The organism is Chryseobacterium sp. (assembly GCF_019236175.1).
Lineage (GTDB): Bacteria > Bacteroidota > Bacteroidia > Flavobacteriales > Weeksellaceae > Chryseobacterium.
In genome coordinates, this window is the sequence record NZ_JAFAJM010000003.1 from 115343 (window position 1) to 173013 (window position 57671).

Annotated in this window: 51 protein-coding genes (2 of these 51 running past the window's edge); 35 read left to right on the top strand and 16 right to left on the bottom strand. The window is 38.0% G+C overall.

What is annotated here, in order from left to right; all coding sequences use genetic code 11:
- The 5 genes from JO178_RS02015 to JO178_RS02035 all read left to right on the top strand — a co-directional run.
- Window positions 1-599: the 3' portion of an efflux RND transporter periplasmic adaptor subunit gene (locus JO178_RS02015; RefSeq protein ID WP_291930904.1), read on the top strand. The gene continues 547 nt to the left of window position 1, outside the view; 599 of the gene's 1146 nt are visible here — the last part of the coding sequence; its start codon lies beyond the left edge, outside the window; its stop codon occupies window positions 597-599.
- A 9-nt stretch (window positions 600-608) separates the two neighbouring features.
- Window positions 609-3749, top strand: coding sequence for an efflux RND transporter permease subunit (locus JO178_RS02020; RefSeq protein ID WP_291930906.1), 3141 nt, complete (start codon window positions 609-611; stop codon window positions 3747-3749).
- Window positions 3750-3767: 18 nt separating this feature from the next.
- Window positions 3768-5180 (top strand): efflux transporter outer membrane subunit, encoded by a 1413-nt coding sequence (locus tag JO178_RS02025; protein WP_291930909.1) that lies wholly within the window; start codon window positions 3768-3770, stop codon window positions 5178-5180.
- Window positions 5181-5238: 58 nt separating this feature from the next.
- Complete coding sequence (locus JO178_RS02030; protein WP_291930911.1) at window positions 5239-5793, top strand: DUF2652 domain-containing protein; 555 nt, start codon at window positions 5239-5241, stop codon at window positions 5791-5793.
- A gap of 330 nt (window positions 5794-6123) precedes the next feature.
- Window positions 6124-8286 (top strand): TonB-dependent receptor, encoded by a 2163-nt coding sequence (locus tag JO178_RS02035; RefSeq protein ID WP_291930913.1) that lies wholly within the window; start codon window positions 6124-6126, stop codon window positions 8284-8286.
- A 253-nt stretch (window positions 8287-8539) separates the two neighbouring features.
- On the opposite strand, the gene JO178_RS02040 is transcribed toward JO178_RS02035, so the two are convergent.
- From JO178_RS02040 to JO178_RS02060, 5 genes are all read right to left on the bottom strand, one after another.
- Complete coding sequence (locus tag JO178_RS02040; protein ID WP_291930915.1) at window positions 8540-10804, bottom strand: glycoside hydrolase family 3 C-terminal domain-containing protein; 2265 nt, start codon at window positions 10802-10804, stop codon at window positions 8540-8542.
- 163 nt (window positions 10805-10967) lie between these two features.
- Window positions 10968-11774, bottom strand: a complete 807-nt coding sequence (metQ, locus tag JO178_RS02045) for a methionine ABC transporter substrate-binding lipoprotein MetQ (RefSeq protein ID WP_291930916.1) — start codon at window positions 11772-11774, stop codon at window positions 10968-10970.
- A gap of 77 nt (window positions 11775-11851) precedes the next feature.
- The gene (metI, locus tag JO178_RS02050; RefSeq protein WP_291930918.1) at window positions 11852-12508 is read right to left on the bottom strand and encodes a methionine ABC transporter permease MetI; all 657 of its coding nucleotides are present in this window, start codon (window positions 12506-12508) and stop codon (window positions 11852-11854) included.
- The gene (locus JO178_RS02055) at window positions 12501-13529 is read right to left on the bottom strand and encodes an ATP-binding cassette domain-containing protein (RefSeq protein ID WP_291930921.1); all 1029 of its coding nucleotides are present in this window, start codon (window positions 13527-13529) and stop codon (window positions 12501-12503) included. Before JO178_RS02055 ends, metI begins: the two co-directional genes overlap by 8 nt.
- Window positions 13530-13546: 17 nt before the next feature.
- Complete coding sequence (locus JO178_RS02060; RefSeq protein WP_291930923.1) at window positions 13547-14545, bottom strand: EamA family transporter; 999 nt, start codon at window positions 14543-14545, stop codon at window positions 13547-13549.
- A 638-nt stretch (window positions 14546-15183) separates the two neighbouring features.
- Between JO178_RS02060 and JO178_RS02065 the strand changes: the two genes are divergently transcribed.
- The 14 genes from JO178_RS02065 (at window position 15184) to JO178_RS02130 (ending at window position 28555) form a co-directional block, all read left to right on the top strand.
- Window positions 15184-15936: an SDR family NAD(P)-dependent oxidoreductase gene (locus tag JO178_RS02065; protein WP_291930925.1), complete on the top strand. Its 753-nt coding sequence runs from the start codon at window positions 15184-15186 to the stop codon at window positions 15934-15936.
- A 14-nt stretch (window positions 15937-15950) separates the two neighbouring features.
- On the top strand, window positions 15951-16385 hold the full coding sequence (locus JO178_RS02070; RefSeq protein ID WP_291930927.1) for a MarR family transcriptional regulator: 435 nt from the start codon (window positions 15951-15953) through the stop codon (window positions 16383-16385).
- Between the two features lie 205 nt (window positions 16386-16590).
- Window positions 16591-17472 (top strand): helix-turn-helix domain-containing protein, encoded by an 882-nt coding sequence (locus JO178_RS02075; RefSeq protein WP_291930929.1) that lies wholly within the window; start codon window positions 16591-16593, stop codon window positions 17470-17472.
- A 106-nt stretch (window positions 17473-17578) separates the two neighbouring features.
- Window positions 17579-18514: a helix-turn-helix transcriptional regulator gene (locus JO178_RS02080; protein WP_291930930.1), complete on the top strand. Its 936-nt coding sequence runs from the start codon at window positions 17579-17581 to the stop codon at window positions 18512-18514.
- Window positions 18515-18639: 125 nt separating this feature from the next.
- A complete protein-coding gene (locus tag JO178_RS02085) occupies window positions 18640-19572 on the top strand; it encodes a ring-cleaving dioxygenase (protein WP_291930932.1) in 933 nt (310 codons plus the stop codon).
- A 97-nt stretch (window positions 19573-19669) separates the two neighbouring features.
- Window positions 19670-19966 (top strand): GNAT family N-acetyltransferase, encoded by a 297-nt coding sequence (locus JO178_RS02090; protein WP_291930934.1) that lies wholly within the window; start codon window positions 19670-19672, stop codon window positions 19964-19966.
- Window positions 19967-20114: 148 nt separating this feature from the next.
- The gene (locus JO178_RS02095) at window positions 20115-21068 is read left to right on the top strand and encodes a VOC family protein (RefSeq protein WP_291930936.1); all 954 of its coding nucleotides are present in this window, start codon (window positions 20115-20117) and stop codon (window positions 21066-21068) included.
- A 3-nt stretch (window positions 21069-21071) separates the two neighbouring features.
- Window positions 21072-21692, top strand: a complete 621-nt coding sequence (locus JO178_RS02100; protein ID WP_291930938.1) for a dienelactone hydrolase family protein — start codon at window positions 21072-21074, stop codon at window positions 21690-21692.
- Window positions 21693-21847: 155 nt separating this feature from the next.
- On the top strand, window positions 21848-23458 hold the full coding sequence (locus tag JO178_RS02105; protein ID WP_291930940.1) for a Na+/H+ antiporter: 1611 nt from the start codon (window positions 21848-21850) through the stop codon (window positions 23456-23458).
- 99 nt (window positions 23459-23557) lie between these two features.
- Window positions 23558-23869: a hypothetical protein gene (locus JO178_RS02110; protein ID WP_291930941.1), complete on the top strand. Its 312-nt coding sequence runs from the start codon at window positions 23558-23560 to the stop codon at window positions 23867-23869.
- A gap of 10 nt (window positions 23870-23879) precedes the next feature.
- On the top strand, window positions 23880-24464 hold the full coding sequence (locus tag JO178_RS02115) for a Crp/Fnr family transcriptional regulator (protein WP_291930944.1): 585 nt from the start codon (window positions 23880-23882) through the stop codon (window positions 24462-24464).
- Window positions 24465-24630: 166 nt separating this feature from the next.
- Complete coding sequence (locus JO178_RS02120) at window positions 24631-25506, top strand: pirin family protein (RefSeq protein ID WP_291930945.1); 876 nt, start codon at window positions 24631-24633, stop codon at window positions 25504-25506.
- 12 nt (window positions 25507-25518) lie between these two features.
- The gene (locus tag JO178_RS02125) at window positions 25519-26223 is read left to right on the top strand and encodes a M17 family peptidase N-terminal domain-containing protein (protein ID WP_291930948.1); all 705 of its coding nucleotides are present in this window, start codon (window positions 25519-25521) and stop codon (window positions 26221-26223) included.
- Between the two features lie 199 nt (window positions 26224-26422).
- Complete coding sequence (locus JO178_RS02130; protein ID WP_291930950.1) at window positions 26423-28555, top strand: type IA DNA topoisomerase; 2133 nt, start codon at window positions 26423-26425, stop codon at window positions 28553-28555.
- A gap of 260 nt (window positions 28556-28815) precedes the next feature.
- On the opposite strand, the gene JO178_RS02135 is transcribed toward JO178_RS02130, so the two are convergent.
- Window positions 28816-29685 carry an AraC family transcriptional regulator gene (locus JO178_RS02135; protein WP_291930952.1) on the bottom strand — a complete coding sequence of 290 codons (870 nt, stop codon included), beginning with the start codon at window positions 29683-29685 and terminating at the stop codon, window positions 28816-28818.
- Between the two features lie 102 nt (window positions 29686-29787).
- On the opposite strand from JO178_RS02135, the gene JO178_RS02140 reads away from it, so the two are divergent.
- The 6 genes from JO178_RS02140 (at window position 29788) to JO178_RS02165 (ending at window position 36699) form a co-directional block, all read left to right on the top strand.
- A complete protein-coding gene (locus JO178_RS02140) occupies window positions 29788-31194 on the top strand; it encodes an aldehyde dehydrogenase family protein (protein WP_291930954.1) in 1407 nt (468 codons plus the stop codon).
- Between the two features lie 17 nt (window positions 31195-31211).
- Window positions 31212-32762: a GMC family oxidoreductase N-terminal domain-containing protein gene (locus JO178_RS02145; protein WP_291930956.1), complete on the top strand. Its 1551-nt coding sequence runs from the start codon at window positions 31212-31214 to the stop codon at window positions 32760-32762.
- 126 nt (window positions 32763-32888) lie between these two features.
- Complete coding sequence (locus tag JO178_RS02150) at window positions 32889-33311, top strand: PaaI family thioesterase (protein WP_291930958.1); 423 nt, start codon at window positions 32889-32891, stop codon at window positions 33309-33311.
- 118 nt (window positions 33312-33429) lie between these two features.
- Window positions 33430-33774: a phage holin family protein gene (locus JO178_RS02155; protein WP_291930960.1), complete on the top strand. Its 345-nt coding sequence runs from the start codon at window positions 33430-33432 to the stop codon at window positions 33772-33774.
- Between the two features lie 340 nt (window positions 33775-34114).
- Window positions 34115-36109 carry a S9 family peptidase gene (locus JO178_RS02160; protein ID WP_291930962.1) on the top strand — a complete coding sequence of 665 codons (1995 nt, stop codon included), beginning with the start codon at window positions 34115-34117 and terminating at the stop codon, window positions 36107-36109.
- A 92-nt stretch (window positions 36110-36201) separates the two neighbouring features.
- A complete protein-coding gene (locus tag JO178_RS02165) occupies window positions 36202-36699 on the top strand; it encodes a DNA-deoxyinosine glycosylase (protein ID WP_291930964.1) in 498 nt (165 codons plus the stop codon).
- A gap of 71 nt (window positions 36700-36770) precedes the next feature.
- Here the strand turns inward: JO178_RS02165 and JO178_RS02170 are convergent, their stop codons facing one another.
- From JO178_RS02170 to JO178_RS02195, 6 genes are all read right to left on the bottom strand, one after another.
- Window positions 36771-37811 (bottom strand): aminoglycoside phosphotransferase family protein, encoded by a 1041-nt coding sequence (locus JO178_RS02170; protein WP_291930966.1) that lies wholly within the window; start codon window positions 37809-37811, stop codon window positions 36771-36773.
- Window positions 37802-38710, bottom strand: coding sequence for a sugar phosphate nucleotidyltransferase (locus tag JO178_RS02175; RefSeq protein WP_291930968.1), 909 nt, complete (start codon window positions 38708-38710; stop codon window positions 37802-37804). Before JO178_RS02175 ends, JO178_RS02170 begins: the two co-directional genes overlap by 10 nt.
- Entirely contained in the window at window positions 38700-40097 is a 1398-nt protein-coding gene (locus tag JO178_RS02180; RefSeq protein ID WP_291930970.1) for a Gfo/Idh/MocA family oxidoreductase, read from the bottom strand. Before JO178_RS02180 ends, JO178_RS02175 begins: the two co-directional genes overlap by 11 nt.
- 91 nt (window positions 40098-40188) lie before the next feature.
- Window positions 40189-41265: a serine hydrolase domain-containing protein gene (locus JO178_RS02185; RefSeq protein ID WP_291930972.1), complete on the bottom strand. Its 1077-nt coding sequence runs from the start codon at window positions 41263-41265 to the stop codon at window positions 40189-40191.
- A gap of 56 nt (window positions 41266-41321) precedes the next feature.
- Window positions 41322-42857 (bottom strand): peptidase M61, encoded by a 1536-nt coding sequence (locus JO178_RS02190; protein ID WP_291930974.1) that lies wholly within the window; start codon window positions 42855-42857, stop codon window positions 41322-41324.
- Window positions 42858-42913: 56 nt separating this feature from the next.
- A complete protein-coding gene (locus JO178_RS02195) occupies window positions 42914-43606 on the bottom strand; it encodes an AIM24 family protein (RefSeq protein WP_291930976.1) in 693 nt (230 codons plus the stop codon).
- A 508-nt stretch (window positions 43607-44114) separates the two neighbouring features.
- On the opposite strand from JO178_RS02195, the gene queA reads away from it, so the two are divergent.
- The 7 genes from queA (at window position 44115) to JO178_RS02230 (ending at window position 53004) form a co-directional block, all read left to right on the top strand.
- Window positions 44115-45164: a tRNA preQ1(34) S-adenosylmethionine ribosyltransferase-isomerase QueA gene (gene queA / locus JO178_RS02200; RefSeq protein WP_291930978.1), complete on the top strand. Its 1050-nt coding sequence runs from the start codon at window positions 44115-44117 to the stop codon at window positions 45162-45164.
- Between the two features lie 70 nt (window positions 45165-45234).
- The gene (gene rlmN, locus JO178_RS02205; RefSeq protein WP_291930980.1) at window positions 45235-46269 is read left to right on the top strand and encodes a 23S rRNA (adenine(2503)-C(2))-methyltransferase RlmN; all 1035 of its coding nucleotides are present in this window, start codon (window positions 45235-45237) and stop codon (window positions 46267-46269) included.
- A 75-nt stretch (window positions 46270-46344) separates the two neighbouring features.
- On the top strand, window positions 46345-47292 hold the full coding sequence (locus JO178_RS02210) for a sterol desaturase family protein (protein WP_291930982.1): 948 nt from the start codon (window positions 46345-46347) through the stop codon (window positions 47290-47292).
- Between the two features lie 383 nt (window positions 47293-47675).
- Window positions 47676-47918, top strand: a complete 243-nt coding sequence (locus JO178_RS02215) for a hypothetical protein (RefSeq protein ID WP_291930984.1) — start codon at window positions 47676-47678, stop codon at window positions 47916-47918.
- A 261-nt stretch (window positions 47919-48179) separates the two neighbouring features.
- Window positions 48180-49088 (top strand): hypothetical protein, encoded by a 909-nt coding sequence (locus JO178_RS02220; RefSeq protein ID WP_291930986.1) that lies wholly within the window; start codon window positions 48180-48182, stop codon window positions 49086-49088.
- Window positions 49089-49161: 73 nt separating this feature from the next.
- On the top strand, window positions 49162-50139 hold the full coding sequence (locus JO178_RS02225; RefSeq protein ID WP_291930988.1) for a polyprenyl synthetase family protein: 978 nt from the start codon (window positions 49162-49164) through the stop codon (window positions 50137-50139).
- Window positions 50140-50571: 432 nt separating this feature from the next.
- Window positions 50572-53004, top strand: a complete 2433-nt coding sequence (locus tag JO178_RS02230; RefSeq protein ID WP_291930990.1) for a thiamine pyrophosphate-dependent enzyme — start codon at window positions 50572-50574, stop codon at window positions 53002-53004.
- Window positions 53005-53077: 73 nt separating this feature from the next.
- On the opposite strand, the gene JO178_RS02235 is transcribed toward JO178_RS02230, so the two are convergent.
- Complete coding sequence (locus JO178_RS02235) at window positions 53078-53494, bottom strand: carboxymuconolactone decarboxylase family protein (protein WP_291930992.1); 417 nt, start codon at window positions 53492-53494, stop codon at window positions 53078-53080.
- A gap of 104 nt (window positions 53495-53598) precedes the next feature.
- On the opposite strand from JO178_RS02235, the gene JO178_RS02240 reads away from it, so the two are divergent.
- Entirely contained in the window at window positions 53599-53886 is a 288-nt protein-coding gene (locus JO178_RS02240) for a hypothetical protein (RefSeq protein WP_291930994.1), read from the top strand.
- 32 nt (window positions 53887-53918) lie between these two features.
- Here JO178_RS02240 and JO178_RS02245 read toward each other — a convergent pair whose 3' ends face one another.
- Entirely contained in the window at window positions 53919-54311 is a 393-nt protein-coding gene (locus tag JO178_RS02245) for a helix-turn-helix domain-containing protein (RefSeq protein ID WP_291930996.1), read from the bottom strand.
- Window positions 54312-54478: 167 nt separating this feature from the next.
- Between JO178_RS02245 and JO178_RS02250 the strand changes: the two genes are divergently transcribed.
- Window positions 54479-55540: an NADH:flavin oxidoreductase gene (locus JO178_RS02250; protein WP_291930998.1), complete on the top strand. Its 1062-nt coding sequence runs from the start codon at window positions 54479-54481 to the stop codon at window positions 55538-55540.
- A gap of 189 nt (window positions 55541-55729) precedes the next feature.
- Here the strand turns inward: JO178_RS02250 and JO178_RS02255 are convergent, their stop codons facing one another.
- On the bottom strand, window positions 55730-55891 hold the full coding sequence (locus tag JO178_RS02255; protein ID WP_291931000.1) for a hypothetical protein: 162 nt from the start codon (window positions 55889-55891) through the stop codon (window positions 55730-55732).
- A 77-nt stretch (window positions 55892-55968) separates the two neighbouring features.
- Here JO178_RS02255 and JO178_RS02260 point away from each other — a divergent pair, with 77 nt between their 5' ends.
- Complete coding sequence (locus JO178_RS02260; RefSeq protein WP_291931002.1) at window positions 55969-56433, top strand: ASCH domain-containing protein; 465 nt, start codon at window positions 55969-55971, stop codon at window positions 56431-56433.
- 102 nt (window positions 56434-56535) lie between these two features.
- Here the strand turns inward: JO178_RS02260 and JO178_RS02265 are convergent, their stop codons facing one another.
- Window positions 56536-57671 carry the 3' portion of a C1 family peptidase gene (locus tag JO178_RS02265; protein ID WP_291931004.1) on the bottom strand. 67 nt of this gene lie beyond the right edge of the window, so 1136 of the gene's 1203 nt are visible here — the last part of the coding sequence; its start codon lies off the right edge, out of view; it ends in the stop codon at window positions 56536-56538.

Consider the following 57671-nt stretch of genomic DNA (forward strand, 5'->3'; position numbering starts at 1 on the left):
GAAGATTTAGTTACCGTCTGGGAAGTTTGCTGACACCTGGAAATCAGGACCCGATTACATTATTGTCGGACATCCATCAGGTGTATACCTATTTCAGCTTAAGCGAAAATGACTTTAATAATTTTCAGAAGCAGTATGTTGGAAGCAGTATTGATGAGGTGATCAAAAATACACCTGCTGTTTCACTGTTGTTATCAGGAGGTGATAAATACGCGGAAACAGGAAAAATTGATGCGGTAGAAGGACAGTTTAACAAAACAACAGGATCTATTACTTTAAGAGCAAAGTTCAACAATCCGAATAACGTATTGCGAAGCGGAAACACAGGAAAAATAGTGCTGAATCAGTTTTATGGCAATGTTATTTTACTTCCGGTAGCTTCTACAAGAACCATTCAGGATAAAGTTTTCGTGTTTACGATTAAGGATGGAAAAGCGGCTATGCTGCCCATTGAAATTGACGGGAAAGCCGGAGATCATTTCATTGTGTCCAAAGGGCTTAAAGCAGGAGACGAATATATCACTACCGGTTTTGACAGGCTTCAGCCCGGAACTCCTGTGGTGGCTCAGAAGAAGAATGCCCAACAGAAAAAATCGTAAGAAGAAATCATGCTAAAGAAAATTATAAAAAGACCCGTACTGGCAACAGTTATTTCCGTATTGCTTGTCATTCTCGGAATTGTCGGCATGGTCAGTCTGCCAATTACTAAATTTCCTGATATCGCACCGCCTACCGTTATGGTAACCGCTGTTTATCCGGGAGCGAATGCTGAAACAATTGCAAGGTCTGTGGCTCCGCCATTGGAAAATGCAATTAACGGAGTGGAAAATATGGATTATATTACTTCCACAGCCAGTAATGACGGAACACTGAGTATAACGGTGATCTTTAAACTGGGAACAAATCCGGATCAGGCTGCTATCAATGTTCAGAACAGGGTAGCACAGGTGACCAACCAGCTTCCTGCCGAAGTTATTCAGGCCGGAATCACCACGGTAAAAAGACAGAACAGTATGATTGCCATGGTTTCGCTGACAAGTAAAGACGGCTCTATGAGTGATCTTTTCCTGGAAAATTATGCCAAAATTAATATCGTTCCGGAACTGAAGAGGGTAAAAGGAGTAGGAGATGCCATGGTGTATGGAAATAAAGATTATTCCATGCGTATCTGGCTGGATCCTAATAAACTGACATCCTATAATCTGACACCCTCTGATGTGTCCCGTGCCATTCAGACTCAAAACCTTGAAGCGGCGCCGGGAAGATTCGGGGAAAGAAGTAAAGAGGCGATGGAGTACGTACTTCGTTACAAAGGTAAATTTACGGAACCGGAACAGTATGAAAATATTACTATAAAAGCACTTAGCGACGGTTCTGTTTTAAAATTAAAGGATGTTGCAAAAGTAGAATTTGGTGCTTACAGTTACACGGTTTCTTCCAATTTCAATAAAAAGGCTTCTGTAACAATGGCGATTTTCCAGATGGCAGGATCGAATGCCAATGAGGTACAGATTGCGCTTCAGGAAAGAATGAAAGAACTTGAAAAATCTTTCCCTGCAGGGATGGATTATGAAATTCCTTATGCTACAAAAGAAGCATTGGATCAGTCTATCGAACAGGTAATCCATACGTTGATCGAAGCATTTATCCTTGTGTTTATCGTGGTTTATATTTTCCTTCAGGATTTCCGTTCCACGCTGATCCCGGCCATTGCAGTTCCGGTATCTATTGTAGGTACATTCTTCTTTATGAAGGTTTTCGGTTTTTCTATTAATATCCTGACTTTGTTTGCTCTTGTCCTCGCTATAGGTATTGTGGTGGATGATGCGATTGTGGTGGTGGAAGCAGTTCATGCCAAAATGGAACATAAAAAACTGAATGCAAGAGCCGCCACCATGTCTGCGATGAGTGAAATTACAGGAGCTATTGTTTCCATTACGCTGATCATGTCTGCGGTATTCGTTCCGGTAGCCTTTATGAGCGGTTCTACAGGGTTGTTTTATCAGCAGTTTGCTTTGACACTGGCTATTGCAATCGTTATTTCAGCTGTAAATGCACTGACACTGAGCCCGGCTTTATGTGCTTTATTTTTAAAACAGCATCATGGCGGAGCTCATGAAAAAATGAATTTCAAAGACCGTTTTTTTGCGGGATTTAATGCCGGTTTTAATAAACTGACATTCCGATATGGAAAGGCTATTTTGTTTCTGCTGAAAAGAAAATGGATCGCATTGATTCTGATTGTAGCTTTCGGAGGCTTATTCGCGTGGATGTCTATGACAACACCTAAAGGATTTATTCCGGATGAAGATCAGAGTTTTATCATTGTAACGGCAAATCTGGCTCCGGGAGCTTCAAAAGACAGAACCTCAAAAGTAGTTTCCGATACGGAAGATCTTTTAATGAAAAATCCTGCCGTGGAAAAAGTAATTTCAGTAGACGGACTGAATCTTTTCAGTGGGTCCATGTCATCATCGGCAGCTTCTATTTTCGTCAAATTAAAAAAAGGAGGTGAGAGAGGGCCGGTGAGTAACATCAATGATATTATCGGACAGACCCAGGGAATGCTTTCTAAGGATAAAAGAGCCAACTTCCTTGTTATCAATACTCCGACCGTAGACGGTTTCGGGAATACAAGCGGAATGGAACTGGTTCTTCAGGACCGTACCAACGGGGAATTGCAGAATCTGGGAAATATTTCTTACGGAATGATGGGAGCCCTGATGCAAAGACCGGAAGTTGCCGTGGCATTTACAACATTTGACGTTACCTACCCGCAATTCGAAGTACTTGTAGATGAGGTGAAATCTGCCCAGCTTGGAGTGAATGTTTCTGATGTGCTCGGTGTCATGCAGGGATATTACGGAAGTATTCAGGCTTCAGATTTCAACAGATTCGGAAAATATTACAGAGTATTGGTACAGTCTACTCCTGAAACAAGACAGGATAAGGAATCACTGAACGGAATTTTCGTTAAAAACAACTTGGGACAGATGGTTCCTGTGAATACACTGGTAAGCCTGAAGCAGGTAACGGGGGCGGAAGTGGTAGACCGTTTCAACCTGTTCAACTCATCCAATTTAACTGTTATGGCAGCACCGGGATACAGTACAGGACAGGCTATGGCCGCAATTGATGAAGTAAGTAAGCAGGTGCTTCCTCCGGGATATACTTATGATTATAAGGGAATGAGCCGTGAGGAGGCAGGATCCAGCTCGCAGTCGGTGATGATTTTCGGATTATGTATCGTATTTGTGTTCTTCCTGTTATCGGCGCAGTATGAAAGTTATATTCTTCCATTAGCGGTACTGATCGCGATTCCGGTAGGATTATCGGGAGTATTTGTAGGAATCACATTCGCTGACCTTTCGAATAATATTTATGTTCAGATTGCTCTGGTGATGTTAATCGGGCTTCTGGCTAAGAATGGTATTCTGATTGTGGAATTTGCTATACAGAGACGTAGAGCGGGCAAAAGCCTCATCGCTTCTGCTGTTGAAGGGGCCAAAGCCCGTTTACGTCCTATTTTGATGACTTCCTTAGCATTTATTACCGGGCTGATTCCGCTGATATTTGTGGTAGGGCCGTCTGCATTGGGTAACCATTCTATCGGATATGCTGCCATTTCGGGGATGTTTTTCGGAACTGTTCTGGGAATTTTTGTAGTCCCTGTACTGTTTGTCGTGTTCCAGGCTTTGCATGAAAAAATAAACGGCAGAGTGGTAACAGAAGCGGATTGGGAATATTAATTTCAAACGATTTTAAAAATGAAAATTAAAAATATAGCCTATATAGCATTCATTTCAGGAATAGCAGTTTCCTGTAAAGTTCAGCAATATGAACAACCTGAAGTGAAAATGCCTGAAGCTTTCAGAGGTGACAGTATTGCTGTCGGGCAAAATGAAAATATAGCAAGGATCAGTTATAAAGATTTTTTCAAAGACCCTGTTTTAGTAAGACTGATTGATAAAGCGATGGTTCAGAATAATGATCTTCAGCTTGCTTTAAAACAGATTGAATTTGCTTCACTGGCTTATCATCAAAGTAAATGGGGGAATGTTCCCGTTATTTCTGCTGGTGCTAATGCCAATATCAACCGTCCTTCGGATAACAGTATGAACGGAATGATGGCCGGACAGTTCATGGGAAAACGGTATATGGAAGATTATACGGCTTCTGTGAATATTTCCTGGGAAGCTGATATCTGGGGGAAGATCAAAGGTAGGAAAGAACAGGCTCTGGCAGAATATCTTAAAACCCGGGAAGCGGCAAAAGCGGTGAAAACCCAGTTGGTAGCATCTGTCGTTCAGGGGTATTATAATCTGTTGATGCTGGATACTCAGCTGGAGATTACAAAATCAAACCTGACATATGCAGATCATACGTTAAAGTTTCTGACGAAACAACAGGAACTGGGATTAACTACGGCTTTAGCAGTACAACAACAGGAGATTGTAAAGGATCAGATCTTAAAAACCATTCCGGCCCTTGAAAGTTCTGTGGCCATACAGGAAAATGCACTGAGTATTTTAACCGGAATTATGCCCGGGAAAATTGAAAGAAGTGCAAGTTTGAATAGCGTGCAGTCTCCTGATCATATTTCGTTCGGGGTTCCTTCCGAATTGCTGAGCTACAGGCCTGATATCAAAAGCGCTGAATATGAAGTAAGGAAAAGTGCAGCTGCTATTCATATTGCCAAAATGAGTATGTATCCTTCACTGAACATTACAGCGCAGGGTGGAGTGAATGCTTTTCAGATCAGCAAATGGTTCAGTGTTCCCGGATCTCTTTTCGGAATGGTTGCCGGTGCTGTCGCACAGCCTATTCTAAATGGAAAACAACTGAAAACCCAGTATGAACAGTCTAAAGTTTTAGCTGATCAGGCCGAAATTAATTTTAAACAATCTGTTTTGAAAGCCGTGGGAGAGGTTTCCGATGCGTTGGTTCAGATCCAGAAGCTGGAAGAACAACAGAAAATAGCAGAAGGACTCGCGTTGAAATCTAATGAAGCGGTAAAAAAAGCGGATATGTTATTTAAATATAATTCGGCAACGTATGTGGAGGTGATTATCGCACAAACCAATAAGCTTCAGGCAGAATTGGAAGTGGCTTCTCTGAAAGCTCAAAGACTGAACGCAATTACGGCACTCTATCGATCTGTAGGTGGCGGATGGCAATAAAGTAAAATTAAACCTGCTTCGTCTGTAAGGATGCAGCAGGTTTTTAATCCATATCATTATGAAGAATACAAATATACAGGAGGGAATCATTCTTATTCCGGATTTCAGCGGATTTACAGAATTTGTGTTCAATACCAAACTTTATACAGGAGAATATATTGTCAGACAACTACTTTCTACATTGATTGATGTGAACGGTCATTATTTTGAGATTTCAGAAATTGAAGGTGATGCCATTCTGTTTTATCGTTATGACGAAAATCCTTCTTATCAGAGTATTTCAAAGATCCTTTTGAAAATGAGGAATGCCTTTAATCAAAAAATTGAAGAACTGAGCAAAAGTCTAAGCACCACTATAGATTTATCACTGAAATTTATTGTTCATTACGGAACCTTTTCACAATATAATATCGGAAGTTTCAGAAAATTATACGGAAAGACTATTGTAGAAGCTCATCAGCTTTTGAAAAACGGATTTGCAGAACAGCCTTCATATGCGTTATTCAGCAATTCTTTCTTAGAAAATACAAGTCATCAGGAAACTGATCACCATAAGGGAAGTCTTCGTCTCTCTGAAATAGGAGGTATTCATTATTTTGAAAATTTAAACTAGCATATTTTTTAATCCTTGTAAATTTGCTATTGCTAGGGGCCCGGGTGAGATCCGGGCTTTTTTATGAATATGAATCCGGGAATTTATAATTTTTTTGAAATGTTTTTTTATTGGAAATAAATGAAGCATTTCTCTTATTTGTTGCGAATTATATTTAAATAAGTTTGTTTTTTTAATCAGATGATATGTTTTTAACTTTTGTTAATAATTAATTTCCAAAACAACAGGCGCGTATCTTGTTGAAAATTAGAGATTTATTTTATTTTTTTCATTTTCTGGTGTAACAAATATGGAGAGATAGTGGTCTTATAGAATAAACTATAATTTCAAATGAGAACAATTTTATTTCCCATAGCATTATTAACAGGTTTCTTGTCTTTGGCGCAGACTCAGGCTGTAAAAGACACTGTTAAGCAGAAAGAAATTGAGGCCGTTACTCTGGTTGCCAGAAAACCAACGGTAGAATCCAAGGTAGACAGAACGGTATTTAATGTGGCAAACAGTGCTATTCTTGCAGGAAATACAACCTGGGATGTTTTAAGAATGACTCCATTGGTAAGTATTGACAATAATGATGCGGTAAAAGCGGAAGGGCAGACGGTAACTGTTTATATCAATGATAGAAAATCCGTTTTTACAGGTAAAGAACTAAAAGAATATCTTAAAACAATTCCTGCGGATAACCTGATGAAGATTGAAGTAATTACAAGTCCTTCTTCACGCTATGAAACGTCCGGATCTGTAATTAATATCGTCTTGAAAAAGAGAGACGACGAAGGCATGAAAGGAAGTATCTCCCTGAATAACAGACAGAGTACAAAAAATTCACAATACACCAATTTTAACCTGAATTATCATAAAAAACGCTTTACACAGACCCTGATCGGAAGTTATAATAACGGAGATTATGTACAGAAAAACGAAATAGTGAATACCCGTTATGAAAATAATAAGGTATCGCAGCTTAGCCTGGAAACGGAAACGAGAAATGAAAGCCCTTCGCTTTCCTCTACATCGGAATTTGAACTCAATGACAAAAATAATGTGGGACTTGTTCTTGAATATTTCCAAAACCGTAACCTTTCTTATGGTGAATCCACTGGAATGGATTCTGAAAACGGAAATCTTGTGGACTCTTTCCGTCAAACCCAAAATACGTGGGGATTCAGTCGTACATTAGGAAGCAATATCTTCTACAAGTATTATGATAAAGAGAAAAACAGAATTTTAGACATCAATCTGGGAACCAATTACACAGGAAGCGATAATGATAATCTCATTAATAAAGTAGGAATAAACAATATCCAGGAACTGGGAATTATCAGCAACAATCAAATGCGCAATTATTACCTGAAAGTAGATTATACCCAACCGTTAGGAAAATCAGGCGGAAGTATTGAAGTTGGAGGTAAAACGGAGTTTAACAATCATGTTATTCCCAATAGCCTTTACGGATCCAGTATGAATGATCCGAAGTCGGAATATTACAATCTGGCCCGAAATGACAGATTCCATTATGAAGATAATATCAGTTCACTGTACGCCAACTATAGCAAAACATTCTTCAAAAAACTGGAAACAAGAATAGGACTTCGATATGAATATATTGATTTAAAAGTACGTCAGGATGTGGCCGGTACGGAAAGAAGAGATGCTTACGGGACTTTCCTTCCCAACTTATTACTGAAATATACCTTTTCAGATAAATATGATGTGAGCTTTACCTACAACCGAAGTATCTGGAGACCATGGTACTCGGAATTCAACCCATTCCTTATCCCGGATATTAATGGAACCTATTCAAGAGGAAATCTAAACCTGAACCCCAATCCGAATGAAAGACTTTACCTGAAACTCGGATTCCTTAAAAAATATTTTATTTCCGCAAGATATATGTATACCAATCAGGACTACTGGACTACTTACGTAACTGAAAACGGAAGAACAGTTTCATTGCCCGGAAACTTCGACGGAAAAGTTCAGAAATATTACCTCTTTGCCAATACCAATCAGAATTTCCTGAAAAATAAACTGAATGTAAATCTAGGATTTGGATGGTATTATATTGATAATAAAGATTTCAATGAAAAGAATGATCTTAAAGGTAAAAATTATATCAGCTATTGGGGCGGTTCAGCGAATATCTCTTATACGAATCTTTTCAACAAGAATATCAATCTGAGCGCCTGGATGGAAATTGCCAATCAGAATAACGGAAATTCATATGCCAATAATACCAATGTTTTTCACAATATTTCTGTAACCAAAATCTTCCCTAAAACCCAGATGGAACTCAGCATGCAGCTTATGAATATATTCAAAAGACCCTATGCGGATAATACCACCTATAGTCCGGACGGAACATTCAGAGAATATTCGAAATGGGACTGGTACGGAGTTTCACTTACTTTTGTAAAACGCTTCGGAAATCAAAAAGTAAAAGAAAATACAAAAACCGATGCTGAGAAAAACTCAGGGGGAGGTGGAAAATAAAACCTCTTTATAGGATCGTAAAAAAATCAGGTTTCGTTGGAACCTGATTTTTTTATTATACAGAGACATCGTTTAATACAAAGTTTAAATAATGATAGATAAGTAAGTTTCCTGATTTAAAAAGAAAACCAGATATACAATAAAAAAGCAGGTTTCAAAGGAAACCTGCTTCACATATTTCTACAAACTAATTGATAGAAGTTGAAATCCCCGTCATACTTTTCCTCTTCATTCTCCCAACTTCAAGTCTAAACTATTTCAGGGTAAATTTAACCTTCGTTTTAATAGCATCTGAGGAATTTCCGATTAATGCTTCAAAATCTCCCGGTTCAGCCACCCACTCATGTTGAGCAGCATCAAAATAACTTAATGCAGTTTTATCTATAGTGAAAGTGATCTCTTTTTGTTCTCCCGGATTTAAATATACTTTTTCAAAGCCTTTCAGCTCTTTAAGAGGGCGGGGAACAGATGATTTTAAATCACTGATATAAAGCTGGGCTACTTCTGCTCCTGCTTTTTTTCCTGTATTTTTAACGGTTACCGTAAAAGTAATGGTATCATTCTGGGAGAGCGTTGTTTTATCAGATTTTGCTTTTCCAAATTCAAAAGTAGTATAGCTCAATCCATGACCAAAACTGAAAAGAGGTTTAATATTTTTAGTATCATGCCAACGGTAGCCTACAAAAATTCCTTCGTTATAGGTAATATTGATCGGGTTTTTCTGATCTTTTCCTTTTCCGGCTGCCAGTTCATCTTTTTGTCCCGGATATTCTCCAAGCTGATGAGCAGAATTATCTTCAAGTTTTACAGGGAATGTAAAAGGAAGTTTCCCCGAAGGATTAGAGTCTCCGGCTAAGACAGAAGCAATAGAATTACCAGCTTCCGAACCTAGATACCAGGCCTGTACAACTGTTGGAACTTCTTTGATCCATGGCATAGCTACCGCATTTCCGGATACGAGTACGACAGCCAGATTTTTATTGGCTCTGGCTAATGCAGAAATGACCTGATCCTGTTGATAAGGTAAGCCATAGCTTTTTCTGTCATTGCCTTCACTATCCTGGAAGTCTGCTTTATTGAGCCCTCCGACAAAAATCACATAGTCCGATTTCTTAGCCAGTTCTACCGCTTCATTCAGTAATTCTGCTTCCGAACGGGTATCTTTAAGGTCCTGTCCGGATTTTACGCCATTATATTCTCCGCCGATATCACCCACATAACCTCTGGCGTACTGTACATCGGCCTGTTTTCCGAATCTGGATTTGATGCCGTCTAAGGGAAGGGTTTCATATTTTACTTTTAATGAAGATGAACCACCACCAACAGTCATTATTTTAATGGCATTTTCACCAATAACCGCTATTTTTTTTGCTTTACTAAGGTCAATAGGAAGTACATTGCCCTGATTTTTCAGTAAAACAATTCCTTCTTCTCCAATTTCTTTAGCGATGGCTTTATGTTCTTCAGAAGCAATATTTCCAAAAGGCTTATTTCGGTTCATCGTGGTTTTATAGGCCAGACGAAGTAATCGGGTTACCTTATCATCAAGTTCTGTAGTGCCTGCTTTTCCGGATTTGATTAAATCAAGATAAGGCTTGGCCAGGAAATAATTATCATAGGCATTTTTGGTTCCTGCAGAAAGCCCGTTGGTCCAGGTTCCGAATTCAAGATCCAACCCATTATGGATGGCTTGTTCCGTATTACTGACCGCTCCCCAGTCGGATACCACCACTCCTTTGTATTTCCATTCTTTTTTCAGAATATCGTTCAAAAGATATTGATTCTGACTTGCATACTGACCTTTGTACATATCGTAAGCTCCCATAATAGTCCATGAATCTCCTTCCGTTACAGCTGCTTTGAATGGCGGAAGATAAATTTCGTAAAGCGTTCTGTCATCTACATTTACATTGCTTGTATGGCGGAACATTTCCTGATTATTCAGTGCAAAATGCTTTACGGAAGTGGCTACACCATTGGATTGTACACCTTTAATATAAGGAACCACCATTTTTGAAGTCAGATAAGGATCTTCTCCCATATATTCAAAATTTCTTCCGTTCAGTGGAGTTCTGTAAATATTGACTCCGGGCCCGAGAAGAATATCTTTTTTTCTGTAGCGGGCTTCTTCACCTAAAGCTTTACCGTAATTCCACGACATTTTTTTATTCCAGGTTGCGGATAAAGCAGTCAGGGCAGGGTAGGCGATAATAGAATCATTGGTCCATCCGGCCTGATCCCACTCGTCCCACATCACTTCGGGTCTTACTCCGTGAGGGCCGTCGGTTGTCCAGAATTCCGGAATCCCTAATCTTGGAACACCGGGTGAACTGAATTTTGACTGAGCATGCAGCATAGCCACTTTTTCTTCCAGAGTCATTCTGGAAAGCGCATCCTGAATACGTTGTTCTACAGGTTTTGTTTCATCTAAATAAACGGGTAGCGTATTATTTGTTTGGGCCATATAAGAAACAGAAATAAAGGTGAATAAACTTACAATGGCGGTTTTCTTTAACATAATGCCTTTTTATTTGATTGTAAGCAAAAATAGCTAAAATTTTTTTATTATCTCAAATTGAGAAAATAAAATTAGGTCTGTAAAAAAACTGCCTCCGGATTTGGAGAGCAGTTTGTATGTCATTTCAATACCAGAAATTAAAAGTAATAAGAACTCATCCGTACTACCATCCTTTCACAGCACCTCCTTTGAAAATCTCTTTGGCTTTCTTTTCTACAGCGTCAGATTCGTAAGCTTTAACGAAGTTTTTTACTTTCTGACTGTTTTTGTTGTCCTGTCTCGCTACTACTACATTCACATAAGGAGAATCTTTATCTTCTTTAAAAATACCTTCTTTCTCTGAATCTAGCCCTGCCTGCGCTGCAAAATTATTATTGATGATGCCTACAACAACATCTCTGTCATCCAAAACTCTGGGAATCTGGGCGCCTTCAATTTCCATAATTTTTAGTTGCTTTGGATTTTCTGTAATATCAGTTACCTTTGGAAGAAGCCCCACATTTGCCTTTAACTTCAATAAGCCGCTTTTTTGCAACAGTAACAGAGAGCGGCCTCCGTTGGTAGGGTCATTAGGAATTACAATGGTGTTTCCTTCCTGCAGCTGGCTGATATTTTTTATTTTTTTTGAATAGGCAATAATAGGATATACAAAAGTATTTCCAACAACGGCCAGATGATAACCTCTTTGTTTGGATTGTTCCGTTAAGTAGGGAACATGCTGGAAAGCATTGGCATCAATATCTCCGTTTGTTAAAGCTTCATTAGGTACCACATAATCATTGAAAGGAATAAGTTCCACTTCAAGATTATATTTTTCTTTAGCAACCTTCTTAGCCACTTCGGCAATTTCCTGCTCAGGACCATAAGTAATTCCTACTCTGATAAAGTTGGGATCATCTTTTCTTCCTGAACATGACGTGAACAGGAGTATTCCGGAAACAAACAGTCCTATGATTTTTATTTTTTTCATTGAGTCTATTTATAAATTTAGCCATAAAAATTAAGCTGTCGGCCGTTTTTTCTTATACTTTTATCTTCTTATCCTCACTATCTGTGATCAAAATGCTTAGATAATCTGTCTCCGGCAAACTGTATGATGAATACTAAAAGAACCAGTAATATCAAAACGGTATTCATGATAACAATGTCGTAGCCAATATATCCGTATTGGTAGCCTACCTGTCCCAGTCCACCTGCACCTACAGCTCCACCCATTGCAGAATATCCTACCAAAGTGATCAGAGTAATCGTTGCATTATTGATCAATGAAGGAAGAGCTTCCGGAAGCAATACTTTTCTGATGATCTGAAAAGGCGAAGCTCCTAAAGCTCTGGCTGTTTCAATTAAACCATGCGGAACTTCAATAAGACTGTTTTCCACCAGTCTTGCAATAAACGGAGCTGCTCCGACACTTAGCGGTACCAGTGCCGCATTTACTCCTATGGACGTTCCCGCTAAAACTCGGGTAAAAGGTATCATCCAGACAATTAAAATAATGAAAGGGATTGCACGGAAAATATTAACCAGTATAGAAAGTAATCTATAATAAAAAGTATTTTCCAGCAGTTGTCCTTTTCTTGTTAAAAACAACATAATTCCTACAGGAAGTCCCAAAACAAATCCAAAAAATCCTGACACAAATGTCATATAGACTGTTTCCCACGTTCCTTTTGCCAAAAGGGCAATTACCGTATCACTAAGCATATCCTTTTACTGTATTTTGAATTTTATTTTGATTGAAATAATAAAGGGCCTGTTCGTTGTCTTCCGTTTTTCCCTGAAGATGCAACAATAGCTTTCCAAAATTAGCATTTCCAAAATATTCTACATCAGCCTTTAAAAGCTTGTACGGGATTTTATATTGATTATTTAGGGTTGAAAGAAGTTGTTCAACACTGATGTTTTCATTAAGTTCTATTTCGACCAAAGGAAATAAACCTTCCTGTGGTTCTTTCCGAAGTCTGCTATTGAATTCCTGTGGCAGGGTCATGATATCTGAATTTATAAATTGCCGGATAACAGGGTTTTCTTTATCCGAAATAATCTCACTGAGTGTTCCTTTTGTTAATAACTTTCCTTTATCGATCACAGCAACATGATTGCATACCGCTTTGATCACTTCCATTTCGTGAGTGATCAGAAGAATGGTAATGCCCAGTCTCTGGTTGATATCTCGCAAAAGCTGCAGGATAGATTGTGTTGTAGCAGGGTCGAGGGCACTCGTCGCTTCATCACAAAGCAGAAGATGAGGATCATTGGCTAATGCCCTTGCAATGGCCACTCTTTGTTTCTGACCTCCGGAAAGACTTCTGGGATAATCCTGTGCTTTATCTTCAAGACCTACAATTTTCAAAAGCTCATTTACCTTTCTGTTGATCTGTTCTTTGCTGACCTGATCCAGCTCCAGAGGAAGCGCTATATTATCAAAAACAGTTCTTGAAGAAAGAAGATTAAAATGCTGGAAAATCATTCCTATCTTTTTGCGTTCTTCGGCAAGTTGCTTGCTATTTAATTGAGTAAAATCCTTTCCATTAATAACGACCTGTCCTTCATCCGGCCTTTCCAACAGATTTACCGTACGGATCAGGGTGCTTTTTCCTGCCCCGGAAAAACCAATGATTCCTACGATGTCGCCTTTTTCTATCCTAAGACTTATCTTGTCAAGCGCCTTAAAAGACTGTTTTTTCTGGTGGAATGTTTTCGATATATTTCTTATTTCTATCATTCTGTTCTTTTATACTATTAAATAGGCTGATATCCTTTGCCTGTTCTGTTTAAAAATCTTCTCAGTCTTCTGAGTTTTACTTTTGACCGCTTGGAAAGTCTGAAATACTTGGTGACATTGGTCAGAAGTACTCCCAGCAATATGATAAACAAACCGTATAGCTGACCTCCGTTGATACTCTGATTGGCAACAATCCAGCCTGCAATAACCGTAACAATCGGGTTAATGTAGGTATGGGTACTTACTAAAGCGGCAGGTTTTACAGACAAAAGCCAAATGTACGACAAATAAGCGACTATAGATCCAAAGAATATCAAAAACAAAACTCCCAGCCATGCCGATAAAGGAATGGCAGAAACTGAAAAACCTACCCATTCTTTTCTCACAGAAGCGATAAGAAATGATGCCAATCCTGCTACTATAAGCTGCTGTGCGATATTCATAAAAGTAGATTGAGAAGCCGGATTTTTCTTCGAATACAAGGACCCTAATACCCATGCAACAGAACTCAGACCTAATACCACAAAAGCTGTAATGCGAAGTTGTCCGTTTGCGGCGGTATGTGCAGCATTTGAGTTCACACTTCCTTTTAAAAACAGGACTAATCCCACAAAACCAATGACCAGACCTATCGGGATAAATTTATCTGAAAAATAATATTTCCAGTTTTTTCTGTCAATAGCAATAAACCAGAATGGCCCCGTTGCAATTGAAATAGCAGCTTCTGATGCGGTTACATATTGTTCTCCCCAGGCTACAAGTCCTGTTCCTCCGGTAAGAATTAAAATCCCGGTAATAGCATTCTTTTTCCAGTTAATCAGAGAATTGGCTTTTTCTCCTTTGGACAAAAGATACCCCATCATCATCATTCCTGCTACCAGAAATCTTAGTCCGGAAAGTATAAACGGCGGAAAACCTTTTAAGCCAAATGAAATCGCTAAAAACGTAATTCCCCATATTATATAGATGTTGGTAAATGCCAATGGAACCAGCCATTTGTTTTTAGAATTGTCCATTTTTATGTTTTTTTAAGTTGTTCTTGGTCAAATAAAAAAGGCTCTACACCTTGTAGAGCCTTTAAAAAATATGTCATATAAAAGTTAAGGTCATCTACAGTATTCTTGAAGTACAGGCATACAGATACACATCATCATGTTTTTGATGCTATGTTTCTTCATTGAATTATTTTTTAATTCGGCCTTCATTTTATTTTATTTCTTGAATACGTCTGCAAATATATAATATAATTCTTATTAGTCCACTAAAAAAGTAGGGTTTTTAAATATTAATTTATTGTTAATGATTTACTTTATTGAAAATCAATAGTTTGTTAGTTTTATTTTTCCTTTTTAAAACTGTTTCTTTTAGGTGGATTTATTTTTGCCTTCCGTTTTTTCTTTTTTTTATCAAAAATTTAGGTTGTGAAAAAATGAAAATAATGTTATTTTTTTGAGAATAATATAAAGTTTTTGTTTTACGTAAGATATAGCAAAAAAGTCTTGTCATTCTAAATTAAAAATTAATCAATTTAAATATCTGTAAATCATATCTTTGAATCCGTGCTGTTTAAATTTAACTTAATTTATGACTAGACATTAATGATTAGTCATTAATTTTGAAATGTAAAAATTTATTAATTTTAAAAACAGTTATTATGAAACGTTTTGAAAACAAAGTTGCTTTTATTACCGGAGGGAACTCAGGAATTGGTAAGGCTGTGGCCGTATTGATGGCAAGAGAAGGAGCAAAAATTGTTATTGCTGATCTTAAAGAGAATAAGGAAACGCTGGAAGAAGTTCTTCAGGAAGGAACAGAGGTAAGATTTATTACCTGTGATGTTTCTAAACCTGAAGAAGTGGAAAAAGCGGTTCAGGAAACCGTAGATCATTTTGGAAGTCTCGATGTGGCTGTAAATAATGCAGGTATAGTAGACGCTTCTCCGGTTCATGAAAAGTCGATAGAAGAATGGCAGCGGGTTATCAATATCAATCTGAGTGGTGTTTTTTATGGCATGAAATATCAGATTGCCCAGATGAGAAACCAGAAAACAGGAGGTGCGGTGATTAATATGGGATCTATTATGAGCCAGGTTGCGGAGTTTGGAATAGGAGGTTATGCTTCTTCAAAACATGGCTTGGTAGGACTTACAAAAGTAGCTGCTCTGGAAAACGGAACCCATAATATACGCGTCAATGCAATTGGTCCCGGATATATAGAAACTCCTTTACTGATGGATAATGCAGCACAAAGCGAGGAATACAGATCCTATATGGAATCTAAACATGCCATGAAAAGATTAGGGAAACCTGAGGAAATTGCAAAAGCAGTCTTATTTTTGGCTTCAGATGATGCCAGTTTCTGTACAGGAGCTTATCTGCCTGTAGATGGAGGATATCTGCTACAATAATTATATAAAATAGAATGGAAAAAGATCTTCAAGAATTACCCATCCGCCGGAAACTCGGTATTATGATGGTAGAAACGTATAATAGCGTATATGAGCAGTCTCAGGAATTTTTTGCGGACTACGGGCTTACTTCACAGCAGTATAATGTGTTGTCTATTCTGCATGAGACGGGAACCCCTTTATCTACTTCAGACATTTTAAAAAAAATGCTGGAGAAAAATGCAGGTGTTTCCAGACTGGTGGACCGGTTAATTGCTAAAGATCTTGTAGAGAAAAATGTAAATCCGAATGATAAACGCCTGATCGATGTGAAGCTAACGGATAAAGGAGAGGTTTTATACACCAACGTTTCAAAGGAACTTTCAGGAGTAGATAAGGTATATGCTAATCTAACGGATGAAGAAACAGAAATGCTGATCAGGCTTTTATCAAAAATCGGGAAAATATAAAAACAGATCTCAATAATTCTAAAAATGCAGTGTTTAAAACTGAAATGAATTGAATAATATTTCTGATGATTGATGGTGTTTTGTTTATGCTGAAAAAAATAATTTTGTTTCATATAGATAAATTAAATAAATGTTGAGTAATTATTAATTTTTTTATTTGAAACGGGTTGTTTTATTAATGAAAACTTTAAAATCATTTTTTTAAATGAAAACAAATGAAATGGCTTCCGACGGAACGCCTCAAAATCATCAGAATCTTTCCGGAAGTATTTCTTACCGGAAAATTATCAGTGAGAAATTTGATAAGTGCTGTGGGAAAGAAAATGCCTTTTCTCTGTTTTTAATTGAAAAAGCCTCCGGAATACGCACTACAGACGGATACGAAAGAGAAGTACATGATGGTGAACTTCATTTTATATTTTCAGGACAGGAAAACAGCTGGGAACTGAAAAAAGAATCTCAAACGGAAATCGAGCAGATATGCATTCCGGATGTGGTATTTAATACATTTGGAAATTATTTAAAATATCCCTTTTCACATTATATTCAGATCGGTGGGATCAGCTTATCTGAGGAAAGTCTTGAAAAATTTAAATATGAATTTTCAAATATGTATAAAGAACTGCATGAAGGTAAAGAAGGACTACTAACCGCAGAGTTCAGGCTCAAAGTTATCATGCTGATGCTGAGTCGGGAAATTTATAAAATGCATTATGAGAAAAGGATGAATTCTGCCTGCCTTCTTTCACGGTTTATCACCCTTGTATTTGAATACTTCAGAGAAGAAAGATCCGTTAAATTTTATGCTGATAAACTGGCTGTTACAAACAATTATCTGAATGTTTTATGTACTAAGCATCTGGGAAGGACCGCCACAGGAATTATCAGTGGTGAGCTTCTGGCAGAAATAAAACAATATCTTATCGTTTCCAATATATCGGTAAAAGAACTGGCTATTCAGATGAATTTTAGTACGATAAACAGCTTTTATGCGTTCTTTAAGAAATACACCGGTATGACTCCCAAAGAATTCCAGAATACATATAAAGGAATTTCTGTGAAAGATACTGTTCCGGAAGATTTATAATCCTATTACCAACTAAAAATTCCATTAAAACTAAAAATTCTGAGAAATCACTCTTATTGTATCAATGAGAGAGGGGCTTTTTTGCCGTAAAATAATCTATTACAGGATGAAAAACAGACCGAAGATCAATACTATTCCGGACAGAAGTAATGGTGAAATCCGTGTACAACACATAGATGAGATCCAGAACAGACTGAAGATTTATCATGATGTTGTATATCATCATCTGAAAGGACTATGCGCTCTTCCGGATCCGATAAAGCACGACTTTTTTTCACTGATTCTGTTTGAGAAAGCAGAAGGTAAACATGTGATTGACGGGAGAGAATATCCGATAAAAGAAAAGCAGCTGCATATGATCTTTCCGGGACAGGTACATTACTGGGACTACAGCGGAACAACCAATATTTACCAGATATTTGTGAACGGGGAAATATTTGAGCGTTTGGAAGGATTTATGGAATTTCCTGTTTGGGTATATAAGAAAAAGCCTGTAATAAACCTGGATCCGAAAGAATTCCAGAGCCTGGTCCACGAATTTAAAGATATCGGGGATGAACTCAAATTTCCTTCACCGGTTATGAATGAAATTATTTATTCCAAAATGAAAATCATTGCCAGGAATATCTCCAGAGAAATACAAAAAAATGCTGAGTATCTTGATATTTATGAAAACCATCCCGTTCTTTTTGATTTTATGATTCTGCTTACCCAGGATTATAGGTTTCAAAGAACGAAAAAATACTATGCAGATCAATTGAGAGTGAATGCCAATTATTTAAATATCCTCTGCAAGAAATACTTTAATCATACGGCAACTGAAATTATACAAACACATACCGTAGAAAAAATCAGAGAAAGACTTGAAAAAACAGAAGACCAGCTGAAAGATATTGCTTTTGACTTCGGATTTCAGAATTATGGACACTTTTCAGGATTTATAAAAAAGTATACAGGTCTTACTCCTAAAAAAGTCAGAGAGCAATATACCGGTATCACAGAAAGAAAAACAAAAATATTACCGGATAAGAAAATATGTTGAGTTGATAATTTAAAAATTCTGTTGCTAGTAAAAAATTCAGCCATGTGCTGGATTTTTTGTATTTATTAAACTAGTTAAATGTACAGAAATTTCATTGGCTGTACCTTAGCTCTAAAATTAAAAAGATGGACAACAGAATATTAGGTCTGCATCATATTACAGCTATTGCAGACAATGCCAAAAGAAATCTGGATTTTTATACCAAAATTTTAGGAGTAAGACTGGTAAAGAAAACCGTAAACTTTGATGATCCCGGAACTTATCATTTTTATTTTGGAAATGAAAACGGAACACCGGGGACAATTCTGACTTTCTTTCCATGGGAAGGAATCGGGCCGGGAACTAACGGAAGCGGTATGGCAACCCATATCGGATATTCAGTCCCGAAAGGAAGTCTTGAATTTTGGAAAAACCGGTTGAAAAATTTGAATGTAACTATAGAAGAAGGTGAAATTTTTGGCGAAAAGATGATTTCCTTTAAAGATCCCGACGGTCTTCAGCTGCAATTTATAGAACCATCAGATGATGACAATCGAAAAGTATGGACAACAGACGATATTAAAGATGAATCTGCTTTAAAAGGATTTCATCATATCACTTTAACACTGAAAAAAGCAGACCCGACAATCAGCGTTTTAACAGATATTCTGGGATATGGTGTTCAAAAACAGGAGGGAGAAAGATACAGACTGGCAACGGATGCTATTGATACAGCTCATCTTGTAGATATTATTGAAAATGATAAAATCCCGACAGGCAGAAATGCTGCCGGTACCAATCACCATATCGCTTTCAGAGTAAAAGATGATAATGTTTTAATGGAATACCGCGAAAAAGTACTCTCTGCCGGACTAAGCATTACCCCGAAAATCAACAGAGATTATTTCTACTCCTTATATTTCCGTGAACCGGGAGGGGTGTTATTTGAAATTGCAACCGATAATCCGGGATTTACTGTTGATGAACCTCTGGAAGAATTAGGAACCCACCTGAAACTTCCTGTACAATACGAAAGAATGCGTGAAAAAATTGAAGGTGTATTGCCGAACTTATCATAGATCATTACCGAATACTGATAAAGGATGTAATTTTGAAGAAAGATTTTAAACACTGAAATCTTCAAAAAAAATGTTCAATAATTAAAAAAACTTAAAAATGGAAAGAACAGAGATCGTTTTAGAAGGAAGAAAAGGAGAAGTTCAGCTGTTTTCAGATGATCATAAAGCCGGAAAAATGGATATTTCAGTTATCGGAAATAAATTAACCGTATACCACACTGAAGTGAATCCTGAATACGAAGGAAGAGGCTTTGCTAAAATTTTACTGGAAAGACTGGTTTCTTATGCAAGAGAAAATAATCTTAAAATAGTACCACTGTGTCCATATGTTCATAGCCAGTTTAAACGTCATCCTGAAGAATACAATGATGTGTGGATGAAAGAAGGTCTGTAAGCATATGGGAGATGAGGTAAGCAGGATAAACCTTCGGGATCTCAGAACAATTCAATGGCCCTTTATGATCTCTCACACTTTTTTGGTGCTTTCATTTTTACAGACCACCAGGCAATTTTTAATTTTTTAAATTTCAATTTTCAACGCTATGAAACTTATCACAGGATTACATCACGTGACAGCTATTACCGGAAATGCTCAGGAAAATATAGATTTTTATACGGGTGTTTTAGGGCTTCGCCTGGTAAAAAAAACGGTTAATTTTGATTATTCAGATGTCTATCACTTTTATTTCGGAGACGAATACGGAACCCCGGGAACCATTATGACAACTTTTCCTTATGGTAAAGATCTGATTAACGGAAGACATGGAAAAGGAATGCTGAATACAACCGCTTTTTCAGTCTCAATAGGCGCTCTGGATTATTGGATGAATCGTCTGGACCAGTTCAATATACATTACAAACAGCCACAGCAGAGATTCTCGGAAGAAGTTTTTATCTATCTTGAAGATTTTGACGGACTGGGGTTAGAACTTGTTTTTAATGAGAAAGATGACCGTAAAGGATATGCTAACGGATATATCCCTAAAGATTATGCCTTAAAAGGAATCCATCACGTAGAAATCTGGCAGGATGCTTATGAAAGAACAGCTGCTTTACTGACGACTAAAATGGATCATCAGATAATTGTTGAAAGTCCCGGCAGATTGAGATTAGGTACGGAAAATGCACCCGGAAAATATGTAGACCTGCTTTCTATGCCTAATGCTTTGAAAGGACTGGCGGGAAGAGGAACTGTTCATCATGTGGCTTTTGCCACTCCGGATGCCCAGTCACAGCTTGAAATGATGGAAAGGCTCAATGCATTCGGCCTGGAGCATACTGAAGTAAAAGACCGGAAATATTTTACCTCGGTATATTTCAAAGAACCCGGAGGGGTATTGTTTGAAATTGCCACTTCAGGTCCCGGATTCGATGTGGATGAGGAACAGGCCTTTTTAGGCGAAGATCTGCAGTTGCCCCAACAGTTTGAAGAACAGAGAGAACGTCTCATTGAGGTTCTTCCGAAAATCAATTATCCAACAGAAAAATACAGATAGAAAATGAGTCATAGTACAGATATAAAAACAGCAGGCCGTCCGCTTGATCAGGCAGAAAAAGCGTTGATCATGATTCACGGCCGCGGAGGAAGTGCTCATGATATTCTGAGCCTCGCCCAACATTTACATGTAACGGATTATGCATTGCTGGCTCCGCAAGCCTCCAATTACACCTGGTATCCGTATTCGTTCATGGCTCCGGTGAACCAGAATGAACCATGGCTCTCTTCAGCGTTGGAAAAAGTGGGCGAAACCGTAAAAACAGCGACAGATGCAGGAATCGCTCCTGAAAATATATACTTCTTCGGATTTTCCCAGGGCGCTTGCCTTACCGTTGAATTTCTGGCCCGGAATGCACAACGGTTTGGCGGAGCCGCCGCGATTATCGGCGGTGTGATTGGTGAAAAAATAAACCGCGAAAATTATAAAGGTGATTTTGCCGGAACTCCGGTCTTTTTAGGAACAAGTAACCCTGATTTCCATGTTCCTGTTGAAAGAGTATATGCAACGGCTAATATTTTAAGAGAGATGAATGCTGAAGTGACAGAGAAAGTATATGCCAATTTCGGACACTCCATTAATCAGGAGGAAATTGAACTGGCCAATTCTGTTATATTTAAATAAAAATTAACAGGAAAATGCAGTATTCAGGTTACTGCTAAAGTGAAGATTCCCGCGGAATGACAAGGTATACGGATTGATAAAGCCTGTATTTTGTCATTCCGTAGAAATCCAGACCTCTGTTTCCCTGTTTTTCAACCCAACAATCAACCCAACCTATGCATGAAAAACTACTTTTAATACTGGGGCTGCTGCTTATTGTCATGATGCTGGTGATGCTTGCACAAAGAATCAGAATTGCCTATCCTATTTTTTTGGTTCTGGCGGGATTAGGAATCAGTATGATTCCCGGAGTTCCTGTTTTAAAGCTGGATCCGGAGATTATATTTTTAATTTTTTTACCCCCTCTTTTGTATGAAGCCGCCTGGTATACTTCATGGAATGATTTCTGGAAATGGAAAAGACCGGTCAGCCTGCTGGCTTTCGGACTAGTGTTTCTGACTTCATTGGTGGTAGCTTATACTGCACAGATACTGATTCCCGGTTTTACACTGGCATTGGGATTTTTACTCGGAGGTATTGTTTCTCCGCCGGATGCTGTAGCAGCTACAACAGTACTGAAAGGTCTAAAAGTTCCCAAGCGCACCATTGCAATTCTGGAAGGTGAAAGCCTGATTAACGATGCTTCATCACTGATTGTTTTCAGATTTGCTCTGGCGGCTGTCATTACCGGCACTTTTTCCATGCAAGAAGCTACGGGACAGTTTTTTCTTGTTGCAGGAATGGGAATTGTAGTGGGAATTATCGGAGCCCATATATTTTATGCCATTCACCGGTTTCTGCCGACGACTCCCGCTATTGATGCTGCGATTACAGTAATTACCCCTTATATTCTGTTTCTTTCGGCAGAACATTTTCATTTTTCAGGAGTAATGGCGGTGGTAAGCGGAGGCTTATTTATGTCTTTCCGTGCGCATGAGATTTTTAAAACCGGAACAACGAGGATCAATATGACCGGAGTCTGGAATACCCTGATTTTTGTGATGAACGCTTTGGTTTTTGTATTAATAGGACTTGAGCTGCCGGAGATTATCAATGGTTTGGGAGAAACTTCTTTAGCGGATGGAATTAAATATGGTTTAATTATCAGTCTTATCGTCATTATCGTACGTCTTTTATGGATTTATCCGGTGGCTCATCTTCCGAGATGGCTGAGTGAAAAAGCCCGCCGTGATCCAAGTCCGGGCTGGAAAAACCCTTTGATTATCGGATGGGCAGGAATGAGAGGTGTTGTTTCTCTGGCGACCGCGTTATCGATTCCTGTGATGATGAATGATCAGGCTCAGTTTCCAATGCGGAATCTGATTATTTTTATCACATTTATCGTTATTTTTGTGACCCTGGTGTTCCAGGGACTTACTTTGCCTCTGATTATAAAATTAACCAAAATCGGAGAGATTGATGATATTCTTCCTTCTCACGAACAACAGGCAGGAATACAGATGAGGCTTGATCAGCTGGCAGTGAATAAACTCGATAAGGAATATAAAAAAACAGTGAACGACAATAGTCTTGTAGGAAACTTCAGGAAAGGTTTGCAGCAAGATATACAGCTTCATCAGAATCATTTGAGTTCCATTGAAATGTGTAATGACAGACAGCATGATATGAAGATATTTCATAAAATTGTGCTTGAGATTATTGCGCTCCAGAGAAAAGAGCTGTTTAAAATGAAACGTGAAAAACAGTTTAGTGATGATGAGATCAGGAAAGCTGAATCCCAACTGGACCTGAATGAATTGAAAATAACGGGAAACAAACATTTATAACGAATTGAAAATTGTTGCCGGTCTGAAACTTAATCATCAACTTTGAACTCTAAACTCTCAACTGCCCGCTTTAAAATTTGAAACTTAAACCCAAACCCAATGAAAACATTACATTTTTTGGTGATCGGAAAGAATCAGGAAATTCTGGAGGTCTTAAAAAGAATTATAGAAAATAACGAAGGATGGACTGCTGAAATTCAAAGCGATGAAAACTTCTGTTATGAATATATCAAAAATAATAAAGTAGATATTGTCCTTCTAAGTTCCGGGCTGGAAGATGATTTTGAGCGTGATATAAAGGTATTTTGTGCAGATTTGGATACCGATGTTAAAGTGATCGACCACTACGGAGGAGGAAGTGGACTTTTGAAGAATGAAGTTTACAGTCTTTTTCCTAATTTGCGGGAGTAAACTTTAATCTATGTTTGAAAATATCATCAAAAACATTGAACGATTTATCACGATATCTCCTGAGGAAAAACAATTTTTTACAGATTTACTGGTCTGTGAGACTTTCCCCAAGAAAACGGTTTTGTTGAGAGAAGGAGAAATCTGCCAGTTTGAAGGGTATATTCATAAAGGATGTCTGCGGATGTACTGTCTGGATGATAACGGTACCGAGGTCACGATACTCTTTGCTATCGAAGACTGGTGGATCAGTGACATCGCCTCTTTTCAGGAGCAAAAGCCTTCTAAAGTATATATTGAAACATTGGAGGATTCTGAAATCTATATGCTGAATCCGGCGACGAAAGAACAATTGTTACAGGAGTTTCCTAAATTTGAAAGAGTGTTCAGACTTTTGATTCAGCGAAATCTGGTAACCCTTCAAAGCCGTTTGGTAGATACAATTTCAAAAACGGCTTCAGACCGGTATCTTGAGTTTATAAAAGTATATCCTTCCATTCCTCAGAGAGTGGCTCAGTATTATATAGCTTCATATCTGGGAGTTTCCAAAGAATTTGTAAGTACCATCAGAAAGCGTCTTGCTTCGAAAGAGAAGTAAACTTCCGTGAGGGGTACGGTTAATCCGAAAATATATCATACCGGATACTATTTTAGTATCTGGCATTTTTTTTTGCTGTCAGGTCATTTATTAAACTAGTTAAATGTCCGGGCACTTTGGTTTGTCTACATTTGTCTTATCAAAAATGAATAAATAACAATTTGATATGGACAGAAAGGATTTTTTAAAGAAAGGTTTATTGGGAACAGGAATGTTTGTAACATCAGCATCTCTTGCTAATTCAATGAAAAATGAGATTGATGAGATCGAGCCTCTGGAGCCGATCGGATACAATCATTTGCCCAATACAGATTCAAAGATTAAAGAAAACTCTGTACTCCACAAAGCTGATTCAAGAGGGAAAGCAGATCATGGTTGGCTGTTGAGTAATCATACGTTCAGTTTTGCCAACTATTATAACCCTGAAAGAATGCATTTCGGAGTGCTGAGAGTTTTGAACGATGATAAAGTAGAGGCCGGGAGAGGCTTCGGAACCCATCCGCACGACAATATGGAAATTATCAGTATTCCTCTGGAAGGCGATCTTGAACATAAAGACAACATGGGAAATACTGCCATTATTAAAAGTGGAGATATTCAGGTAATGAGTGCGGGAACAGGAATCATGCACAGTGAATTCAATAAAAATAATGATCAGTTGGTGAAATTTCTTCAGATCTGGGTATACCCTAAAAAAAGAAATGTGACTCCAAGATATGATCAGATCACTTTAGATACAACAAAAAGTCATAATGCATTCCAGCAGATTCTTTCGCCGAATGCAGATGATGAAGGGGTCTGGATTCATCAGGATGCATGGTTTCATCTGGGAACTTTTGAAAAGGATACGGAAAAGAACTATCAGATCAGAAAGAAAGGAAACGGAGTCTATGTTTTCATGATTAAAGGAAGTGCAGAAATTGGCGAACAAATACTGGAAGCGCGAGACGGGTTCGGAGTATGGAATACTCAGGAATTGCCCATCAAAATACTTAAAGACGATACGGAAATTCTTCTTATGGAAGTTCCGATGACTATGTAAAATAACAATATCATGAAAAATTCGGTAAACAAAATAATGATAGCAGCTGTATTAGTGTTTTCAAACCTGATATTGGCACAGACTACAAGCGTAGGAACATCAAAAAACTGGGGTTCCGTAGATGGGATTTCCATGATAGGTTTGGTTCAGGGACCTTCTTCAGCAGACGCTCAACTTCAGGTGGCCTGTGTTTTTGAATATACCGAGGGAGATATTTTTAAAGCTCCGGCTTTACCTGCGAACCTCAATGGTTTAGTTCATCTGGACGAAGCCTTAAAAGGAGAGCTTACCAATATCAGAAAATCAGGACAGTTTCAGGGACATTCTTTGGAAACTCTATTGATTACACCACCTGCAGGATCCATTTCGGCAAAAAAATTACTGCTGATCGGTTTAGGAAACAGGGCTGCGTTTACGCCCGATCTGATGACATCGGTAGGTGAGGTGGCCGCCCGTGAAGTCATGAGGCTCGGACTTACAGATTTTGCTTTTGCCAGCGATCTGAAAGATGCGGGAATAGATTCTCCCACCGCTTTAATCGCAGGAAATATAGTAAAAGGGATTGTACACGCCAGCCGTGCTGAAAATTATCTGAAAGAACACCAATTATCAAATACCAGAAAACTGGAAAAAGTATATCTGCTTGCCGGTCCTTCCTTCTTTGAAACTGCAGGTGAGGGAATTTCCGATGCTATTGCAGAAGTGAAAAATAAATAATGAACTTAGTTTCATTAGTATTGTTGATTCAGCCTCCTTTTTATAAGGAGGCTTTTTGAATTTTCACTCAGAGTTTTTGAAAATAGTGTAAGTGTAAGTTTTGCAGGCTTTAACATTTCAGGTTCAGTCATCATTCTTAACTAAATTTGAAAAGTCAAAAAAAATCCCGATTTTTGCCTTCTTCAATAAACCCGAGTTCATGAAATTATGTATTGCCGAAAAACCGAGTGTAGCCAGAGATATCGCCAAAGTATTAGGTGCTACCACGCCTAAACAAGGCTATATGGAAGGAAACGGCTATTGTGTGACATGGACGTTCGGGCACCTTTGTACGCTGAAAGAACCTCATGATTACGGTCCGCAATACAAATCCTGGAATTTATTTCTGCTGCCTATTATTCCCAGCAGTTTCGGGATCAAGCTGATTCCGAATAAAGGAGTGGAAAACCAGTTTAAGGTCATCGAGCGGTTAGTGGAAGAATGTGATGAGGTCATTAATTGCGGGGATGCCGGTCAGGAAGGAGAGCTGATCCAGCGCTGGGTGTTGCAGAAAGCAAAATGTAACAAACCCATTCAGCGTTTATGGATTTCATCCCTGACGGAAGAAGCAATTAAAGAAGGATTCGACAGTCTGAAACCTGCAGAAGATTATAAAAACCTTTATCTTGCCGGAAATGCAAGAGCGATCGGAGACTGGTTGCTGGGAATCAATGCAACGAGACTTTTCACCAAGAAATTCGGTGGCAATAAAGCAGTGCTTTCCATCGGAAGAGTACAGACACCTACACTGGCCATGCTGGTTCAGCGTCAGAAAGAAATTGATGCCTTTACTACCGAAGAATACTGGGAACTAAAAACCAAATATCGTGATGTTATTTTCAATGCAGCGATTGACCGTCTGAAAACCCTGGAACGCGCTGAAAAAGGATTGGAATACCTTAAAGTAAATCCATTTGAAATTGTTTCTTTCGAAATTAAAGAAGGGAAAGAAAAGAATCCAAGACTGTTCGATTTAACGGGATTACAGGTAGAAGCCAATAAAAAATACGGATATTCTGCAGAAAATACACTGAACTATGTTCAGAGTCTTTATGAAAAGAAGCATGTAACCTATCCACGTGTTGATACTACCTATTTATCAGACAGTTTATATCCAAAAATAGAGGGGATTCTAAAAAAAATGTATCCCTATCAGGAATTGATTGCTCCTTTACTGGAAGCTCCGATTCCAAAGTCAAAAGCAGTATTTGATGATACTAAAGTTACCGATCACCATGCGATTATTCCTACGGAAGTTCCTCCTTCCCAGAATCTGAGCAGGGAAGAAAAACTGATCTATGACCTGATTGCAAAACGTTTCATTGCTGTTTTCTATCCGGAATGTAAAATTTCAAATACTTTGGTGGAAGGTAAAGTAGGAACTATTCCTTTCAAAACCAGTGGAAGACAAGTCCTGGAACCAGGATGGAGAGCGGTTTATGCCAAAGAACCTAAGGAAGAAACCACGGATAAAGATAAGGAGAAAGAAAAAGAAGAGGAACAAACTATTCCTGAATTTACCGTAGGTGAAACCGGGCCACACGATCCTATGATTCACCAAGGGAAAACTACTCCTCCAAAACCTTACACGGAAGCCACCTTGCTGAGAGCAATGGAAACTGCCGGAAAACAGGTGGAAGACGAAGAATTACGTGAAATGTTGAAAAACAACGGGATTGGAAGACCTTCTACCCGGGCAAACATCATTGAAACACTTTTTAAAAGAAAGTACATTGAAAAGAAGCGAAAAAATCTGATTGCTACCCAAACCGGAATTCAGCTTATCGATACCATTGAAGACGAACTTTTAAAGAGTCCGGAACTTACGGGTGAATGGGAATCAAAACTTCGTAAGATTGAAAAAGGTGAATATGAAGCCAATCATTTTAAAGAAGAACTGATCCAGATGGTAACAGAACTTACCGAGAAAGTCGTCTACGGAAAAGGAAAAGTCATTACCCTGCAGGAAGAAGAGAAGGAAGTGGTGAAAGAAAAGAAGAAGAGGGAGCCGGCTCAGAAAAAGGAACTTCAGTCCTGGGAAGAAACAAAATGTCCGAAATGTAAAGAACACAATCTGATCAAAGGGAAAACGGCAGTCGGCTGTTCTGATTTTAAGAACTGCGGATTTAAAATCAGCTTTGAAATCTTCGGAAAGAAACTTTCGGATAAGCAGTTGATGGATCTTGTCTTAAAAGGAAAAACTTCAAAGCTGAAAGGGTTTAGTACACATCCCGAAGGTTTGACAGAAGGTGTGCTCTCTTTACCTGATGATTTCCAGGTACAGCTTGCTTAAGAAGTTAATGAATAAAAGCAGATAATCTTTAAAGCATAAATAACCCTACACTTTGTAAGTTTCCCCAATATTTCAACGGAAAAAGAATAATGTCCTTCCCTCGGAAGGGTGAATTCAAAAGTTATAAAATTTTTTGAAGACAGGGGTAATCTGACATTCATGGTCTATTAAGAGTAGAGAATACAGGATTCAAATCCGTAACCTTTTGACTGCCAGTCAAACGCGTTATCTTAAAAAGCAATATTCAGAATCCTAAAATATTAATTTATAGTGAACTTTTTCGGAGATTTCCCTGTAATCTGCGTAAATTTTCTGTAAAAATATTCCAGTGTATTAAACCCGGATTCAAAGCAGATGTTTTTAATTCCAATTTCCGGATTGCTGATCAATAACTGTTTAGCATGCTCTATTCTCAACTGAATAATATATTCTACAGGAGTACAATTATAGGAATGTTTAAACTTTTTAAACAGATTGGCTTCACTCATTCCGGCTAGTGAGGACAGCTTTTTAATAGTAATGGGCTCTCTGTAGTTTTGTTTGATAAAATGAACCACTTCCTGAAGTCCGTTTTGGATAGTCTCTGTTTTATCAGATTGGAACAGGATATGTTTTGCATTGGTTTTCATCAGCTCATAAATGAGTTCCTTAAGGCTTAGGCTTAAAAGAAAATCAGATGTTCTGTACCGGTTTTCATCTATTCTTCTGTTATAAAGATTCGTTAAGCTTCTCCATAGCGATTCATCCGAACTGATGAATTTTTTCACCGTATTTTCCTTCATCATAATGCCCGTTCTGTCCCAGTCGGGATGCCAGTTTTCGATTACTTCCGAGAAAACATGGTCAATATATTCCTGTTCTATGTTCAGGACCAGGCATTTGGTGGGCTCATGAAAATCAGGATGGATGTCGATACTGAGATCTTTATTACAGGGTGGGATAAATACACTTCTTTCTTTAAATTCAAAGCTTTCCTCTTCATTTCGGATGATTTTGTTTCCACTCAGCATGAGCGTGATCACAGGTTTTTCAAAAAAGAAAGGGAAATCATGACAAACCACATTGGTTTCAAACACATTCAGTTCACCAAAAGGAATGCTGAAAACAGTTCTTTCTTCGATTTTTTCCATGATATGCAAGAGTTTAGGTTAAAAAAAATAGAGAATAAGTAAATAATTTATACCATGTTTTCGTCATTTTCGAATTACGTAAAATACAAAATAATTTGAAACATGGAAAATACATCATTTGTGGGAGAAGCTCCCGCTGTCAATACTCCCTTTGTATCCCTGAATCCCTCTACTTTAGAGGTTATTGGAGAGGTAACCGATACTTCCCGGGAGGAGATCGATATAAAAATTAAAAAAGCAAAAAAAGCCCAAAAACTGTGGTCGGCCAGACCGGATGCTGAAAGAAAAGAAATTATATTAAAAGTAGCAGAGGCTTTGGAAAAGAACTCTCAATATCTTGCTGAATGGATTACGAAGGAACAGGGAAAACCGCTGAACGGTCCGGGAGCCCATTTTGAAATGCAGGGTTGTGTAGGCTGGACTCAGGTTCCGGCATCACTGGATTTACCCGAAGAGATTGTGTTTGAGGATGAGACAAGAAAAGACATTTTATACAGAAATCCGATTGGTGTAGTGGCGGCTATTGCTCCGTGGAACTGGCCTCTTATGATTGCAGTCTGGCAGATTATTCCCTCTCTGAGAATGGGAAATACTGTGATTATCAAGCCTTCGGAATATACCACATATTGCAGTCTGGAAATGATAAAGGTAATCAATACCGTACTTCCGGAAGATGTTCTGCAGGTCATAACGGGAAGAGGAGAAGTAGGAAGCTACCTGACAGGGCATCCCGATATCGGAAAAATTATGTTTACCGGTTCCATTGCCACAGGTAAGAAAGTGATTGAAGCGTCAGCCGGTAATATGGCCCGTTTAACCTTAGAATGCGGAGGAAATGACGCCGGAATTATTGTACCGGGTCTTGATATCGCCAAACATATCGAGAGTATTTTCTGGGGAGCCTTCCTGAATATGGGACAAACCTGTGCCTGCTTAAAAAGGCTGTACGTTCACGAAGATGATTATGAAAATGTAGTCGCTGCTCTGGCCGAATACTCTTCCCATATTCCGATGGGTAACGGAGCTGACGGAGGTGTTGTTCTTGGGCCAATACAGAATAAAATGCAGTACGATAAAATTCAGGAGCTGATCCGCGATGCCGAAAATACAGGGGCTGATTTTGTATTTAAAGGTCAGAAACCTGATCTGGAAGGATATTTTATTCCTGTAACGCTTGTGGGGAACGTGGATAACGGAGACCGGATCGTAGATGAAGAACAGTTCGGGCCTGTGCTGCCCATTATTCAGTATAAAACACTGGAAGAAGCCGTTGAGAAGGCCAACGCTTCAGAAAACGGACTGGGAGCTTCGGTATGGAGCGATGATCTTGATAAGGCTCAGAAGGTGGCATCACAGCTGGAAGCAGGAACAGTCTGGATCAATCAGCATGGAGCGATCCATCCTTTTGTGCCTTTTGGAGGAGCAAAACAATCCGGCTACGGAGTAGAATTCGGAATGGAAGGACTGAAAGCCGTTACCGTTCCTAAAGTGATCAGTATTAAAAAATAAAAATCAAATCAGAACTTATGAAATACGATTTTATAGTGATAGGATCCGGCTCAGCGGGAGCTGTCATCGCCAACAGATTAACAGAAAATGAAAATATACGTGTACTTGTTCTGGAAGCAGGTCCTGATGACAAAGTAGCAGAAGTACAGGAACAGGTGGGCTGGCCTGCCATATGGAATACGGAAAGAGACTGGGCATATCATACGGTTGCTCAGGATGCCGCCGGAGGAAATACCAGATACTGGCCACGTGGAAAAACACTTGGAGGGTCCAGTTCTATCAACGGGATGATCTATATCAGAGGGCATCAGCAGGATTACGACAGCTGGGCGTATAAAGGATGTACGGGCTGGGACTGGGAAAGTGTTTTACCCTATTTTAAAAAGTCTGAAACGCATGAAGATGGCGAAGATCATATTCATGGAGGAAACGGGCCGCTTTATGTAAGCCGGATCAAACATCCTAATGCCATTTCACTAAGCGCTATTGAAGCGTGTAAAGAAATGGGATACCCTTTGACTGATGATTTCAATAAGGAAATCTGGGGGGCAGGACTTAATCATCTTAGCGTCGGGAAAGACGGTAAAAGATGTTCCACAGCAAAGGCATTTCTGGATACAGCAGAATCACGCGGCAATTTAGATATTCAGACAGATGCTCTGGCTCAAAAACTTTTATTTGAAGGAGATCAGTGTGTAGGCGTTCAGTATAGAAAAAATGGCGAACTTCAGGAAGCAAGGGCAGAAAAAGAAGTCATTGTTGCATGCGGAACGATAGAATCTGCAAAGCTCCTTATGCTTTCGGGAATCGGTGACAGAGAAGAACTGGAGTCGGTAGGCATTACTGTGATCCGTGATTTGATAGGTGTAGGGAAAAACCTTCAGGATCATTTGCTGGCCAGCGTTATTTTTAAAGCCAAAAAAGAGATTCCTGCTCCGGAAGCCAATCTGCTGGAAGCCCAATTATTCTGGAAAAGTAAAAAGGAAATGGTTTTTCCGGATCTTCAGCCTTTGTTCATGGGGATTCCTTACTATAGTCCGGGATTTACGGGACCTGAAAATGCCTTTACTTTCTGTGCCGGATTTATCAGACCTGCAAGCAGAGGATATATTAAACTGATCTCTTCTGATCCTTCTGATGCTCCGGAAATCAATCCAAGGTATCTTTCTGAGGAATCTGATCTGGAAGCTCTTTACAAGTGCGTTGAGATCTGCCGTGAAATGGGAAGAACGGAAGCTATGAAAGAATGGAATGACGGCGAAATATATCCCGGAGAGGGAAAAACAAAAGAAGAGGTGATGGATTATATCAGGAAATCCTGTTCCACTTATCATCATATGACCGGAACCTGTAAAATGGGAACAGACAGCTCCTCCGTTGTGGATCCGAGATTAAAAGTTTACGGACTTAAAGGTCTGAGAGTAGCGGATGCTTCCGTAATGCCGGATGTGGTTTCCGGAAATACGAATGCTCCTACTATTATGATTGGAGAAAAAGCAGCCGATATGATTAAAGAAGATCACGGGCTGATCACGCAATATTCATCAGAAAAATTATTGTTAGTTTAAAATAGAGTTTGAAAACTCAGAAAAAGCCGTCTCACTCGTGTGAAGATGGCTTTTTTTATGACTTTTTAAAAAAATATAGTGGAGATACAACATCATAGGTCTTACCTTTGGGTAAAAATAAAATTTATGACCCCTGAAAAAAGAAAATTAATTACAGACAGTTTTAGCCGCTCAGAGACTCTGAAGTTTTACAGAGCAGAACTCCTGGAAGTAGAAACAGATTTTATTTCTATGAAAATCCCGAAAATGGAAATCATGACCCGAAAAGCAGGCATGTTCAACGGCGCGATGATTGCTTCGCTGGTGGATGTTTCATCCGGATACGCCGCTGTGAGCCATTATGAAGAAGACTGTTATGTAGTGACCATAGAACTGAAGGTGAATTATTTAAGACCTGCAATGGGGGATTTCCTGGTTTCAAAGTCATATGTAATCAAAGGCGGTGCTAAAATCAGTGTCATAAGAACTGAAATTTATGTTCAGCATGAAAATTCCGATTCAGAAAGCCACGTAGCTACTTCATTGGTAACCATGATGAAAATAAAATAGAAAATTAGGGGAATAAATGGGTGGTATATTCCTTCAATAAAGAGTTTTTACGAAATTTTTTCGTCGGAATGGAATGGCTTTTGCTCCGTACCACCCATAAACATTAAAAAATATCTCTATGAATTTAATTATCCGATTGTTTGTAACAGCGATAGTTGCTTATCTCTTAACTAAAATTTTACCGGGAGTACATTTTGAAGGGTTTTCTTCGGCAATTATTTTTGCTATTGTACTGGGGGTTTTAAACATATTTGTGAAGCCTGTTCTCAGTTTATTCGGGCTTCCGCTCACCATTATTACATTAGGTTTCTTTGCATTGGTTATTAATGCAGGAATCATTATGATTGCAGACTATTTTATAGACAGCATGGTAGTGGATGGTTTCTGGTGGGCATTTATCTTCAGTATTCTGTTGTCAATTGTCACTTCTCTGGCGAATTCAATGTTCTCAGATGGTAATTAATGGATTATCATACCTTTTAAAAAAGTCCGTCGGTATATTGCTGACGGACTTTTTTTTCACAGGATTCGGAATGTATTTTAAGGAAGGGATATGAGGCATGGATGTGTGAAGAGCCGGAGTTTAAGCAGGTGTATAGACAGGAATTCTGATCAATGAAAATGAATAGATCTGTTGATTTATCATTTATACCTTTTATTTTTTATTTAAAACACGAACTTTTTGTTAATTATCTCGGTCATTTTTATTTTAAATATTAACTTTGGCAATCTTTGAATGTAATGAAAGGATTTAATGAAATCAATATGGTTTTGCAGATCCGCTAAAAAATGAATATCAACATATGAAACTTAAGTACAGCCTGCTGGCTCTGGCAGCTCCGCTTTTAATGAATGCACAACAATTAATGACGCCTGAAATTCTTTGGACTTTGAAAAAAGTAGGAGTACAGGCTGTTTCACCAGATCAGGCTTCTGTTATCTATAAAGTAGGACAGGTAGATCTGAAAACAGAAAAAACAAAAAATGAGAACTACTTTCTGAATGTTCTTAACCACCAGTCTTCTAAAATTGATTTCGGTAAAAAATCCCTTATCCAATGGGATAAAAACGGAATTTATGCTCAGGAAGGAGATAAAATATATCTTTCAAAAGATGCAGGAAAAACCTGGTCAGAATTTTATACCATTGGTGAAGTTGACAATATTGTCATTTCTCCAGACGGTAAAAAGATTGCTTTCAGCAAACAGGTATTGGTAGAGAAAGTAATGGGGAAAGATAAATTCACAGATACGCCTAAAACAACAGCTCAGGTATATACAGATCTGAATCACAGACACTGGGATTATTTCAATGAAGGAAAATACAACCATGTGTTTGTAGTGAATATTTCCGAAAAAACAGAATCAGCAAAAGATCTGTTAGAAGGAAAAGCATGGGATTCTCCTCAAAGACCTTTCGGTGGTGCTGAAGATTTTATCTGGAGCCCGGACTCTGCACAGCTTTTGTATGTTACAAAACCCAAAAGCGGTAAAGAGTATTCTACAAGTACCAATACTGATATTTTTGCTTATGATCTGGCTTCAGGAACTACTAAAAATTTAACGGAATCCAATAAAGGCTACGATGTTAATCCTAAGTTCAGTCCGGATGGAAAATCATTGATCTGGCAAAGTATGGCCAGAGATGGCTATGAAGCTGATAAAAATGATGTAAAAATCCTGGATTGGAAATCGGGAAAAACAACCAATCTTACTGCAGGATGGGATGACAGCGTTTCAGGAGATGTTCTTTGGGGAGCAGATTCAAAAACAATTTATTTCACGGCTGCTTACAGAGGAACAAAACAGCTTTTCTCACTGGACTCAAAATCAGCAAAAGTACAGCAGATTACAAAGGGTAATTTTGATGTTAACGAAATCTTTACAGACAATAAAACTTCCCTTTTAGTTGGAAGAACCGATGTAAACCATGCTACGGAGATTTTTTCCGTTAACCTTAAGGACGGAGAAATGAAGCCGGTGACTGAAGCAAACAAAGATGCTTACGCTAAGCTGGCTCAGGGAAAATCTGAACTTAAAATGGTAAAAACTTCGGATGGTAAAGAAATGGGAGTATGGTTCCATTATCCACCCAACTTTGATCCGAATAAAAAATATCCGACACTTGTATACTGTCAGGGAGGACCACAATCTGCACTGACGCAATATTTCAGTGTGAGATGGAACTTCGCTTTAATGACAGCAAACGATTATATCGTAGTGGCTCCCAACAGAAGAGGAATGCCGGGTTGGGGAACAAAATGGAATGAAGATATTTCAAGAGACTGGGGCGGACAGCCAATGAGAGATTATCTGGCAGCAACAGACTACGCGAAAACTTTACCTTATGTAGACGGCGACAGAGTGGCCGCAGTAGGGGCAAGCTATGGTGGTTATAGTGTATTTATGCTGGCTGGGATTCATGAAAACAGATTCAAAACGTTCATTGCTCACGATGGATTATTTGACATGAAATCATGGTATCTTACTACTGAAGAACTCTGGTTTGCCAACTGGGACTTAGGTTCTCCCTGGGAAAAGCCACTTCCAAAAGCATATACAGAATTCAATCCAAGCAATTTTGTCGACAAATGGAATAAGCCCATCATGATCGTTCAGGGAGGAATTGATTTCCGTGTACCTTACGAGCAGGGACAGGAAGCTTTCCAGGCTGCAAAATTAAGGGGATTAAAATCTAAACTGGTGTATTTCCCGAACGAAAATCACTGGGTACTCCATCCGCAAAACGGATTGGTGTGGCAGAGAGAATTCTTCGACTGGCTGAAAGAAACATTGTAAATCAATATAAAAATAGTAATAAAAGCGGGCTTTAGCCCGCTTTTTTCATTATAAAAAAACAATGGCTTTAGCCAAAATGTATATATTTGAATATGCAAAATCGTATTTCCTCATTTCCGCCACTGATTGATTTCCGGTCTGAAATTCTGATTTTAGGCTCAATTCCGGGAGTGAAATCACTGGAAAAGCAACAGTATTACGCTCATCCTCAGAACAAATTCTGGCGCATTATTTTTGAGCTGCTTCAGGAAGAATTTACTGAAGATTATACACAGAGAATCAAAATAATAAAGAAGCATCACATGGCACTTTGGGATGTTATTGATTCATGCGAAAGAAAAGGAAGTCTGGATTCGGAAATTAAAAACGAAGAAGCCAATCAAATAGAAGAATTGCTGCAAAAGCATCCAAATATCAAAGCCATTTTCTGTAACGGAGGCAAATCATATAAGAGTTTACAGAAACTTCTGGGAAAAAATTACAGGATACCGGTTATTTTACTGCCTTCCACAAGCCCGCTTCATACCGTTTCATTTGAAAAAAAACTTGAAGAATGGAAGAAAATTCTGGAATTTCTGGGCAGAGAATAATTCTAAAATACAGATTCCCGCAGAATGCTCTATCAATCCGTAGATTTTATCATGCTGCGGGAATTTAAAGGTTAGAAATTATGTATTCCCAGATACAGTCTAAGCCCTTTCAGTAATTCTAGCTGGTTTTTAGTCCGGTCCAAATTATGCTCAGGATATTTTGTAGAATAATAGACACTTCCATTCAGATAATCCGTTAAAAAACGAAGTTCCTGAATATAAACGGCAACTTGCGCGGCATAATCAAGATTCCCTGATTCTTCCGGAGTCAGTTTTTCTTTCAGATGGAATAAGAACCCTTCTTTTACAGCCTTATACATTTCAGGATTGAAATTGTTTGTGGCACTGCCGTCATCTTCACAGGTGGCGTTGGTATAAGACTGAACCATTGTTCCGAAATCATATAAAATCGTAGAAATCATTATGGTATCCAGATCGATTACAGCCAGTGGATGATGATGATGATCAAAGAGTATGTTACTGATTTTTACATCTGCATGGATGATCCTTTTGGGAATCTGATTACTTTTTTCCATTTCGATCCATTGGTCAGGTAAGTCCAGCAGCTCGTTGGTGATTTCTATTTCAGTTTTTGCATTTTCTCTTAAATGAGGCGCTGCATTTTTTAGCGAGTTTTTATAATCTGTAATTCTTTTTTCAAAATTGAGGAAGCCCGGAAGGGTATCTTCAAGAGCAGGTAGTTTTTCAGTATTTACCGTAGCAAGAAAATAACTGAATGTTTTAGCCGCTTCAAAAGCTGTCTGTACAGACGGAGCAGTAAGAAAGGTAACACTGTTTTCTACAAAACTCAGCATACGCCATGGCTCACCATTGGCGTCTTTTATCAAAAGCTGGTTAGTAAGAGAGGGGATAGGCTCTATAATTTGAAAATGATAATTATTTGATCTGAGGAGTTCATTAATTATTAGATGATTATGGATGATCATCTCCGGATGCCTGAAAACCGTCTGATTGATTTTCTGAAGGATATATTTTTTCTGTTGCTCCGGATCTTCCAGAAGATAAGTAGTATTGATTAATCCGTCATTGATGGGAGTGAGGGAGTATTGCCGGGAGCCGATAAATTGAGTTATAATAGCTTTTAAATCCATAAATCTTCCGGATATCTGTTTTTCTGAATTTCTGAGATAAGAAAATTCTTAATTGTTTTTTTATCGTCTGCATAGGTTACACCCATCCATTGTGAAGGAGAAGACTTTACCATTACTTTTACTTTATGTTCATCAATCATTCTCTGGATAGCTGAAGGAATATAAAACTCCTGAGAAGGTAAAGGACCGGACTCTATAAAGTCATAGAAATAAGCCTCCAGAGAACAGAAAAGAGTAGGGTAAAAAATAAAGAAGTTCATAGATACCAAAGTATCCGGATCTATTTTTATATTTTTCCCGTTTTCAGTATAGATGATAGACTCGTTGATTTTTTGAATAGAAGTTTGTTCTTCCACACTGATCAGGAAATTTTCAGTATCCAGTGTACATATTCCTCTGGCTACGCTTCCGTTTCCGCTTAATGTAGTTCTTACCGGATAGGCAGCCATACCAAACTGCAGCGCCGAAATATGGTGGTGATTGATTTCATGAGCAGCCAGCTGAAAGGCTTCTTTTCCATAAAAATCATCAGCATTGATCATAACAAAAGGTTCCTGTATCGCATATTTGGCACAAAGAACAGCATGAGCGGTTCCCCAGGGTTTTTCACGTTCAAAATAATCAAAACCTCCGACAGGGATGCTGTTCATTTCCTGATAAATCCACTGTAACTCAAATTCTTTTTTTTGTGCAATCGCATTAAGACGTTCAATATAACTTTGAGGAATCAGTCTATTAACAATCACAACCACTTTATGAAATCCTGCTTCCAGCGCATCATAAATAGAATACTCCAGAATCGGAGATCCGTTATCGAGTATTCCGTCGATCTGCTTGAGACCTTTATAACGACTTCCTAATCCTCCTGCCAGTATAAGTAATGATTTTCTAGAACTCATCGGTCATTCCAAATACAGGTTTACGGGTTTTCCATTTTCCGTTGGTAAAATCAGGAATATCAACAACCTGACCGCCTTTGGCAATAGACTCTTCACTCAGCGGGGTAATTGAATACCATAGAGCCAGATCATAAACATCCATCGGAAATTCTATATTTCGTTTGATACATTCAATAAACGTATTCATCACAAAGAAATCCATTCCGCCATGTCCTGCTCCGGCAGCTGTACTTTCAAATTTTTTCCATATCGGATGGTCGTATTCCTTCATCCATTTTTCCGTATTGTCCCATCGGTGGGTATGATTCATTGTTTTCTCAAAATAGATATGTCCCTGATTAAAATCTCCCCATCCGAAATCCTGCCATAAGCCTTCGGTTCCCTGGACTCTGAATCCTAAATCGTAGGGTCTTTGTAAGCTGGTATCATGGGTTAATAATATAGTTTCACCATTTGCGCAGGCAATCTGGGTGGTGACTATATCTCCCTGATTGAACTTTACTTTTGCGTTGGGATGATTTTCCCCACCTTTAGCATGCTCCACAATATATTTATGAAGTCCTACAGATTTTGATGAGAATGAAGAAAGTCTTGTTAAACGGTTTCCACGGTTGATGTCCATCATCATGGCAACCGGACCTAATCCGTGGGTAGGATAAAGTTCTCCATTGCGTTTGACATAATGTTCAGTCCGCCATTTTGCTTCACTGAACCCTTTTTCACCAAATTCAACTCCTGAATTGTAAGGAGTAACCCCGTCATTGAATAAGACTCCTCTTAAATCATGCTGGTAACCGCCTCTTCCATGCACCAGTTCTCCGAACATTCCTTTACGCACCATATTCAGGATGGCCATAATATCTCTTCGGTAACAGACGTTTTCCATCATGAAAATAGGAACTTTAGTTTCCTCATATACCTTTACAAACTCCCAGCAGTCCTGAAGCTTTATGGCTCCGGAAACTTCCATTCCCACAATCTTTTTAGCACGCATCGCTTCCACTCCCTGAGGCAGATGCCATTCCCACGGACTTGCAATGACAACCGCATCTATGTTTTTTGACTGTAAAAGATTTCTATAGTCGTATTCACCGTTTGAAAACTCCTGAGCAGCCGGTTTATTATTGTCTTTTAGTATTTTTTGTGAAGCAGAAAGCATTCTTTTATCAGGATCAGCAAAAGCTATTATTTCCACATCACTGCGTTTTGCAAGTAATTTTACATGTTCCTGTCCGCGAAGTCCCACGCCGATAAAACCAACACGGACTTTCTTATCTGTTTTAAAATCATTTGAATACGCAAATAAAGAATTCGGTAAAACCAATGCTCCGAAACTTGCTAAAGCTGCTGTTTTAATAAAGCTTCTGCGGGAAGTGCTATTATCCATCTATTTTTTTTCTAAATATATTAAAACTTTTGTAAATCACGATGGAGTGGGAAAGGAGAGTAGGGATTTAGGGATTCAAAGGTTGCTGATTTTACTGTCCGTAATAGGCCATGATCAGTTTTTCTCTCATTTTATTCAGGTATTTAATGTCTTTGGTATTGGATAAAATAATTAACGTAAGCCCTTTATCTACCAGATGTACCCAGTTGGCGCTATGTCCGTATCCTTCTCCCTGACGTTCTGCAAACAGGCTATTGACAGACCCGAATTTTTTTGGATATACCCAGAAACCAAGGGCTGTATCTTCCAGCTTTTTATCTGCAGTAAGCATGGTTTCCAATGTCTTTTTGTTAAATAAAGTATGGTTGAATAGAGCCTGATCAAAGATGAGCAGATCTTTTGGCGTAGAATACATAGCTCCGGCTGAATAGAAATTGTCAATATAGGTATTGGTAGGCATATGAAGTGCAAACGGATCGGATGAATCCGCCGAATATCCCTCGTCTATATTTCTAATAATATCATTGTGATGAAGAAATCCTGTATTCTGCATATGGAGAGGAACGAGTATCTGCTCCTTCAGGACTTCCTCAAAGGGTTTATTGTATATTTTTTCAATAATCTTTCCCAGGAGGATAAAATCACCATTGTTGTAACTGAATTTTGTCCCGGGCTTGTCAATTAGTTTTTCAGAGAGATATGTGGTGATGAATTCATCCAGATTCCATATTGTGTTGTCATAGGCCTGATGAATAAGTTCTGGTGAGCTGATATCTTTGTTTTCTCTGCCGCTGCTGTATGTCAGCAGGTTTCTTATCGTGGCTTTTTGGGCCGCTTCTCCTTTATATTCGGGATAATAGGTGGAAATTGTGGCATCCAGATTAATTTTTCCCCTTTCATAAAGCTGCATGATCAGTGCCGCAGTAAAGGTCTTTGTGAGCGAAAAAATAGGAAATCTCGTTTCATCAGAAAAACTGATATTATAGTGCCGGTTGGACAAACCTGTGTAGGTAAGTAATTCAGTGTTTCCATTTCGAGCCATTAAGACAGCCCCATTAAAATTATCTTTTTTTATACAGGAATCAATTACCTGTTCAACTTTTTGTTTATGCTGCGGATAAGCAAAGTGAATGATGATCAACAGAAGTCCTGAAAGTTTTCTTTTCATAGTAATGGTTTTTATAAGATGAATATTGATACAAAATGAGTCATTTTATATCAGATTTACTGGCCGATCCAGGCTTTCCTTAATGCTACTTGCTTTGAATCGGGATTAGGTAAGAGACCTACTTTTCCGGTACTTTCATCATAGCTAAAACCTACTTTTGTCAGATATTCTTTCAAAGGAACAGCCTGGGTACCTTCAAGGTAATCACTGAAAAATGTTCGTATTTCCGGAAAGGTCAGTTTAGTAATTTCATCAAACAGATCATCATCATTAAAGTATTTACCCGCTCCATATTTTTTCATCAGCTGAAGCATCAGATCCTGGGTACCTGTCTTTCCTCCTGAAAGTTCTCTTAATCTGATATCCAGACACATTCCCAGTAGTGGCCCCTTCTGATAAAAATTCATATACTGATCCTGTCTTTTCATTGCATTTTTACTGATTTCTGTGAAAGAAAGCGTATTGTCAAACTCTTTCATGCCCTGTATTTTTTCATCAAGACTCTTTTCAAAAGCCTCCAGGCTGATCATTTTCTGCTTTATGGGCATATGAATTGTTGCGTACTCCGTCATCCCTTCATACAACCAGAGATGTTTGGAGAGGACAGGGTTTAGAAAATCATAATGCTGAATTTCCTCTGAATGTATGTTCAGTGGGGTGATGATATGAAAAAATTCATGAGAAGCCACTCTGTTGAGTGCCATCGGAAGAAATTTCATATTTCCTGAACGGTACAGGCAAACGGTTGACTGTGAATGCTCAAGTCCGTCTCCCAAAAATCCGTTCTCATTAGAAGATTCATAATAAATTAAAAAGGCATATTTATGAACCGGTAATGAGCCTCCCAGATAGGCCTGCTGGTTTTTCAGAATATTCTCCAGTTCAAGGGCAATTTTTTTTGAATAATGCCTTTCCTTTTTATTATAGAATGAGACAAGTACTTCCGTATGACCTATTTTCAGCCATGTGGTATCGGGAACACAGTACATCACCGGCGAGTCTACCAACTGACGGTAATCTTTTGCCCATACTTTATCCGTATTTTTATCTTTTTGTTGATAATCCAATGCAGAAGAAGCATAGAACCCCTTATTCTTTGTAATATTGATTTGATAGGGAATATCCTTCATCTCTTCAAAATATCCCACTAAAGAATTATAATTGATTACAAAAATACTGTCTTTTATAAAGGTACTGCCTGCAGATCTGGCTTCATGGCTTTCTTTTTCTAAGGAATCCCATCCATCAGCCACCTGATAGGAGATGGTATTGACGTTTTTAAGATCATGAATCATCCAGCTATTTTGATCCAGACGCTCTGTCGCTATTTTTTTTCCTTTTTTATCAGTAGCAACAAGGTTGGAAACATATTGTCCGAAATTCATGGCCTGGTAAAAACCGGGAACCAGCTTGGGAATAATAAACTTTCCTTGCTTAAGATTGTTTTTGGGGGGCGTAAAAGATACTTTGACTTCATCATTTGTAAGGTGAAGAAGATCTATATTGTATGTATAGCTTTGCTTTGATTTCTGGCCGATAATTGCAATAGGAAGGATAAGTAGTATAAAAACTAATCTGATCAGTGAATTCATTGCTATTGTTTTTAAGTGAATATGAAAGTACAAAAATTGGTCATGAGTAAAGAACTTTATTTTTTCATAAAGTACACTTCTTCATAGGGTTGAATCAGCACCCAGCCATGTCCTGAGAATTTCATTTGAAATTCTTCACCACTTCCTCTTCCGATCAGACTTTTAAAAGAAACATTGGTTTTCAGTTCTGGGCTGAGGTTCCCTGACCATGCAACAGTGGCATTAGGATCTGTAAAAACAGGCGTATCGGGAGCCACCAGTAAAGTGAGCGGATCTCCGTGAGTGGTGATGGCAATGTGTCCCGTTCCTGAAAGTTTTACCTGAAAAAGGCCTCCGGACATCATACCGGCAATACTTTTGAGCATCGTAATATCACTTTTTACACTCTGTTCATGGGCTAAAACATCATTGCCATTCACACAAACAGATTCGTTATTCAGATAAAGAATACGAACTTTTTTTCCGGAATCTGCCACATATAATTTTCCTGTTCCTTCAGCCTTCATCAGCTTACTTCCTTCTCCGCTGATCGCTTTTTTTAAAAGATTTCCAATTCCTCCGGCCAGCATTCCCTGTCTTTCAAAATTAATATTTCCCACATAACTCACCATGCTTCCCCGTTTTGTCCATACCGCCTGGTTATTAAGATTGATTTCCAGAAGATGTTTTGTTTCGAGCTCAAAATAATCCCGTTGTTGCGGATTTTCCTTAGTCTCATTGATAAATGCTTCTATTGAATATTTGCTCATAATTATGCTTTTTAAGATATTTTTTTCTTGTAGTGTTACTATCTTAGTTTGTCGAGGGTACACTACCTTTTGTTACTTATATGTTTTGCATCTGACAGTTCTTTGTCTGATAAGATGATCATAAAATTTACGAAGAATCCTTTTTTCTTACATGATTTTAGGGCTGGTTTCAGGAAGATCTTCGTAATTTTTTAGTTTCATTGCTCTGATTTACCTACTGATTTTCAGTTTTTACATGAAAATCAAACCAGATAAGTTCATGAAGGTCTTTTATTGAATGTAATCATTGTATGGATTATAGAATGCAGATTATGAAGTGGATAGATTTTACCTGTAAAGTTATTTTTTTGTTAAAAATAGTCTTTTTAGCCTTTGGAAATCTCCATATAATCATGGTTTTATATTTGATTGCAAATAATACTTGACAAAGGGGTGTTCAATGTCGTATATTTGCACTCCGAAAATTACACCTTGTAATTTCAATAATTTTTAAACCGTAATTTAAAAAATGAAAACATCAGATTTTAATTTTGATCTTCCTGCGGAATTATTGGCAGAACATCCTTCAGAGCACAGAGACGAAGCCAGATTAATGGTTCTTGATAGAAAGACAGAAACTATCCAGCACAAATTATTCAAAGATGTCGTTGATTATTTTAATGAAGATGATTTGTTTATCTTCAACAATACTAAAGTTTTTCCTGCACGTCTTTATGGAAACAAAGAGAAAACAGGAGCTAAAATCGAAGTTTTCCTTTTAAGAGAACTTGATAAAGAAACAAGAGTATGGGATGTACTGGTAGATCCTGCAAGAAAAATCAGAATTGGTAACAAATTATTCTTCACTGAAGATGAGTCTTTGGTAGCTGAAGTTATCGATAATACCACTTCAAGAGGAAGAACATTAAGATTCTTGTTCGACGGTTCTTATGACGAATTCAGAACGAAATTAAAAGAATTAGGAGAAACTCCGCTTCCGAAATACATCAAAAGAGCAGTAGAGCCTGAAGATGCAGAAAGATATCAGACCATTTATGCAAAAGTAGAAGGAGCGGTAGCAGCGCCTACAGCCGGTCTTCACTTCTCTAAACATTTGATGAAGAGATTAGAGATCAAAGGAATCAATTTTGCTGAAGTAACGCTTCATGTAGGATTAGGAACTTTCAACCCGATTGAGGTAGAAGATCTTTCTAAGCACAAAATGGAATCTGAAGAGATCATCATTGATGAGAAAAATGCTGCTATCATTAACAAAGCAGTAGAGTCTCACAGAAGAGTTTGCGCTGTTGGTACTACCACAATGAGAGCATTGGAAACTTCCGTTTCTTCCAACAAAAAAATCTCTGCATTCAACGGCTGGACTAATAAATTCATTTATCCGCCTCATGATTTCGGAGTAGCCAACTCAATGATCACAAACTTCCACACTCCGAAGTCTACACTGATCATGATGATTGCTGCATTTGCCGGAAGAGATTTCGTAATGCATGCTTATGAAGAAGCCGTAAAAGAAAAGTATAAATTCTATTCTTACGGTGACGCAATGTTAATTCTATAAAAAAGATATCAGGTGATAGGTTACAGGTAGCATTACCTGTGACCTGAAGCCTGAAATCTACAACCTTACAATGAAAGATATCCGTACATTATCACTAGATCAGCTTAAAGAATATTTTGTTTCTTTAGGAGAAAAGCCGTTTCGTGCGAAACAGGTCTATGACTGGCTATGGAGTAAAAATCTCCATTCGATTGACGAAATGACGAATCTTTCGAAACCTCTTCGTGAAAAAATTTCCGAAGAATATACCATTAATCCTGTTTCTGTAGACCTTCTTCAGAGAAGTACCGACGGAACCATCAAAAACGGAGTAAAACTTCATGACGGATTATTGGTAGAATCTGTTCTTATTCCTACCGAAACAAGAACCACTGCTTGTGTATCTTCACAGGTAGGCTGCTCCTTAAACTGCGAATTCTGCGCTACGGCAAAGCTGAAAAGAATGCGAAACCTTGAAGTGGCAGAAATTGTAGATCAGGTAGCCCTGATTGACAGCCAGAGTAAAATGTATTTTGACAGGCCGCTTTCCAATATCGTATTCATGGGAATGGGAGAACCTATGATGAACTACAAAAACGTAGTAGAAGCCATCAGAAAGATCACTCAACCGGAAGGATTAGGAATGTCACCAAGGAGAATTACGGTTTCCACTTCAGGAATTCCCAAAATGATCAAAATGCTTGCTGATGATGAATTGCGTGTAAAACTGGCATTGTCTCTTCACTCAGCGATTGAAGTAAAACGTAATGAAATTATGCCTTTCTCAGATAAATTCCCGTTAACGGATATTATGGAGGCGCTTCAATACTGGTATCAGAAAACAGGTTCAGTAATTACTTTCGAATACTGCGTATGGAAAGGAATTAATGATGGTGACGAAGATATCAAAGCTTTAATCAGATACTGCAAACAGGTTCCTTCTAAAGTTAACCTTATCCAATACAACCCAATCGGGGACGGGAAATATGACCAGTGCAACAAACAAGCAGAGGAAAACTATATCCGTCAGCTTGAAAATGCCGGAGTTACCGTGATGGTCAGAAGAAGCCGCGGAGGTGATATTGATGCCGCTTGCGGACAATTAGCCAACAAAACTGCGGATTAAAATTTTCTTAAAAAAAACTTAAATATCCCTTAAAACGCTGCTCAAAACCCTACCTTTGCATAAAATTATTTTATGATGATGGATTTTCTTATGAGCGAGGACGGGTTAGAAACTGTGTACGCATGGGCGGTTCCGCTGCACGCAACGGTTATTTTAGCTGAAATGATTTATAGCCACGTTTCCGAAGCTAAATTGTATAGCGGTAAAGATCTTGCAACGAACATTTATCTGGCATTGATGAACTTTGGTCTGGACCTTATCATGAAAGCCTTTGCAATGGGAGTCATGTTTTTCTTTTATCACCACAGAATTTTTTCATGGGATCTGAGTATCTGGTATTTACTGGCCTGCTTTGTCATTACAGATTTTGCTTACTATGTTTTACATTATGTAGACCATCGTTCCAGAGCTTTCTGGGCTGTTCATATTACGCACCATAGTTCAGAATTCTTCAATCTTACAACAGGATTCAGAAGCCCTGTTTTACAACCGCTTTATAGGTACTTATACTTTTCACCATTGGCATTCTTAGGATTTAATCCTTGGCATATTATGGTGGCTTATGCTATTGGGCAGGTATATGGAACATGGGTGCATACACAAACTGTCAAGAGTATGGGAATCTTGGAATATATTCTGGTAACCCCTTCTCATCACCGCGTACATCATGCATGTAATATCAAATATCTGGATAAAAATATGGGGATGTGTTTGATTATATGGGATAAAATATTCGGGACTTTTGAAAAAGAAGATCCTAATGTTCCTGTGAAATTCGGTATTTATCCAAAAATGCCTGATAACAGACCGGATACCGTTCTTTTCTATGAATGGAGAAAAATATGGAAAGATCTGAAACAACCCGGATTGAAATTTACCGACAGAATCAATTATATTTTCAATTCACCGGGATGGAGACATGACGGAACGGGGAAAACGGTAAGGCAATATCAGAAAGAACATCTTGCAAAACAGGCGTTAAAAGAGCAGTCAAAAAATCAGAAACAGCAGAAAACAGCTTGATTTCATAAACAAAATCAATAAAATCTTTATAAAAAGGCGGGCTTTAGCTCGTCTTTTTTGTTTAAGAAAATACTATTTCAGGTTAATATAATGGGAAGAAGTTTTAAGAATAGAATGTAAACATACTACTTTTTATACGACAACTTCTGTCGTGGTACTGCTTTAAATTTGTAATCAGAGCTCATTAAAAAATATCAATTGATTATCAGAATTTAACAACTTATTTATATGATTTATACTGAAGATTTTTTTTCACAAGGCAGCAGCTATCCTGCTGACAACTTAATACAACTTGTAGATAGCTATACTAAAGAAAAGTAGGAACCTCGGATAATAATAACAGGGCTGTTATATCAGGTCATTTTAGTTTTCCATATCCTAATATGTCATTCATTGGTGGATCTCTTGGAAATGGAAGTCTAGGCAGTACAATAAGTTCATTCAGGAATCATCTTACAGTCAATACTCAACTCGTGATAGGATCTTCAACAACTTTTGACGGATATCCAATTGTTTTTAAAGTAGACGGAGCCCTATCTAATTCGCAGACTGTTTGTGATGCCATGATCTCAAAATCTGCAAACAGATATTTAATAAAAGGAATTGTAGATGCAACAGGAAGTTGATGTACATTAACAGATAGCAACGGAAACCCGATCGGCTCGGTTACTCCTGTGGTATTATCAGAAGGAACCGTTATTAATTGTATTTTTGCTATAGACAATTCTGAATTAACAGTATAATAAAGTTGATATTATTCTGACATACACTATAAAATAGGGCAACACGGGTAAAACAGAGTGTTGCCCATTTTTTTAGAAAGTATCTGAGTGATTTTAGCAGCACGGAATTTTCAGATTAAAGATAAAACCCATAATTTTGCCTCTATGAAAAGAACATTTCTGCTACTGACTTTTCTTGCCTTTCAAACTGCATTTTCCCAGCAGACCGATTTTCTGAAAATCAGAAAGTACAGGCTTAATGATCTGGATGATAAAATCCGGGAAACTTCAGGATTGAATTTTTTCCACGGAAAACTTTATACATTCAATGACAGCGGAAATACGGCAGAGCTTTTTGAAATTGATAAAAAAGACGGTAAAATTATCCGCACACTTACAACCAATTTGATCAATACAGACTGGGAAGCGCTGACGAATGACGGCGAAAATTTTTATATCGGGGATTTTGGTAACAATACCGGAACCAGAAAAGATCTGATGATTTATAAAGTACCTTACGAAAACCTTGATAGAGTTAACTCCTCTAAAATTCCGGGTTCAGAAAAAGCTTTAGAAAGACATATCATTTCTTTTTATTACCCTGAACAAACGGAATTTATTCCCAGGAATACCAATAATGATTTTGATGCGGAAGCCATGATCTACCTGAATGGCAAACTTCATATTTTTACAAAAGAATGGGCTGCCAAAGCTACTTCTCATTATACTCTGAATCCTGAAGTTTCAGAACAGCAGAAAGCAGAAAAAATAGAAGCCTATAAAACAGGTTTTGTGGTGACGGATGCTTCTTATTTTGATAAAAAACTTTATCTGGTAGGTTATACTAAGAAAACAGAAGTCTTCTTAGATATTTTCACAGAAACCCAACCTGGAATATTTTTCAAAGAAAGCCCAAAGCATTATTATCTTGGAAGTGCTTTATCCATAGGGCAAATTGAAGGGGTAGTCGTTGATGAAACAGGAGTTTACATCTCCGGAGAAAAATTTAGATCTCCGCTGGGCAGTACAAAACAGTCGTTTTATTTTATTCCGAAAGATAAACTCAAACGCTAATTTTATCTTAATATTGAGCGAAAAAAATTATCTTTGTGAGAATTAATAATTATTCACCCAGCATTCGCAGATTTTGGCAAATACAGTAGAAGAAATTAAACGACCGATCAATGATGAAATGAAACTTTTTGAACAGAAGTTTTATGAATCAATGCAGAGTAAAGTAGCTTTATTGGATAAAGTAACCCGTTTTATTGTTACTACCAAAGGAAAGCAGATGCGTCCCATGTTTGTATTTCTTTGCGCCAAACTGGTAGGGAGTGTCACGGAAAAAACGTATCGTGGTGCTTCTATGATCGAACTGATTCATACAGCGACTCTTGTACACGATGATGTGGTGGATGAAAGTTTTAAACGCCGTAATTTCTTTTCAATCAATGCGCTGTGGAAAAATAAAATTGCTGTGCTGGTAGGAGATTACCTGTTGTCAAAATCAGTATTATTATCTACAGATCATAAAGATTACGATTTACTGGGTGTCATTTCAAGAACCATCCGTGAAATGTCCGAAGGGGAACTTCTTCAATTGGAAAAGGCCCGAAAACTGGATATTACAGAAGATGTTTATTATGAAATTATCCGTCAGAAAACAGCTACATTAATTGCTGCATGTTGTGAAATAGGAGTATTATCTAACAGTACTGATGAAGTACTTGCCAAAAAAATGCAGGATTTCGGGACTTTCACAGGAATGGCCTTCCAGATTAAAGATGATCTTTTTGATTACTTAAGCTCTAATGTGATAGGGAAACCTGTAGGTATTGACATTAAAGAACAAAAAATGACTCTGCCTCTGATTCATACGCTTACAACAGCAAATGAAAAAGAGAGAAAATATTATTTCGATACGATCAAACGTTATAATACCAATCCAAAAAGAGTTAAAGAGCTGATAGAATTTGTAAAAAGCTCCGGCGGTCTGGAGTATGCCATTACAGTCATGAAAGATTTTCAGCAGAAAGCAAAGGATATCCTGAATGAATTTCCCGATTCCGAAGCACGGAAATCTTTACTTATTATGCTAGATTACGTAATTGAGCGAAAATTTTAAATTAAATTATTTTTAGGGTTAAAATAATAACAGCGAGAACTATACAAAATAAAGCAAATAAAAATAAATAATCCGCAATAGTCTCAAACGAGTATTCTCGCTTTTCTTCTTTTGTTCTGATAGCCAGAAATGAAAAGAAACAACTGCACGCAAAAAGGATACATGCAAAAGCTGCAAATTCGTCTAAATACGTATTCTGACTAATCTTGGAGATCTTCAGAGACGTAATAATAATTAAGGAAAACCCTAAAAGATTACTGGACGCATTCAGAATATGTGGTGACTTTTTATCCATCTTTTACAATTTTTTTCAAATTAAAGCACAATTTTTTTTATTATCAAATTTTTAATAAAGATTATTAAAAATTAAAATTAATTTAAAAAGTGTATATTAGCAAAATACTTGAAGAATAAAAACTTTTATACTTAGCTATGCAAACAACCTATATTGAAACACAGCAAATATCCTTTCAAGATTTTAAAAATCAGATACTTGAAGATTACAAGTTAGGAAGGATCTCCCGTGAAATGTCTTATCTCGGAAGGAGAGAAGTACTCACAGGAAAAGCTAAATTCGGAATTTTTGGGGATGGTAAGGAACTTCCTCAGCTTGCAATGGCGAAAGTTTTCAGAAATGGAGACTTCCGTTCAGGATATTACAGGGATCAGACTTTTGCATTAGCAATCAATGCATTGACCGTTGAAAGTTTCTTTGCACAGATGTATGCCGATACCAATGTGGAAAGAGAACCTGCTTCAGCGGGAAGACAGATGAACGGACATTTCGCAACAAGAAGTCTAAATGAAGACGGAAGCTGGAAAGATCTTACTGCTCAGAAGAATATCTCTTCCGATATTTCTCCTACTGCTGGTCAGATGCCTAGATTATTAGGTTTAGCTCAGGCTTCCACCATTTATAAAAGTGTACAATTTGACGGTTCTGAAAAATTCTCCAGAGAAGGAAATGAAATTGCATTCGGAACCATAGGGGATGCTTCTACCGCAGAAGGTCATTTCTGGGAAACTTTAAATGCAGCATGTGCGCTTCAGGTTCCTATGATTGTTTCTATCTGGGATGACGGATACGGAATTTCAGTTCCTACAAAAAATCAGAGAGCAAAAGCTGATATCAGCGAAATGTTAAGCGGTTTCCAAAGAAAAGAAGGAGAAAACCAGGGATGTGAGATCATTCAGGTTAAAGCCTGGGATTATCCTGCTTTATTAGATGCTTATGCTAAAGCAGAACATTTTGCAAGAACGGAAAGCGTTCCGGTTGTGGTTCACGTTATTGATGTTACCCAGCCTCAGGGACACTCTACTTCAGGGTCCCACGAAAGATATAAAAATGAAGAGCGTCTTGCATGGGAAGCAGAATTTGACGGATTGGCAAAATTTAAAGAATGGATTCTGAACTATTCTATTGAGATTGACGGAAAAGAAGAAGTGATTGCCACTGCTGAAGAACTGGATACTATTGATGACGAAGCCAAAAAAACGGCAAAAGCAGGACAAAAAATAGCATGGGATAACTATCAGAAAACGATTGCGGATTTAATTCAGTCTATTTTACCTTTAGTAGAAAAACTTAAAGGACAGAATGCTGAAGTGGAGACTTATATTGCCCAGTTTAATAAATTAGTTTCCAAAGCTAAAAAAGATATTTTCCATTTGGTAAGAAAGGCTTTACTGGCAACAAGAGGTACAGAGTCTGCAGAAAGAAACCAATTGATGGAGAAGTACAATGAAGTGTTGGCTGTTGAAAAAGACAACTATTCTTCTCACCTTTATTCTCAGTCTGAATGGAAGGCTGAAAATGTAAAAGAAATTAAACCTGTTTACTCAGACAGTTCCGAAGATGTTGACGGAAGAGTAGTGATCAGAAATAATTTTGACAAAATTTTCTCAAAATACCCTGAAACTTTAATTTTTGGTGAAGATGCCGGTAATATTGGGGATGTTAACCAGGGATTGGAAGGAATGCAGGAAAAATACGGCGCTTTACGTATTGCGGATACAGGAATCCGTGAAGCGACTATTCTCGGACAGGGAATCGGGATGGCAATGAGAGGGTTAAGACCTATCGCTGAAATTCAGTATTTAGATTATGTTCTTTACTGCCTTCAGGGAATGAGTGATGATCTGGCAACGGTACAATACAGAACAAAAGGAGGTCAGAAAGCTCCGGTGATCATCAGAACAAGAGGTCACAGACTGGAAGGAATCTGGCATTCAGGTTCTCCGATGGCAGGAATTCTAAATCTTTCAAAAGGTATTCTGGTATTGGTTCCGAGAAATTTAACGAAAGCAGCCGGATTCTATAATACAATGCTTCAGGCTGACGAACCTGCGATCATTGTAGAATGTCTGAACGGGTACAGATTAAAAGAGAAACAACCGGACAACCTGGGAGAATTTACAGTTCCTGTAGGTAAAATTGAAGTAACGAAGGAAGGTAAGGATGTTACTCTGGTAACTTACGGTTCTACATGGAGAATTGTAACAGAAGCCGCTAATGAATTAGAGAAATTAGGAATTTCTGCAGAAGTAATCGATATCCAGTCACTGATTCCTTTCGATTTATCTCATGAGATTGCTGAGAGTGTTAAGAAAACAAACCGCCTGGTAGTGATTGATGAAGATGTTGAAGGTGGAACTACCGGATTTATCCTGCAGCAGATTTTAGAAAAGCAAAAAGCATTCAGATATCTGGATTCAGATCCGTTGACAATCTCTGCCAACGATCACAGACCTGCCTATGCAAGTGATGGTGATTACTTCAGTAAGCCGTCTACAGATGACATGGTAGAGAAAATCTATGCGATGTTTAATGAAACAAATCCTCAGAAATATCCTGCGATATTCTAATTGGGGTTTTAAATAAAATAACGTCGGGCTATCAGATTTCTGGTAGCCCGCGTTTTTAGTATAAGAGTACATTTCAATCTTTTTTCGCCAAAGATATTCTCAGCTTGTTTAAAGCACTCATTAAAGTAATACCTGCTGTGAGTTCCACAATTTCTCTATCTGTAAAATCCTGAGATAATTTCTCTCTCAGCTCACTCAGATCCGGATCATGATAAGTAAGCGCTTCTGCCCAGCTTAAAACAAGCTTTTGTTTTTCGTTGAAGGCATGCGTATGTTTCCAGCCCGGAAGTCTGTTAATGACATCCTGTTCAAAACCGAAATCAGAAAGTTCTTTTGCATGATAGCTACAGCAATAAGCACAGCCGTTGATTTGGGAAACCCGAAGTTCAGCCAATGCAATTAATTTCTCATCAATCCCGGACTTTCGGATGCTGGTATGGGCTTTATACAGATTCCCAATAGTTTCTTTTGCAATTTCTTTATAATTCATAATGAAAAATTTTCTGCAAATTTGCATCAGAAACACTTTAAAACCAATATACTTACTTTTTGGTTATACACTTACCTTTTTGAAAGTATATTATCAAATAAAACATGAAAGAAATACCTTTATTTTTGAAGTCTGGAAGATTAGCGTTGATTATTTCTATACTGTATGCAGGTATTGGAACCTTGGCGGTATGCTCAGCTTATGGCAGTGATCCATTGTATGGTGAATGGACTTCATATGCCTTATTAATAACATTTCCCATGTCAATTTTGAGTTTCATATATAGATATGCTGATCATGCTTTATTCCCTGTTTTATTGATTCAGTTTATAATGTTTTTGCTTACCTTTCTTGTATTATCACTATTTCTAAAAGGTAAGTCTGATCTTTAAATCCATAAGAACAGGATAAAAGTAAAAGGCCGTCAAACATTGACCGCCTTTTTATTTTTCATATCCTCATTCAAAAAAGCGCAATCTTTATCTTCATGCGATCCTTTTACCTGATATTTCGCTTCCCATTCTTCCAGCAAATATAATATCGGCAACAGGGCCAGCCCTTTTTCCGTGAGGGAATATTCTACTCTTGGAGGAAGTTCCTTAAACTCTTCACGGATCACCAGACCGTCAGTTTCCATTTCCCTTAACTGATCAGTCAATACCTTTCTGGAGATCACATTAATACGTACAGCAAGTTCTCCAAAACGGAGTTTTCTGTCCTTGATAACCAATACAATAATCGGTTTCCATTTGCTTCCTAAGGCTGCCATTGCTTTGCCGAGAGGGCAGCTGTATTGCATTAACTCATTCTTTTTCATACCGGAATAATTGATGTATAAAGTAATAAGGAAATGATATTCCAAACGTTACTTCAATGTTACTAATGTAGGTTACTGCGAAGTTACCACTATTTTTTTAATAAAAGATACAAAAACAAACTATTATTAGTTACTTTGTGTAACAATTATAACATACAATTTTAAATATGAGCACATCATCATTATTTAAACCGTTTCAATATAAGAATCTAGAGCTTAAAAATAGAATCGTCATGGCTCCGATGACCAGAGCACAATCTGATAACGGAGTTCCTACTCAGAATATTGCAGATTATTACGGAAGAAGGGCTGCTTCAGAAGTCGGATTAATTCTTTCGGAAGGAACCGTGATCAACAGACCGGGATCAAAGAATTTACAAAACATCCCCGATTTCTACGGAAATGAAGCATTAAACGGGTGGAAAAACGTCATTGATACTGTGCATAAGAACGGAGGTAAAATGGGACCTCAGATCTGGCATGTCGGAGATACAAGAATGTCGGAAGAATATCCGCTGACTCCAATGGAAAAAGCATCAACAATGACTATCGAAGACATTCAGGATACAATTGCACAATTTGCAGCTTCAGCAAAGTCAGCAAAAGATCTTGGATTTGACTGTCTTGAAATTCATGGAGCACACGGTTATCTTATTGATCAGTTTTTCTGGGAAGTAACCAATACGAGAACAGATGAATACGGAGGTAAAACCTTAAAAGAAAGAAGCCGGTTTGCTGTTGATGTTGTAAAAGCGATCAGAGCAGCGGTAGGGGAGGATTTTACCATTATTATCCGTCTTTCCCAATGGAAACAGCAGGATTATAAGAGCAAACTGGCCCTTACTCCTTATGAAATGGAAGAGTGGTTATTACCATTAAAAGAAGCAGGAGTAGATATTTTCCATTGTTCACAGCGTCGTTTCTGGGAACCGGAATTTGAAGGTTCTGATCTTAATTTTGCAGGATGGGCAAAAAAAATTACCGGACAGCCGACTATTACCGTAGGTTCTGTAGGATTGAATGGTGATTTCCTTAATGCTTTTGCAGGTCAGGGGACAGAAAAGACAGATCTTACGGAACTGATCAGAAGGCTTGATAACGAGGAATTCGACCTTGTTGCCGTGGGCAGAGCTATTCTTCAGGATCCAGAATGGGTAAAGAAGATCAAAGACGGAAATACCGAAGCTCTTCTTGACTTTTCAGCAGAAAGTATGGGCGTTTTATATTAATAGGGATGGAGAATTGTGAATGCACTTTGCAGTCAATTTTTTTAACAGTATATTTTATTCACTGTGAAGCCTAATTAACGATTCACTATTCGTATTAATCATCATAATTCACTTTATTTTATATTTAATTTTTTCACCTATTTATTAAAAAACCGGCTTTCAGGATTCCTGAAAGCCGGTTTTGATTGTTTAGAATCTGCAACCTGAAATGTCAGGTTCACAAGTCCAGTAAGCAGGAGAGCCTCCTTCAGCTTTATGGCGGCACGCAATGGTTCCTTCAGGGCACAAAGGCGCATTTCCGCCATGAATTTTCTTTAAATCAGATTTTCTCAATTTTTTTAAATTTTTCATATAGGTAATTTGTTGATGATTACAAATATAGCATTTTTTTAATGTGTTGTATATTTACATTAAAATTAGGAATTAAGATGTCACAGATATCAATATACTGGAAACAATTTACCGATTCTTTACAGGGATCCTCTGCGATTCCGGATTTAGCAGGCTCTTTTCATTTTGGAGGAAAGGAAGATGCCTCGTCTATTGCAGAGCTTGTGGTTTCCGGTATTAAAATAGCTACGGGATCACTACTATGGGGATATGAGCATACAGCAATGCCTGCTGTCGGAGAATATAATATCATTACCGATTCTGATGATCAGCCGGTTTGTATCATTGAAACCATCGGGATATCGGTTATTCCGTTTGATAAAGTGGAAGATCAGTTTGCTTTTGATTGCGGAGAGGGGGACAGAACATTGCAGGCCTGGCGTGAAATGTATTGGAAATACATTCGGTCGGAATGCTGCCGTATAGGGAAAAAACCTGTACCAGATGCGCCCATGATCTGTGAGTATTTTAAACTAGTTTACAAAGAACCTTTATATCATTAAGATAATATAAAACAAACGCGCGCGCTGAATTTCAGCGCGCGCGTTTTTTAACAGATTTAAATATCTAAAACTGCCATCACAAACGGCAGAAGTGATTTCATGTTATAAACCAATATTTTTAGTTGGTTTCAATTGCTTTAAAATGTTTTTTGGAATAGCATTTTTGTGTACAAGAATAGCCGTTGATTTATACTCAACATAAGGTCTTGTTACATAAAGATATCCTGCAAAGTCATTGGTTACTCCCCATGAGTTTTTAACCATATAATACTCTTTACCTGTCTGATCTTTAGCCAATCCTACGATATGCATACCATGGTCATCCGTTGTAGAAAGATTATTAAGAGCTTTCTGACGCATATCTTCAGTAATGGTTTTATCTTTTTTAGGTTCTGTAAATAACGTTTGTTTGTTATCCGCATTGATTTGGTTTAAATCCATATCAGGAACATAAGCCACACCGTTTTTGTAGGAGAAATAAGGCTCAGAAACATCAGTTGCCCAACCTACAGAATAGCCTTTGGTTACAGCATTATCAATGATAGCCGTAAGATCTTTCATAGGAACATTCCAGTCAGAGTCATGGCTCCAGTTATCCGGAATCGGAACTACGAATTTCTGATAATACGGATAATCTTTGTAAGAAGATAATTCTACATAATCATCAGGGTTAATTCCCACCACCTCATTAGCAAAAGTTTTCGGAGTGTAGTTTTTTCCTTCGTATGTAAAGTTGGCAGGCACTTTTCCTAAGTATTCGTCAAGAATAGCATCCACAGAATCCATCCAGTTATCAGAAAGCTTTCCTTTTGAAGATGCCTGAACAAGACTATCCAATACCGGTTTTAATTTTCCCTGCATTTCTTTGAAGTTGTTCAGTGTCTGTCCGGATTTCAATCCTGTGTACACATCCTGAGGAACAGCTCCGTATTTTTTGTACATATTAACTACATCATGAAGTTCTCCTCCGTCACCCCAGCTGATAGCTCCGTTATTTAATACATATAACTTCGCTTTATCATGATAAGAATTTCTTGCTGTAAAAATTTCAGCAAGATCTACAGGTTTTTTGCCCATTCTCTGCATTTCAGATTCAAGGAAAGAGTTTCCTGAGTAGCTCCAGCAGGTTCCTGATGAACCTTGGTTCTTTACAGAAGTAGCACCAACGTCTTTTAACGTTGTGAACTGAAAATTAGCATTTTGTGATTGGTTGTTTTTTAACTTATTGATTAAGTCAT

Bases quoted from the DNA above. Each gene is read 5' to 3' on its own strand.
- JO178_RS02020 (WP_291930906.1), top strand. From the start codon at position 609: ATGCTAAAGAAAATTATAAAAAGACCCGTACTGGCAACAGTTATTTCC.
- JO178_RS02025 (WP_291930909.1), top strand. From the start codon at position 3,768: ATGAAAATTAAAAATATAGCCTATATAGCATTCATTTCAGGAATAGCA.
- JO178_RS02030 (WP_291930911.1), top strand. From the start codon at position 5,239: ATGAAGAATACAAATATACAGGAGGGAATCATTCTTATTCCGGATTTC.
- JO178_RS02035 (WP_291930913.1), top strand. From the start codon at position 6,124: ATGAGAACAATTTTATTTCCCATAGCATTATTAACAGGTTTCTTGTCT.
- JO178_RS02040 (WP_291930915.1), bottom strand. From the start codon at position 10,804: ATGTTAAAGAAAACCGCCATTGTAAGTTTATTCACCTTTATTTCTGTT.
- metQ (WP_291930916.1), bottom strand. From the start codon at position 11,774: ATGAAAAAAATAAAAATCATAGGACTGTTTGTTTCCGGAATACTCCTG.
- metI (WP_291930918.1), bottom strand. From the start codon at position 12,508: ATGCTTAGTGATACGGTAATTGCCCTTTTGGCAAAAGGAACGTGGGAA.
- JO178_RS02055 (WP_291930921.1), bottom strand. From the start codon at position 13,529: ATGATAGAAATAAGAAATATATCGAAAACATTCCACCAGAAAAAACAG.
- JO178_RS02060 (WP_291930923.1), bottom strand. From the start codon at position 14,545: ATGGACAATTCTAAAAACAAATGGCTGGTTCCATTGGCATTTACCAAC.
- JO178_RS02065 (WP_291930925.1), top strand. From the start codon at position 15,184: ATGAAACGTTTTGAAAACAAAGTTGCTTTTATTACCGGAGGGAACTCA.
- JO178_RS02070 (WP_291930927.1), top strand. From the start codon at position 15,951: ATGGAAAAAGATCTTCAAGAATTACCCATCCGCCGGAAACTCGGTATT.
- JO178_RS02075 (WP_291930929.1), top strand. From the start codon at position 16,591: ATGAAAACAAATGAAATGGCTTCCGACGGAACGCCTCAAAATCATCAG.
- JO178_RS02080 (WP_291930930.1), top strand. From the start codon at position 17,579: ATGAAAAACAGACCGAAGATCAATACTATTCCGGACAGAAGTAATGGT.
- JO178_RS02085 (WP_291930932.1), top strand. From the start codon at position 18,640: ATGGACAACAGAATATTAGGTCTGCATCATATTACAGCTATTGCAGAC.
- JO178_RS02090 (WP_291930934.1), top strand. From the start codon at position 19,670: ATGGAAAGAACAGAGATCGTTTTAGAAGGAAGAAAAGGAGAAGTTCAG.
- JO178_RS02095 (WP_291930936.1), top strand. From the start codon at position 20,115: ATGAAACTTATCACAGGATTACATCACGTGACAGCTATTACCGGAAAT.
- JO178_RS02100 (WP_291930938.1), top strand. From the start codon at position 21,072: ATGAGTCATAGTACAGATATAAAAACAGCAGGCCGTCCGCTTGATCAG.
- JO178_RS02105 (WP_291930940.1), top strand. From the start codon at position 21,848: ATGCATGAAAAACTACTTTTAATACTGGGGCTGCTGCTTATTGTCATG.
- JO178_RS02110 (WP_291930941.1), top strand. From the start codon at position 23,558: ATGAAAACATTACATTTTTTGGTGATCGGAAAGAATCAGGAAATTCTG.
- JO178_RS02115 (WP_291930944.1), top strand. From the start codon at position 23,880: ATGTTTGAAAATATCATCAAAAACATTGAACGATTTATCACGATATCT.
- JO178_RS02120 (WP_291930945.1), top strand. From the start codon at position 24,631: ATGGACAGAAAGGATTTTTTAAAGAAAGGTTTATTGGGAACAGGAATG.
- JO178_RS02125 (WP_291930948.1), top strand. From the start codon at position 25,519: ATGAAAAATTCGGTAAACAAAATAATGATAGCAGCTGTATTAGTGTTT.
- JO178_RS02130 (WP_291930950.1), top strand. From the start codon at position 26,423: ATGAAATTATGTATTGCCGAAAAACCGAGTGTAGCCAGAGATATCGCC.
- JO178_RS02135 (WP_291930952.1), bottom strand. From the start codon at position 29,685: ATGGAAAAAATCGAAGAAAGAACTGTTTTCAGCATTCCTTTTGGTGAA.
- JO178_RS02140 (WP_291930954.1), top strand. From the start codon at position 29,788: ATGGAAAATACATCATTTGTGGGAGAAGCTCCCGCTGTCAATACTCCC.
- JO178_RS02145 (WP_291930956.1), top strand. From the start codon at position 31,212: ATGAAATACGATTTTATAGTGATAGGATCCGGCTCAGCGGGAGCTGTC.
- JO178_RS02150 (WP_291930958.1), top strand. From the start codon at position 32,889: ATGACCCCTGAAAAAAGAAAATTAATTACAGACAGTTTTAGCCGCTCA.
- JO178_RS02155 (WP_291930960.1), top strand. From the start codon at position 33,430: ATGAATTTAATTATCCGATTGTTTGTAACAGCGATAGTTGCTTATCTC.
- JO178_RS02160 (WP_291930962.1), top strand. From the start codon at position 34,115: ATGAAACTTAAGTACAGCCTGCTGGCTCTGGCAGCTCCGCTTTTAATG.
- JO178_RS02165 (WP_291930964.1), top strand. From the start codon at position 36,202: ATGCAAAATCGTATTTCCTCATTTCCGCCACTGATTGATTTCCGGTCT.
- JO178_RS02170 (WP_291930966.1), bottom strand. From the start codon at position 37,811: ATGGATTTAAAAGCTATTATAACTCAATTTATCGGCTCCCGGCAATAC.
- JO178_RS02175 (WP_291930968.1), bottom strand. From the start codon at position 38,710: ATGAGTTCTAGAAAATCATTACTTATACTGGCAGGAGGATTAGGAAGT.
- JO178_RS02180 (WP_291930970.1), bottom strand. From the start codon at position 40,097: ATGGATAATAGCACTTCCCGCAGAAGCTTTATTAAAACAGCAGCTTTA.
- JO178_RS02185 (WP_291930972.1), bottom strand. From the start codon at position 41,265: ATGAAAAGAAAACTTTCAGGACTTCTGTTGATCATCATTCACTTTGCT.
- JO178_RS02190 (WP_291930974.1), bottom strand. From the start codon at position 42,857: ATGAATTCACTGATCAGATTAGTTTTTATACTACTTATCCTTCCTATT.
- JO178_RS02195 (WP_291930976.1), bottom strand. From the start codon at position 43,606: ATGAGCAAATATTCAATAGAAGCATTTATCAATGAGACTAAGGAAAAT.
- queA (WP_291930978.1), top strand. From the start codon at position 44,115: ATGAAAACATCAGATTTTAATTTTGATCTTCCTGCGGAATTATTGGCA.
- rlmN (WP_291930980.1), top strand. From the start codon at position 45,235: ATGAAAGATATCCGTACATTATCACTAGATCAGCTTAAAGAATATTTT.
- JO178_RS02210 (WP_291930982.1), top strand. From the start codon at position 46,345: ATGATGGATTTTCTTATGAGCGAGGACGGGTTAGAAACTGTGTACGCA.
- JO178_RS02215 (WP_291930984.1), top strand. From the start codon at position 47,676: ATGTCATTCATTGGTGGATCTCTTGGAAATGGAAGTCTAGGCAGTACA.
- JO178_RS02220 (WP_291930986.1), top strand. From the start codon at position 48,180: ATGAAAAGAACATTTCTGCTACTGACTTTTCTTGCCTTTCAAACTGCA.
- JO178_RS02230 (WP_291930990.1), top strand. From the start codon at position 50,572: ATGCAAACAACCTATATTGAAACACAGCAAATATCCTTTCAAGATTTT.
- JO178_RS02235 (WP_291930992.1), bottom strand. From the start codon at position 53,494: ATGAATTATAAAGAAATTGCAAAAGAAACTATTGGGAATCTGTATAAA.
- JO178_RS02240 (WP_291930994.1), top strand. From the start codon at position 53,599: ATGAAAGAAATACCTTTATTTTTGAAGTCTGGAAGATTAGCGTTGATT.
- JO178_RS02245 (WP_291930996.1), bottom strand. From the start codon at position 54,311: ATGAAAAAGAATGAGTTAATGCAATACAGCTGCCCTCTCGGCAAAGCA.
- JO178_RS02250 (WP_291930998.1), top strand. From the start codon at position 54,479: ATGAGCACATCATCATTATTTAAACCGTTTCAATATAAGAATCTAGAG.
- JO178_RS02255 (WP_291931000.1), bottom strand. From the start codon at position 55,891: ATGAAAAATTTAAAAAAATTGAGAAAATCTGATTTAAAGAAAATTCAT.
- JO178_RS02260 (WP_291931002.1), top strand. From the start codon at position 55,969: ATGTCACAGATATCAATATACTGGAAACAATTTACCGATTCTTTACAG.